Source organism: Lacrimispora brassicae, from assembly GCF_054772055.1.
This window is the reverse complement of record NZ_BRYH01000003.1, coordinates 173,014-230,684: the sequence shown is the minus strand read 5'-3', so window position 1 is coordinate 230,684 and position 57,671 is coordinate 173,014. Positions and strand designations below refer to the sequence as shown.

At 40.0% G+C, this 57,671-nt stretch carries 56 protein-coding genes and 1 tRNA gene (2 of these 57 only partly in view); 4 read left to right on the top strand and 53 right to left on the bottom strand.

The features are described 5' to 3' along the window. The 13 genes from ACYVD3_RS02375 to ACYVD3_RS02315 form a co-directional block, all read right to left on the bottom strand. On the bottom strand, positions 1–637 hold the 5' portion of the coding sequence (locus ACYVD3_RS02375) for a hypothetical protein (protein WP_460640904.1). Its footprint begins 140 nt before the window's first position; the window shows 637 of its 777 coding nt (coding positions 1–637); the start codon lies at positions 635–637; its stop codon lies off the left edge, out of view. A 6-nt stretch (positions 638–643) separates the two neighbouring features. Continuing rightward, positions 644–2,782 (bottom strand): hydantoinase/oxoprolinase family protein, encoded by a 2,139-nt coding sequence (locus tag ACYVD3_RS02370; protein WP_460640903.1) that lies wholly within the window; start codon positions 2,780–2,782, stop codon positions 644–646. Positions 2,783–3,066: 284 nt separating this feature from the next. After that, a complete protein-coding gene (locus tag ACYVD3_RS02365) occupies positions 3,067–4,458 on the bottom strand; it encodes a citrate transporter (protein WP_460640902.1) in 1,392 nt (463 codons plus the stop codon). A gap of 217 nt (positions 4,459–4,675) precedes the next feature. Then, positions 4,676–5,389, bottom strand: a complete 714-nt coding sequence (locus ACYVD3_RS02360; RefSeq protein WP_460640901.1) for a GntR family transcriptional regulator — start codon at positions 5,387–5,389, stop codon at positions 4,676–4,678. 488 nt (positions 5,390–5,877) lie between these two features. Continuing rightward, entirely contained in the window at positions 5,878–6,999 is a 1,122-nt protein-coding gene (locus ACYVD3_RS02355; RefSeq protein ID WP_460640900.1) for a GGDEF domain-containing protein, read from the bottom strand. Between the two features lie 263 nt (positions 7,000–7,262). Further along, positions 7,263–7,961: a flavodoxin family protein gene (locus tag ACYVD3_RS02350; protein WP_460640899.1), complete on the bottom strand. Its 699-nt coding sequence runs from the start codon at positions 7,959–7,961 to the stop codon at positions 7,263–7,265. Between the two features lie 84 nt (positions 7,962–8,045). Then, positions 8,046–9,311: a zinc-binding dehydrogenase gene (locus ACYVD3_RS02345; RefSeq protein ID WP_460640898.1), complete on the bottom strand. Its 1,266-nt coding sequence runs from the start codon at positions 9,309–9,311 to the stop codon at positions 8,046–8,048. Positions 9,312–9,478: 167 nt separating this feature from the next. Then, a complete protein-coding gene (locus ACYVD3_RS02340; RefSeq protein WP_460640897.1) occupies positions 9,479–10,612 on the bottom strand; it encodes an extracellular solute-binding protein in 1,134 nt (377 codons plus the stop codon). Between the two features lie 44 nt (positions 10,613–10,656). After that, entirely contained in the window at positions 10,657–12,303 is a 1,647-nt protein-coding gene (locus ACYVD3_RS02335) for an ABC transporter permease (protein ID WP_460640896.1), read from the bottom strand. After that, positions 12,300–13,457 carry an ABC transporter ATP-binding protein gene (locus ACYVD3_RS02330; RefSeq protein ID WP_460640895.1) on the bottom strand — a complete coding sequence of 386 codons (1,158 nt, stop codon included), beginning with the start codon at positions 13,455–13,457 and terminating at the stop codon, positions 12,300–12,302. Before ACYVD3_RS02330 ends, ACYVD3_RS02335 begins: the two co-directional genes overlap by 4 nt. A 283-nt stretch (positions 13,458–13,740) precedes the next feature. Further along, positions 13,741–15,345, bottom strand: a complete 1,605-nt coding sequence (locus ACYVD3_RS02325; RefSeq protein ID WP_460640894.1) for an IS1182 family transposase — start codon at positions 15,343–15,345, stop codon at positions 13,741–13,743. A gap of 103 nt (positions 15,346–15,448) precedes the next feature. Beyond that, entirely contained in the window at positions 15,449–16,240 is a 792-nt protein-coding gene (locus ACYVD3_RS02320) for a response regulator transcription factor (RefSeq protein WP_460640893.1), read from the bottom strand. A gap of 4 nt (positions 16,241–16,244) precedes the next feature. Further along, entirely contained in the window at positions 16,245–17,984 is a 1,740-nt protein-coding gene (locus ACYVD3_RS02315; protein WP_460640892.1) for a sensor histidine kinase, read from the bottom strand. A 680-nt stretch (positions 17,985–18,664) separates the two neighbouring features. On the opposite strand from ACYVD3_RS02315, the gene ACYVD3_RS02310 reads away from it, so the two are divergent. After that, positions 18,665–19,414: a LytR/AlgR family response regulator transcription factor gene (locus ACYVD3_RS02310; protein WP_460640891.1), complete on the top strand. Its 750-nt coding sequence runs from the start codon at positions 18,665–18,667 to the stop codon at positions 19,412–19,414. A gap of 14 nt (positions 19,415–19,428) precedes the next feature. Then, positions 19,429–20,790, top strand: a complete 1,362-nt coding sequence (locus tag ACYVD3_RS02305; protein ID WP_460640890.1) for a sensor histidine kinase — start codon at positions 19,429–19,431, stop codon at positions 20,788–20,790. Between the two features lie 219 nt (positions 20,791–21,009). Here ACYVD3_RS02305 and ACYVD3_RS02300 read toward each other — a convergent pair whose 3' ends face one another. The 9 genes from ACYVD3_RS02300 to ACYVD3_RS02260 all read right to left on the bottom strand — a co-directional run bounded on the left by ACYVD3_RS02300 (position 21,010) and on the right by ACYVD3_RS02260 (position 30,510). Further along, on the bottom strand, positions 21,010–22,272 hold the full coding sequence (locus ACYVD3_RS02300) for a GGDEF domain-containing protein (protein WP_460640889.1): 1,263 nt from the start codon (positions 22,270–22,272) through the stop codon (positions 21,010–21,012). A 97-nt stretch (positions 22,273–22,369) separates the two neighbouring features. Further along, positions 22,370–22,891, bottom strand: coding sequence for a V4R domain-containing protein (locus tag ACYVD3_RS02295; RefSeq protein ID WP_460640888.1), 522 nt, complete (start codon positions 22,889–22,891; stop codon positions 22,370–22,372). 520 nt (positions 22,892–23,411) lie between these two features. Beyond that, positions 23,412–24,224, bottom strand: coding sequence for a helix-turn-helix domain-containing protein (locus ACYVD3_RS02290; protein WP_460640887.1), 813 nt, complete (start codon positions 24,222–24,224; stop codon positions 23,412–23,414). 326 nt (positions 24,225–24,550) lie between these two features. After that, positions 24,551–25,924, bottom strand: a complete 1,374-nt coding sequence (locus ACYVD3_RS02285; protein ID WP_460640886.1) for an IS1182 family transposase — start codon at positions 25,922–25,924, stop codon at positions 24,551–24,553. A 159-nt stretch (positions 25,925–26,083) separates the two neighbouring features. Next, a complete protein-coding gene (locus tag ACYVD3_RS02280; RefSeq protein WP_460640885.1) occupies positions 26,084–26,425 on the bottom strand; it encodes a hypothetical protein in 342 nt (113 codons plus the stop codon). A gap of 22 nt (positions 26,426–26,447) precedes the next feature. After that, positions 26,448–27,242, bottom strand: coding sequence for an isocitrate lyase/PEP mutase family protein (locus tag ACYVD3_RS02275; RefSeq protein ID WP_460640884.1), 795 nt, complete (start codon positions 27,240–27,242; stop codon positions 26,448–26,450). Further along, the gene (locus tag ACYVD3_RS02270) at positions 27,229–28,302 is read right to left on the bottom strand and encodes a bifunctional transcriptional activator/DNA repair enzyme AdaA (RefSeq protein ID WP_460640883.1); all 1,074 of its coding nucleotides are present in this window, start codon (positions 28,300–28,302) and stop codon (positions 27,229–27,231) included. Before ACYVD3_RS02270 ends, ACYVD3_RS02275 begins: the two co-directional genes overlap by 14 nt. A 387-nt stretch (positions 28,303–28,689) precedes the next feature. Then, on the bottom strand, positions 28,690–30,063 hold the full coding sequence (locus tag ACYVD3_RS02265) for an IS1182 family transposase (RefSeq protein WP_460640882.1): 1,374 nt from the start codon (positions 30,061–30,063) through the stop codon (positions 28,690–28,692). A 123-nt stretch (positions 30,064–30,186) separates the two neighbouring features. Next, positions 30,187–30,510 carry a YciI family protein gene (locus ACYVD3_RS02260; protein ID WP_460640881.1) on the bottom strand — a complete coding sequence of 108 codons (324 nt, stop codon included), beginning with the start codon at positions 30,508–30,510 and terminating at the stop codon, positions 30,187–30,189. A gap of 20 nt (positions 30,511–30,530) precedes the next feature. Here ACYVD3_RS02260 and ACYVD3_RS02255 point away from each other — a divergent pair, with 20 nt between their 5' ends. After that, positions 30,531–30,713: a DUF4368 domain-containing protein gene (locus ACYVD3_RS02255; protein ID WP_460640880.1), complete on the top strand. Its 183-nt coding sequence runs from the start codon at positions 30,531–30,533 to the stop codon at positions 30,711–30,713. A 406-nt stretch (positions 30,714–31,119) separates the two neighbouring features. Continuing rightward, positions 31,120–31,671: a DUF4865 family protein gene (locus ACYVD3_RS02250; RefSeq protein WP_460640879.1), complete on the top strand. Its 552-nt coding sequence runs from the start codon at positions 31,120–31,122 to the stop codon at positions 31,669–31,671. Positions 31,672–31,854: 183 nt separating this feature from the next. On the opposite strand, the gene ACYVD3_RS02245 is transcribed toward ACYVD3_RS02250, so the two are convergent. The 31 genes from ACYVD3_RS02245 to ACYVD3_RS02095 all read right to left on the bottom strand — a co-directional run. Next, entirely contained in the window at positions 31,855–32,370 is a 516-nt protein-coding gene (locus ACYVD3_RS02245; RefSeq protein WP_460640878.1) for a GNAT family N-acetyltransferase, read from the bottom strand. A gap of 157 nt (positions 32,371–32,527) precedes the next feature. Next, positions 32,528–33,631, bottom strand: coding sequence for a DUF4037 domain-containing protein (locus tag ACYVD3_RS02240; protein WP_460640877.1), 1,104 nt, complete (start codon positions 33,629–33,631; stop codon positions 32,528–32,530). Positions 33,632–34,019: 388 nt separating this feature from the next. After that, positions 34,020–34,508, bottom strand: a complete 489-nt coding sequence (locus tag ACYVD3_RS02235) for a hypothetical protein (RefSeq protein WP_460640876.1) — start codon at positions 34,506–34,508, stop codon at positions 34,020–34,022. A gap of 446 nt (positions 34,509–34,954) precedes the next feature. After that, positions 34,955–35,575 carry a hypothetical protein gene (locus ACYVD3_RS02230; protein ID WP_460640875.1) on the bottom strand — a complete coding sequence of 207 codons (621 nt, stop codon included), beginning with the start codon at positions 35,573–35,575 and terminating at the stop codon, positions 34,955–34,957. A gap of 455 nt (positions 35,576–36,030) precedes the next feature. Continuing rightward, entirely contained in the window at positions 36,031–36,468 is a 438-nt protein-coding gene (locus ACYVD3_RS02225; protein ID WP_460640874.1) for a DUF7674 family protein, read from the bottom strand. 146 nt (positions 36,469–36,614) lie between these two features. Continuing rightward, entirely contained in the window at positions 36,615–37,343 is a 729-nt protein-coding gene (locus ACYVD3_RS02220; RefSeq protein WP_460640873.1) for a hypothetical protein, read from the bottom strand. Positions 37,344–37,804: 461 nt separating this feature from the next. Next, positions 37,805–38,287 (bottom strand): GNAT family N-acetyltransferase, encoded by a 483-nt coding sequence (locus ACYVD3_RS02215; RefSeq protein ID WP_460640872.1) that lies wholly within the window; start codon positions 38,285–38,287, stop codon positions 37,805–37,807. 158 nt (positions 38,288–38,445) lie between these two features. After that, entirely contained in the window at positions 38,446–38,796 is a 351-nt protein-coding gene (locus ACYVD3_RS02210) for a VOC family protein (RefSeq protein WP_460640871.1), read from the bottom strand. 319 nt (positions 38,797–39,115) lie between these two features. Beyond that, entirely contained in the window at positions 39,116–40,060 is a 945-nt protein-coding gene (locus ACYVD3_RS02205) for a pentapeptide repeat-containing protein (RefSeq protein ID WP_460640870.1), read from the bottom strand. A gap of 201 nt (positions 40,061–40,261) precedes the next feature. Further along, entirely contained in the window at positions 40,262–41,233 is a 972-nt protein-coding gene (locus ACYVD3_RS02200) for a nucleotidyl transferase AbiEii/AbiGii toxin family protein (RefSeq protein WP_460640869.1), read from the bottom strand. Further along, complete coding sequence (locus ACYVD3_RS02195) at positions 41,214–41,882, bottom strand: DUF6088 family protein (protein ID WP_460640868.1); 669 nt, start codon at positions 41,880–41,882, stop codon at positions 41,214–41,216. The genes ACYVD3_RS02200 and ACYVD3_RS02195 overlap by 20 nt, the downstream gene beginning before the upstream one ends. A 298-nt stretch (positions 41,883–42,180) precedes the next feature. Further along, a tRNA-Gly gene (locus ACYVD3_RS02190) sits at positions 42,181–42,251 on the bottom strand. A 273-nt stretch (positions 42,252–42,524) separates the two neighbouring features. Then, positions 42,525–42,866: a hypothetical protein gene (locus ACYVD3_RS02185; RefSeq protein ID WP_460640867.1), complete on the bottom strand. Its 342-nt coding sequence runs from the start codon at positions 42,864–42,866 to the stop codon at positions 42,525–42,527. A 72-nt stretch (positions 42,867–42,938) separates the two neighbouring features. Further along, on the bottom strand, positions 42,939–44,267 hold the full coding sequence (locus ACYVD3_RS02180; protein WP_460640866.1) for a restriction endonuclease: 1,329 nt from the start codon (positions 44,265–44,267) through the stop codon (positions 42,939–42,941). A 962-nt stretch (positions 44,268–45,229) separates the two neighbouring features. Further along, complete coding sequence (locus tag ACYVD3_RS02175; RefSeq protein WP_460640865.1) at positions 45,230–46,555, bottom strand: phage portal protein; 1,326 nt, start codon at positions 46,553–46,555, stop codon at positions 45,230–45,232. A gap of 247 nt (positions 46,556–46,802) precedes the next feature. Further along, complete coding sequence (locus ACYVD3_RS02170) at positions 46,803–48,386, bottom strand: phage terminase large subunit family protein (RefSeq protein WP_460640864.1); 1,584 nt, start codon at positions 48,384–48,386, stop codon at positions 46,803–46,805. A gap of 3 nt (positions 48,387–48,389) precedes the next feature. Next, entirely contained in the window at positions 48,390–48,836 is a 447-nt protein-coding gene (locus ACYVD3_RS02165) for a hypothetical protein (protein WP_460640863.1), read from the bottom strand. After that, entirely contained in the window at positions 48,823–49,152 is a 330-nt protein-coding gene (locus tag ACYVD3_RS02160) for a hypothetical protein (protein WP_460640862.1), read from the bottom strand. The genes ACYVD3_RS02165 and ACYVD3_RS02160 overlap by 14 nt, the downstream gene beginning before the upstream one ends. A gap of 180 nt (positions 49,153–49,332) precedes the next feature. After that, complete coding sequence (locus ACYVD3_RS02155) at positions 49,333–50,493, bottom strand: hypothetical protein (protein ID WP_460640861.1); 1,161 nt, start codon at positions 50,491–50,493, stop codon at positions 49,333–49,335. A gap of 18 nt (positions 50,494–50,511) precedes the next feature. After that, positions 50,512–50,694, bottom strand: coding sequence for a hypothetical protein (locus tag ACYVD3_RS02150; protein WP_460640860.1), 183 nt, complete (start codon positions 50,692–50,694; stop codon positions 50,512–50,514). A 344-nt stretch (positions 50,695–51,038) separates the two neighbouring features. Further along, positions 51,039–51,209: a hypothetical protein gene (locus ACYVD3_RS02145; protein ID WP_460640859.1), complete on the bottom strand. Its 171-nt coding sequence runs from the start codon at positions 51,207–51,209 to the stop codon at positions 51,039–51,041. Between the two features lie 351 nt (positions 51,210–51,560). Next, the gene (locus ACYVD3_RS02140) at positions 51,561–51,779 is read right to left on the bottom strand and encodes a hypothetical protein (protein WP_460640858.1); all 219 of its coding nucleotides are present in this window, start codon (positions 51,777–51,779) and stop codon (positions 51,561–51,563) included. A 66-nt stretch (positions 51,780–51,845) separates the two neighbouring features. Beyond that, complete coding sequence (locus tag ACYVD3_RS02135; protein ID WP_460640857.1) at positions 51,846–52,049, bottom strand: hypothetical protein; 204 nt, start codon at positions 52,047–52,049, stop codon at positions 51,846–51,848. Continuing rightward, on the bottom strand, positions 52,046–52,921 hold the full coding sequence (locus tag ACYVD3_RS02130; RefSeq protein WP_460640856.1) for a hypothetical protein: 876 nt from the start codon (positions 52,919–52,921) through the stop codon (positions 52,046–52,048). The genes ACYVD3_RS02135 and ACYVD3_RS02130 overlap by 4 nt, the downstream gene beginning before the upstream one ends. Before the next feature lie 326 nt (positions 52,922–53,247). After that, the gene (locus ACYVD3_RS02125) at positions 53,248–53,418 is read right to left on the bottom strand and encodes a helix-turn-helix domain-containing protein (protein ID WP_460640855.1); all 171 of its coding nucleotides are present in this window, start codon (positions 53,416–53,418) and stop codon (positions 53,248–53,250) included. A gap of 17 nt (positions 53,419–53,435) precedes the next feature. Further along, the gene (locus ACYVD3_RS02120) at positions 53,436–53,894 is read right to left on the bottom strand and encodes a hypothetical protein (protein ID WP_460640854.1); all 459 of its coding nucleotides are present in this window, start codon (positions 53,892–53,894) and stop codon (positions 53,436–53,438) included. Next, on the bottom strand, positions 53,894–54,139 hold the full coding sequence (locus ACYVD3_RS02115; RefSeq protein ID WP_460640853.1) for a helix-turn-helix transcriptional regulator: 246 nt from the start codon (positions 54,137–54,139) through the stop codon (positions 53,894–53,896). The genes ACYVD3_RS02120 and ACYVD3_RS02115 overlap by 1 nt, the downstream gene beginning before the upstream one ends. A 143-nt stretch (positions 54,140–54,282) precedes the next feature. After that, positions 54,283–55,125, bottom strand: a complete 843-nt coding sequence (locus ACYVD3_RS02110) for a hypothetical protein (RefSeq protein WP_460640852.1) — start codon at positions 55,123–55,125, stop codon at positions 54,283–54,285. A 14-nt stretch (positions 55,126–55,139) separates the two neighbouring features. Beyond that, a complete protein-coding gene (locus tag ACYVD3_RS02105; RefSeq protein WP_460640851.1) occupies positions 55,140–55,421 on the bottom strand; it encodes a hypothetical protein in 282 nt (93 codons plus the stop codon). 47 nt (positions 55,422–55,468) lie between these two features. Continuing rightward, positions 55,469–55,960: a capsid assembly scaffolding protein Gp46 family protein gene (locus ACYVD3_RS02100; protein WP_460640850.1), complete on the bottom strand. Its 492-nt coding sequence runs from the start codon at positions 55,958–55,960 to the stop codon at positions 55,469–55,471. A 1,649-nt stretch (positions 55,961–57,609) separates the two neighbouring features. Next, positions 57,610–57,671 carry the final stretch of an Ig-like domain-containing protein gene (locus ACYVD3_RS02095; RefSeq protein ID WP_460640849.1) on the bottom strand. Its footprint extends 1,048 nt past the window's final position, so only the last 62 of its 1,110 coding nucleotides appear in the window; its start codon lies beyond the right edge, outside the window — the gene reads right to left on this strand; the stop codon is at positions 57,610–57,612.

Sequence of the window (57,671 nt, the reverse complement as noted above, 5' to 3'; positions counted from 1 at the left end):
ACCCCATTGCAGCGATCTCACTGAAGGCGATCACATTGGAATCGTTATGAAGGAACCCAAGGGACCACAGCCTGACCTTTTCTGTTTTCGTGAAAATTTCATTCTTATACTGTTCTTCCACCCAATGAAAAAGCTCATGGGCCAGCAGAAGACGGCCGATATCCAGCCCCTCTGCCAGCAGTTCTAAAATCCCCGGCCTTTCAAAGAGCTTCTCCGCCTTCTTCACCGCATCCATATAGATGCAGATTTTATTAGGCACCCGGTATTCCGCAAAAAGCACCCGGTCGGTTTTCTCCGGGAATTCCGGATAGGAGATATCCATATCCATGGCTGCTGCCAGTTCCTTGGGATCCCTGGTCTTGTACTTCCCGCAGATCTTCCGGGCATATTCCCTGCCGCAGGCCAGGCATTTCTCCATCCAGTCCCTTCGCTGTTCCTGGTTAAATTTTCCGTTTAACGGCTCTCTTGAAAACGCATAGGAATACCATTCCACCGGCTCAATGGAACTTAAGTCCTTCACCATGTCTTCAATTGGACGTACATCAAAGTGGGGGCGTACATACCCTCCTGTTCCCTGCTTTCCAAAAAGTCCGTCTGTAATGGGCTTTAGGGCTTTCTGAAACTCTTCCTTCTTCATGGCCGTTTAAATCTCCTGGACGGAAGCTATGATCAGGACATCTTCTTCCGGTTCCCGGTCTCCTAAGTCCAGATTCATAAGAAGCAGAACCTGCTCTAAGTCCACGGCACTGTAATCGCATACCCTGGGGCCGAAGCATACGAAGAAATCAGGACGCAATACCGTATCCGTCTTAAATACGGCATTTTCCTTCCAAAGCTTTTCCACAACCTCTTCGTAATCCTTTACCTTGCATTTCTCCACAACGCCGTCAGAACACTGGACTTTAATGAATCCCTTGCTGTCTACAATACGCAGCGGTGATTTGCCGTCTCTTTCCCCTTTATAAACAAAGAACTTGTCTGTCATCTCTGCCAAAACCACATTGGAAATCTTGGGACCGAAATCCTGTAACGCAAGCTCGCAGGCCTCAGGCTCCTCGCAGGCCTTTAAAAGGTCCGTTGTCTTCACTTCTGTGGATCCTGTGGCAATGGCTGTTACCTTACCTGTCTGGCTGTCGATCTCAATGTGGATTTCCACGGAGTCAGGAGATGCGCCGGAGCTGACCGCTAAGTCTGCCGCTTCTTTTTTCAGTTCCTTGATGTCTTCCTGGGTGGGGTTTGGAATGACTCGCTCTACCACGTCGCGGACCATGGACAGGGCCACGCCGATGGAAGAAATTACTTCTGCATTTTCCGGGATGCTGTACTGCAGACCCATCTTGCCTGCACAGTAAGGAACCAGGGCAGCAGCACCGCCGCCGCAGCCTACCAGCTTCATGCTGTCATGATCCAGCTTGTATTTTTCAGCCAGGGAGTTGATACAGGCGTTGATCTTTTCAAAGTCTTTATCCAGGATCTGGGTAGCCAGCTCTTCTACAGTAATACCAAGCTTGTCAGCAACCGGCTTCATGGCCTTTCTGGCGGAATTGGCATTTCCGTGGGCAAAGTATTTCTCATCAATAAGGCCCAGCACGTTTGCTGCATCCGTATTGGTGAAGCAGATGCGCTTTCCATTTTTTAACCGCAGGGTCACATAGTCGCCTGGATCTCCCGGTTTTGGGCTGACCATCTCAATCTGAGGATCAACGATCTCTTCTTCCGGCATAAAGCAGGCATATTCGCAGCCCGCGATATGGGCGGAACGGGGGCCTACGTCTACCACGCATTTATCGTTGACACGAACCATGGAACCGCCTGCACAGCCTAAAATCCGCACATCCAGGGAGTTGATATAGGTATCATGACCGCCGATCTTAGCATAATCCACACCGGGACGGCCGTTCTTTATGACACCGATGTTGGTGGTGGTTCCTCCAACCTCAAAATAAATGGCATTGGAAGCACGAAGGTACATGAGGGATCCCATAACCGATGCTGCCGGACCGGAGAGGGCCGTCAGAATGGGACGCTTTCTCATTTCGTTGATCTCCATAACACCGCCGTCACCTCTCATGATCATTAAGGGCACGTTGACCCCTGCAGATTTTACAGAGGTTTCCGTAGCATTTGCAGTCATCATCATCTTTGGCAGAATAGACGCATTGATTGCCGCCGTGCGGGTACGTCTGGTAAGTCCGTAGAGCTTTGTAATATCAGAAGCCATTGTTACAGGCACATTTTTCTTCTTTGCACAGTCATGGATCAACTGCTCTTCGCCCATGCTGTCCACACCAAACGCCATGGAAGCCACCGCTACCTGAGCGCCCTGGGCCAATAAGTCATCGATGTTCTTATTGATGACCTCTTCTGTCAGCATTTTCTTTTTAATAAAGGTGTTATAAATCTTGATCATACGGCCGACTTTTTCATCCAGCACAATGTCCTTTAAAGCCAACTGGCGTTTTGCCAGGAAGCCTTCAAGACCACCCCCTGCTACTCCTACGACACCTACACTTGCCACATCGCCTTCAATAAAGGCATTGGTGGCCTGGGTGGTGGAGTGAGCTACGAAAACCACATCCTCCGGAGAGATACCATTTTCCTCCATGCAGTTCTTAAAGCTCTGCACAACACCGGCAGCAACGCCGTCTTTATGGTCATGTGTCGTTTTTACCTCATTTTTTCCAATAATATCATGGGTATCGTTATCCATTGCAACGCACTTGGTATAGGTACCGCCTACGTCGATCCCCATACGAACCGATCTTTGTATTCGTTCTGCCATTATTTTCAATTCCTTTCCATATTATTGCCATGCTTTCTGGCATAAAGGTATACCCGCAGGGTATTTCCATATTATTGCCATGCTTTCTGGCATAAAGGTATACCTGTAAGGTGTTTCATTTCAACAAAATATACAATCCTGCACCTTAGTCTTAACAATATTTAATCTCTCATTCAGATAAATGGTGAAAAGCGTCCGGGTGCGCAGGGGCGCGCCCGGACCTATGGGTAATCTTTCTTAGGTTTAGAGAGGGTAAAGTTTCTTAATTTATAAGGAAAATATGCCTATGAAAGGAACCATGCAGCTCCAAGTCCGCCCAGCATAATAAAGGTTGCAACATACTGCAGCACACCGGTAAGATATGCATTGGGAATGGAAAGCTTTAAGAACTCCCTGGACTCAACCTTTGTATAAGCAAGTCCCCATGCAACCCATGACTGGGTAATACAGCTTCCGATATTTACCGTAATTGTGGGAATGGCAAATACCGCATATAAAAACGGAACAGAGAAGGAAGCAACATTGGACAATACCCCAAGAGTTGCAGCTCCACAACCAACCAGAGTCATTGGTCCACGGAACAATCCCATGCAAAGCAGAACAGCAAATACAATACATACGACGATCTCGCTTCTTGGCATTACATTGCCTAAGATCACCTTGAAATAAGGAGAAGCATAAGCTGCCACCTGGTTGAACATAGGCAGAGTAAGAAGGAAGCCTACCAATGGAGCGGTATCAACCACACCGTCATAGTACAGCTTGTTGACAAGCTGGCAATTCTCTTTAAATGTTCCATTCATTCTTCCGCAAAGGAACAGAGCCAGGAATCCTGCGATCACGAAGCCTCCGATAACGGAGAAATCAAGCCAGATCTTAAGAACCACAGGAACGATTGGAAGAATCAGGGTATAGAAAGGAGCATTCTTCTGCTCCGCTGCTGAGCCGCGGGTCTGCGCAGCCCATGCATGAACGGTTTTTGCGCGCTTTAAATAGAACGCAGCCAGTATTGTTGTTGCAACCAGCATGATGACCAGAGCGGCATAACCCCAGTGAGAGGCATACCAGCCAAGGGTAAATTCCGGCATTTCTTCCGGTTTAATAAAGAATGCACGGTACTGTGCAAAGTTTACAGGGTTTAAGTAAATACCTGATGCAACGGACCCCATAAAGGTGAACAGAGCAACAGACTTGGGAATACCCAGAGACATAAGGATCGGAAGCACAATAACGCCGATTGCGATAACCGGGCCGGCTCCTGTCATGGCAGTGAAGATCAAAGCCGTAACAATGTTTAACAGGGCAACTGTAATAAAGGGCTTATCTCCGCCTAATTCAACTGTCTTACGGATCAGAGTGGAAGCGATTCCAGTATCCATAAGCACGCGGCCAAACCATGCACCCCAGCAGACATTTACCAAAGTGGTTCCCCAGCCTTCAGGAGCAGACTGGTAAATCTTGTTTAATGCAGCAATCAATGTGTTGTCTTTTCCAAACTGAAGAACCGGATTGGATGACAGGAATGCCTCACTTGCAAAAAATGTTCCCCCAATGGGAAGGATGGTCCAAAGAAGCGTAATCAGCAGGAAGCCGATCATCAGGTTATGGCCTTTGATACAGTAATACGCCAAACCAAAGAAAGAAATTAATAAAATGATTCCAATAATGTACTCCAAAGTAATACCTCCTATGACTTTTTATTCTCCACGCAATGCAACTGCTCCGCCGTCCCCTTAAGGCGGCTGTCTCTCTCAAACCTCGACCCAAACTCCTTTCATTTTTTCTGCCCATGCTTTTTGGCCAGTGCCCACCCCGCTTTATCAGGTGTAAAGACATGCCCCCAGGGCATTTTACATATTAATAGTGAAAATTTATTTCTATCCGGGCCGGTTTTTATGCCTGGCCGGAAAAGAACTGTGGATAAATTCCCCGAAGCGTTCCCGCATTCCAAAGAACTGAATTAAAATGATTGGCGCAGATCAGGCATGCGGCTTCCGCATCCCTGCGCCTTAAATTATCAAGCAAAAGACGTCCCTCCACCTGGACATGTTCCAGGCTCGTCAGGGAAGACATATCCGTCTTATAGTTAAACGTGGTGTACTGAAGATAATTCGAACGAAGCAAATCACAATCCATGGTCCGGAAGACCTCCCAGACATATTCATGGCCGCAAAAGGTAGAAAGCAGGTAATGAAGCTGCTGCTCCATGATCAGAAAATCAATGGGATTTTCTTTATTTGCCTCGTGTTTCTGATAACTGAGAACCTCTTCCAACTGTCCAAACTGAGACTTTGTAAGGCCCTGGCGGCAGATTTCCTCAATGATTGCCTGTTCCAGCACATTATGGGAAAAGACAGCCTGCCTGATCCGTTCGCTGTCAAGCAGCGTAACCTCAGTCCCTCTCTGGGGATATACGACGATGTATCCTTCTTCCACCAGACGGGAAAGCGCATCCCTTACCATAGTCCTGCTGGCATTCATCTGGCTGGACAAAATATTTTCACTTAGCCGTTCACCCGGCTGGATATCCAGATTGAGTATCTGCATTCGAAGCTGATTATAGATGTCGCTTCTCTGGTCCCCTTTCCCTACTTCCACTTCTGTCACTTCATTTGCCTCCCTATAAAAACAGAGGATTCCCATTGCACACAAGCAATTACTGAGATTGCACACAAGCATCTGCTAAGATTGCATATCAGTATCCCGCGAAATGCATATCAGTATAGGAAATACGCCTTTCTGTTTTTCTTCTCTTATTGTTTACTTTGTAAAATATATCACATTCATTCTCTAAAATCAACCATTTCATTAGCATTTTCTACATTATTTTTTTACCATTTTTTAATCTTCTATCCTTTTCCACAAATAATCTCTAAATTTTTCCAGAAATTACCAGACCAAAGATTGCATACAAGTTGCGCAAGATCTTCAAAAACCATAGACATATGATGGAACGGAAACCGAAAGAACAATATACTTCCAAAAAACAAAAGAAGCCTGGCTCCATGACCGGGTTGCAGTCATTTTGACAAGCTTCTTTTTAAAGGCTTAATAAAAATTTTCAGGCTTTCTTCCATGTTTCTGATTCCTGCAGCCTACGGGCCGTCATAAATCACGATGCGGTTCCTGCCATGATTTTTAGCCTCATACAGCGCCACATCAGCCGCCCTTAACAGCTCCTCCGAACCGGCGTGCCGGAGATCCAGGCATGCCAGCCCACAGCTAAAGGTGATGATGTTTTTCTCTATCTGATTCGGGGAAGAGGATTCCATAACAGAACGCATTCTTTCACAGGTCTTATACGCCTCCTCTATACAATATCCTCTAAACAGGATCGCAAACTCTTCGCCGCCTATCCGAAAGGAATTGATGTCCTCATTCCCGTTGCTTTTAAGGATTTGCGCCAGGTGGAGCAATACCCGGTCTCCTGCGGCATGGCCGTAAACATCATTCACCCGTTTAAATTCATCTACATCAATGACAGCGAGGGAAAGGCATATATTGGCGTTCCTGCATTCCTCCACCATCCTGGATAAACAGGCGTCAAAGGTTCCCCGGTTATACAGCCCTGTAAACGGATCAAGCTTTAACTGTTCCTGCATATTTTCCTTCAGATAATATAAATGCATTAACGACATAAGATTATTATGACCATTCAGGATCATAACCTTAGCTAACAGATAGGAACAAAAAAGAATATCCCACCCAACGAATATTGACATAAGCACATTGCCGTCACCATTTCCGCCTTTAAGCAGTATGATTCCGCTGGAGACAAGGGCAGCGCTGTTCATCAGAAAAATCCGCCTTGTCATCTTAATATTTGTAAAAATAGTAGAAGCAAATACGGACATGGTAAACGTTCCAAGCAAAACAGTAGCAATTTTGTGGGTAGAAGAAAGATAAAAGGAAATGGCCGTAAAAAACATCAGCACCAGGTATTCCTTGGCCCAAAGCGGAACACAAGACAAACGGACCAGGAAGTCTACAAGCAAATTCAAAGCCAGAAGGCCGATGGCAGGCAGCACAATATAACGGCGCAAATAAACTTCCGGCGGAGAGGCAAGAATGCTCTGCGCCGCAAAATACCAGACGATATGTGCCAATGTGATCATGGCCACAGCGGCATAACCGGAATACACAAGATAGCGGCACCATTTTATGGGCATGATAACGGTTCCCGCCTCACTAAAATCCAAATCCTGATCCATAGGCATAATTACACCTCCCCAAACGCTTCCCCTCCCGATTATACTTGAAAAATCCACAAACGGCAATCCGCTTTTATACATAAAAAGCTTCATATTATAAATATACTTCCAGGGAACCAGCCTGTAAGGGAAAAGCCGAAGGGCCAATAAAACTCTTAACACCCGGCCTTTCACCGGCATCAGCTTGATCGGCCCACTTTCACGTCAGGTTTTGGGGAGGGATATGGGTGCCTATGATCCGGAACCGGCTTCCATATGGCAAATGTGCATCACCAGGGCCTCTCTTTTTCAAACCAGCCAAGGGATTCCCAGTACTGCACGTCTGCAGGATTAAACTTAAATCTTTTTTGCATAAACCTCATAGTATAAAATAAGGCTCTGACCTTCAGGGAAGGGGTCACATGTCTGCCCGTTTCTTTTATCCTGGCAGAAAGCCTGTCAATTTCCTTTTGGAGCTTTAACTTCCTTTTATCATCCACAGTATCCCAGTCACTTGCATAGACATTTCTGCCCAAAGTATGGATCCGGGAAATTCCCCAAAAGGTCATACTGTCTCTTAAATCCCGGAGGGCAGACCTTGTTCCTGCACCTGCGGCCGTAGAGATGAGAAGAGCCTGCTTGTGAAACATTTCCTTTCTCGGCTGATGGGCCATCCATTGATATCCAAAATGATCAAGAAACGCCTTTACCTGCCCCGGTACATGATAGACGTAAACGGGTGCCGTAAAAATCAATAAATCAGCCTCAAGCATGGATTCCAAAATCGGTTTCAAATAACCATAATGAGGACATTTCCTATAATCAGTAAAGCAGTTCCAGCAGCCTATGCAGAACTCAGGCATATCTTTGGGAAGAAAAAATTCCCTTACGTCATCCTTATCTGACAGATTCCGTATAAACTGCTGTGCAATGTTGTAAGTGCTGGATTTTGACGTTCGCTGCGTTGCGTAAATTACGGTTATTCTCACGATTCAATCCTCCTGTAAGAGAATTCACTCCAAGTATTATTATAACAGAAAAGCAAAAATAATCACCATATAATAATATATTTTCTATACTTCTACGCAAAAATGTTCAAAAAGGATTTTCTCAGCTTTTGCACACCATAATCCCCGGTTCTCCTTGCATACATCATCCAGCTTTTTAAATAAAAGATCCCTTTTCCCCAATTCTTCAAAGTCCTCGATGGCCGTCAGGGGCATATCAAACTGTGTATAGGTCAGCTTCTTTCCCCCCGGAATCTTAAGGAGATTTAAAGTCGCTTCCGCAATGCTGTCAATACCGCCTACATGTGTTACCATAACTGCCGGGTCGATCTTTCCCTTTGCCGCCAGCTCATTTGCTTCGATTAAGTCGTCATTATTCCCTCCCGTTGTTCCCATAATATGGGCGCTGATATAATGGACATTATAAAGATTGATCTCAGATTTAAACTGATTATCTGTGGGACCGGCAAAAAAGTTCAAGCAGCCGTCAAATGCCAGAAGCTGATCTCCCATTTCCGCCACCCTGGGGTTGGGGATGTAAACAAACACATCGTCATAGCCCTTTCCTCCGGTGATCGCCCGAAGCTCCGCCACCGGATCAGCCATTTTCCCGGTATTTATGTATTGAAGTTCCACTCCGTTTTGGGCGGCAAATTCTTCCGGTATGACTTCCCTCGCCCGTTCAATCTTTGCTTCATCAATATCCGTCACAACAATTCTCCTTGGTTTGTTCCGGTACTGGATTCCGTAGCTTATGGCCCCTAAGCCCATGGGACCGCATCCGCCTAAGATAATAATGTCCCCATCCTCCTTTGTGCCGATGGCATGATCATGATTTCTCTTGTTGGTGTGATAATTACCATGATACCCTCCGATAATGCAGCTCATAGGCTCTCCCAGGGAAGCCTCAAAAAAACTTTCCCCCTCAAAAGGCATTAAGCAGCCCAGTTCCATAACCTCATGGGGAAATATGCAGTAGGTACAGGCTCCGCCGAAAAACTCATAGGAATAACCGGGAGAAGCTAAGCTGCCCTTGTAATTTAAGGCGGGCTGCTGGGCAAACCTCATACCGGGCTTAAACAGATCCTTCCATTTCTCTCCCACTTCTACGATCACTCCTGCGAATTCATGACCGATAATAACTGGATTGGTATCAATGTTCTGAGGCGCTCTTTTATGCTTCTTTCCCTGTTCCACCAGCTTATAAGTGGACATGCAGATGCTGTCGCTCATAACCTTGACAAGGATCTCATCCTCCTTAATGGGAGGCAATTCAAATTCTTCCAGCCTTAAATCCCGTTCTCCATACATTCTTACCGCTTTTGTTTTCATTCTTTCCCTTTCCTTTCAACTCATTTATAATTGCCTCTGTCTTTAAGGTTTCCAACAACTTCAATCCCGAAACCAGTTTTCACCCGCTTCTGGAAAAAATGTCCCAAAAGTCCATTGCCGAACTTATATCTTTTTTTCGGACTATGACTTTTGGGACACCATCATTTTTAGTTTAATTCTGCATACAGTTCATTCCACTTGTTAAGAATTTCATCTTTATGCTCCGTTAAATAAGTAAAGTCAAGCTCTCTGATATATAATGTTTCCTCATCTGGCAGACCGCTTAAGTTGCACAGTCCATTGGAGCCCCGCCCTGCAGAAGCTACTGCACGGGCATCCTGGAATTCAGCAGAGGACAAAAGATCCATCATGGCCTGTGCTGCCGGAAGGTTCGGTGCGTTCTTCACGATTGCAGCACCTCCTGCCATTGCCGTATTTCCCTCTTCCATATAAATGCACTCCACCGGAGCGCCGTCATTGATCAAAGCTGCTACGCTTGACTCATAGGAAAGACCTGCCACATATTCACCATTGCTTACAAGGTTATAAACATCCTTTGATGATGTGGTGGAAAAGCTTGCCGGAATCAACTGCTTAACATAATCCCAGGATTTTTCATCGTTAAATTTATCACCCATAACCGCCAGAATGGTCTGCAGTTGACGCCATCCGGAAGATGTGGAATCCGGAGCGGCAAGAATGATTTTCCCCTTCAGCGCAGGATTCAGCAAATCTTTATAACCCTTGATTTCAACTCCCAGTTCATCCCTTAAGGCAGGATTTACAACAAGACACATTACCTGTACATCATAGAAGGTATAATATCCGGAGTTATCGTGGTACCCCTGCTCTTTGTCACACGCTGCTGTATAAGGCTGAAGGATATCGTGATAGGTTTCACCGTCTGCAGCGAACATGCCGCCGATTACCACATCTGCGTCACAGGATTCATCACTTCTGATTCTGGTTGCCAGTGTTCCCACGGAGTCCGCCTGGATTTCCAGTTCACAGTCAGGATAATACTTTTTCCACGTATCACTTAAAACCTGCTGCTGGGTCTCTTCCATTGTGGTGTAAACCGTAATCTTCCCGGTCACCTCGCCGGCCGGTTTTACATAATAGGGCAATCCGGAAGCAGTGGATTCTGCGGCCTTCGTATCCGCGGCTGACTGGGCTTCTGTTTTTGATTCCTGTGCAATAGTTTCTGCTTTTGTTTCCAGTTCCTTTTTCGTGCTGCATGCAGTCAAAGACAATGCCATCACCGCTGCAAGACCTGCTGCCAATAACTTTCTTTTCATCATATTTTCTTCCCTTCTCTCTATAAACTTTGGTTTTATAACCATCTTTACAGGCGCACATCCTCCATCTTGGTGCATTTTAAATAGATCACCAGACAAAGTACTGTCAGCGCCATTGTAATCGTTGCAAATACTGCTGCTACCCCATAAATACCGCTGCTGATTGCGGAATAGGTGCTGATTGTCATGGTAATGGTTTTATTGTTATACAAAATTACACCGGATGACATTTCCGTGATAATTGACACAAAACTCAAAACCGCTCCTGATATGATTCCGCTGGACATTAAGGGCACTGTGATCTTTGTAAATGCGGACAACTTGGGCGCCCCCAGATTCAGCGCCGCTTCTTCGATGCTGACCGGAATCTTCATCATAGCCGCCGTTGCGGAACGGCTGGTAAAAGGCATTCTCCGTATGGCAAGGGCAATGATCATGATCACCAATGTTCCCGTAAGTGTAAACGGCTTTCTGGAAAATGCCACAACCAGGGCAATACCAATAACTGCTCCCGGCATGATATAAGGCAGCATGGAAACGGTATCAATGGCATTGTTTAAGAAATTGCTGCGCCTCACCACCAGATAGGCAATTAAAACCGCAATGATGATAATAACTGCCAAAGTTACAATGCTGACAATCATGGTGTTGCCAATGGAACGGAACAACATTTTTTCCATTGCTTTCTGATAATTGACCAGGGAATAACCCGGTTTTAAAATACTGTTCTTATAATTCCTGAAAGACATGTTTACGATATAAATCTGCGGCAGCAATGATATGCCCACAAGAAGATAACAGTAAACGTGCATAATGATATTGGCAAGCCCGGTTGGTGTCTTGGGTTCTACGGGGTGAAGAGCGCTGATGGTGAATTTAAACCGATTGGACACTGTCTTCTGGATCAGGAATATGACTGCAGTTACCAGCACCGCAATTACACTGATTGCCGCTGCAAAATGATAGTTGGTTCCATTTTCACCAAGATACTGATTATAAATCAGGACAGGAAATGTACTATATCCACGTCCAATCAGCACCGGTGTTCCAAAATCCGCAAAAGACCTCATGAAAACCAGCAGAGACGCTGCCAGTATGGTGGGCATGGTCAGCGCCATGATTACCCGCTTAAAGCGGTCAACCCCTTTACAGCCCATGCTTTCCGCCGCTTCCAGCAGGGAATTATCAATATCACGGAAGGTTCCGTTCATGTAAATCACCACCAGGGGAAACAATTTTAAGGTCTGGACGAATACAATCCCCCAAAAGCCATAGATAGAGATCCCGGAAATCCCAATTGATTTTAAAAATCCTGTAATCAATCCCGAATTTCCCATGAGCAAAATCCAGGCATAAGCACCTATAAACGGAGCTGACATTGTACAGAGAAGGCAAAGTACAAAGAGTAATTTGCGGCCCCTCAGCCTGTAAAAAGAATAGAAGTATGCAAAGGGGATTCCCAGAAGCAGACTGGCAAACATCACACAGACCGCTATCTTGACGCTTTGAAAAATAGACCCGTAGTAATAGGATTTACTGAAAAACTGATGAAAGGCGTCAAGGGTAAATTTACCGTCTCTATGTACCGCTTCTATGAGAAGCTTCCCAATGGGATAAATGAGAAACACCAGGAATACCGCCACCAGAACCCAGGAGACGGCGCTCCAGAAATCACCTCGTTTTTTCCGGATCATCCTTTCACCTCCCGTCTTTCAGAATCCGCAGGCAGGACTGTGCTGTTTTTTACCCCTTTCATCAAGCTGCCCTCAGACTCGGAATCAAATACATTAACCTTATTCCCGTTGATTGTCAGGACAATGCCACTTCCCGGAGGAATAATGGAATCAATCTCAGATTCCTGGATGATCTCCACCTCTTCTCCTGTCTCCAGCTCTGCAAAATAATGGGTATTTAATCCCAGAAATACGCTGTCGCGGATAACAGCCTTAATTCCTTCTCCCTTTGATTTGCTTTCTAACCGGGAAACAATCAGTTCTTCCGGCCTTGCAGATATCACTACCTCTCTGTCCCGGATTTCCTTATTTCTTATGGAATCAACAGAAATCTCATACCCGCCCCGGAATACGACTACCGCCTTTTCCCCTTCTTTTCTCAACCTGGCATTTAAAAGATTGGACTTGCCGATAAAGGTTGCCACAAATAAATCAGCCGGTCTCTGATAAATATTTTCCGGTTTCCCAATATGACGGATCACTCCATCTTTCATGACTGCGATTCTGTCTGAAATGGCCATTGCCTCTTCCTGATCATGGGTGACATAAACGGTGGTGATTCCTACCTCCTTCTGAATCCTCTTAATCACACTGCGCATCTCCACCCTTAGCTTGGCATCAAGATTGGAAAGGGGTTCATCCATTAAAAGTACATCAGGACGGATTACCAGGGCGCGGGCAAGAGCCACCCGCTGCTGCTGACCGCCGGAAAGCAGCTCCGGCATCCGGTCCGCATACTGATCCACGTGGACCAGCTTTAAGAATTTATCCGCCTCTTCTTTCATCTGCTCCTTTGGCATGTTTTTGTATTTCAAACCAAACTCCACATTCTTGCGTACCGTCATATTGGGGAAAATTGCATAATTCTGAAATACCATACCAATTCCCCGCTTACCGGGTTCCATGTCATTGATCACTTTATCGTTAAATCGAAAGCTTCCTCCTTCAATGGAATTGAATCCGGCTATCATTCTCAGCAATGTGGTCTTTCCACATCCAGACGGGCCAAGAAGAGTAAATAATTCCCCATTCCCAATGGTGACCGACAAATCCGGTATTACTGTCACTGTTCCATACCTTTTCACCGCGTTGCTAATCGAAATCGTCACGCTCACTTTTTCTACCGCCTTTTGGATAAATTGTATATTTTAACTACTTAACAACTAATATTTTATACATTTTTATCAATATTTTCTACCCAAAATACTGCTTATTTGGAAAAAATACCAAACGGATTCTCTTTTCAAGAAAAAAAGGGGGTGTCGCAAAAATAGCTGATTTACAGCTATTGAGCGGCACCTTTCTTTTTACAGATAAAATCAGAGTAAAAATCCTCTTGTGTGGATTCCTACCCTGATTTTTGGCATACCTTAATAAAGCTTTTTTCTGGCTGCTTTTTTACGCCATTTTTAATTCGAACAGATGACTTTTTAGTCTTTCATTCTGGATTTTTCCATGTAGTTTATTGATGTTATAACCGATACACAGCAATAGAATCTCCAGTTTTACTTTGGTTTTTCCCCGCAATAGAAATCTTTGGAATTCATAATCGCTTTTCAACACTCCAAATGCACCTTCTACCTGAATTGAACGATTCATTCGATAAAGAATTCCTCGCTCACTTGTGATGTTTTCATGGGATTTTTGGCGTTTCTCTATGAACTTCTTCGATACATACAGCCGCTTATTTCCCCTGGCCTTTGTACACTTATCTTTTTTCGCACAGTTACTGCAATCCTCACATTCGTATACCGTCACTTCCGATTCATAACCGTTTTTGCTCTTTTGTTTCTTTTCATACAAGACTTTCAGCTTCCGGCCTTCATGACAAATATAGGTATCGGTTTCTTCCTCATATCCCATATTTTCCCGTTTGCTGATATCCTTCTTAAAGCTTCTCTTTTTCCATCTTTCATAAATCTGTGGTTTTATATAATAAGTCTGCTGGTTTTCATCTAAGAAGCAATACGCTTCCTCGCTTTCGTATCCGGCATCTGCTGTCACGCTGGGATATTTAAATCCCAGATTTTTCTCCATATATTTTAAAAATGGCACCAGGGTCCAGACATCATTACGGTCCTGAAAGATATCTGCTGCCACCACGTATTCGCTGTCTACTGCGATCTGCACATTATATCCCGGTTTTAGCTGGGCATTTCTCATGTGGTCATCCTTCATGTGCATAAATGTGGCATCAACATCTGTTTTAGAATAACTGTTTCTCCCATGAAATCTTGAATGATGCAGGTCATAAAGAAGCTGCCTGTCCAGAAAACACCGAAACAATTCATGGTATTTTTGATGATTGCTTTTGCGTTTTCCTCTTCCATAAACAAACCGGAGTCCCTGTTCTTTGCAATAGGAGTCCAGGAAGTCAAATACTCTCTGTAAATCTTTGCCGCGATTTTCTCTCGCAATGGAAAAGTCTTTTATGTATTCCCTGTTCACCAAATCCACAGCCTGCGTGATTCTGGCAAACATTTTTTCTTCCCATTTCCCTACGGATTTTTTCCAGACAAATGTATATTTATTGGCACAGGCTTCTAACTTTGTTCCGTCAATAAATACCGTCTCTTTCGCCAGTTCTCCCATGATGGCCAAGTTTCTTACCATCTGATAAAACAGATCTTCACAGGCCTGTGCAAGGAAACCGGTACGAAATCTTGCAATGGTACTGTGGTCAGGAGCTTTCTGACCAGCTAAAAGCCACATGAAGTTGATATCCCTTTTACAGGCCTTCTCAACTTTTCTAGAAGAATAAATGTTTTGGGAATAAGCGTAGGTCAGGATCTTGAACATGGTCTTAGGGTCCACTGCTGGATTTCTGCCTTTGGCAGAGTAAGCCAGATACAACTTCGTGTAATCTAAATCCTCCAATTCGTGGCTCAGCAGTCGGACAGAGTCATCATCAGGAACAAGACCTTCCAAACTTAATGGCAAAACCAGTTGAAAAGTTTGGCCAAGTTCGGTATAATCTTTAGTGGTGTATTTTTTTATTCGCATAATTAATTATACCATGAAAGGTGGGTTCTTCGGAATCTGCCTTTTTCATTTTTTGAGTTTTTTACACAGAAAAGGAGCCGTTGTTCCATAAGTAATATCTCACTTATTTTGCAACGGCCCCTTTTACCTTCCATGAATACTCTTTGGGACTGCACCCAATGTATTTTTTGAATACCATATTAAAATACTTGTAATCACCAATTCCGCACATCCACGAGACATCCTGAATGGTCACATTTCCTTGCTTCAAGAGTTCCACTGCCTTTTGAATACGAAAACGGTTTAAATATTCGATAAACGTTGTCCCCATCTGGGTTTTGAATTTCCGGTTTAAAAAAGTCTCGCTATAATTCATGGCCTCCACCACATCCTGCCAGCCCATCTTTTCCTGATAATGTTCCTCGATGAACTTCAGCAATTCTTTTACAATATCATCATTTTCGCCGTTTTCCTCTGCTCTGGAAACCAGCCTTACTTTTTTCAGCTCTTCCGCCTCCTGCTTCTGGGCGAGCCAGGTCTGATAGATCCACCGTTTTTCTTTTGCATTCTCAATTGCTTTTATCAGCTCCTCCCGCTTCAGCGGTTTTAAGAGGTAATCCGTCACCCCGTAATGGATTGCGTTTTTTGCATATTCAAAATTAGAATATCCTGACAAAATGATGGCAGAATAACTGTGTTCTTCGCAGGTCTGCCGGATCATTTCGATTCCGTCCATCATGGGCATATTGATATCCACAATCAGAATATCCGGTCTCATTTTTTCGATCAGTGCAATTCCCTCTATGCCATTGCGGGCCTCACCGACTATGGTGCAGTCCAGTTCTGTCCAATGGACGGAATATATCAGCCCCTTTCTGATAATATCCTCATCTTCTGCTATTAAAACCCGGTACATCTCATCACCCCTTTTGTTCAATTCGTACTGTTACCTCAAAACCTGTCCCTTCTCTATTACGGATCTGAATCCCGCTGTTTTCCCCATATTGAAGATAAAGCCTGCGGGACAGATTACAAAGCCCAATGGAAGAAGAACTGTTATCATGGTCCTTTAACTGCTGCTCAAGCTCCTTTGCTTTCTGAGGTTCCATGCCCAAACCATCATCCAAAACATGAATAACCAGCGTACGCCCATCCATAGATCCGCGAATCCGGATATTTAATTCCATTTTCTTCTGAAAACCATATTTGATGCTGTTTTCAATCAGAGGCTGAAGCAGCATTTTCGGTACAATGCATTGGTTGCATTCTGTTTCAATACGGATTTCACAGTGGAAACGATCACCGAAACGGCAGTTCTGTATTTCCAGATAAGCATCAATAAACTGCATATCTTCTTCCAGTGTCATTTCTTTTCGGGTGGTATTTACGCTGTAGCGCAAAACTTCCGTCAGCTTCACAATCAGCTCCTCCGCTTTCAGCGCGTCAAATATTACCAAATTCCGGATAATCTCCAAGGTATTGTAGAGAAAATGAGGATTCATCTGCTGGGTCAGTTGTTCCATCTCAATACGGCTGTTGAGCTTGAGCAGTTCTGTATTCCGTTCATTTAAATTCTGCAGGTTATCCAGCATACGGTTCACCTGATGCCCAACTTCCCCAAACTCATCATCTGTTCCAAGTTGAATCCGGTGTTTATGATCCCCTTTCTGAATCATACGGATTTCTTTTACCAGCTTTTCGATGGAAGCGGCGTTGTTTGCAGCCATAGTCCGTGACATCCAGCAAGCAACTGTATACCAGCATATTCCCACTGACAAAAGTATCAAAAGCCCTATGGATACCGTCTGGTTCCGGGGAAAGTGCACCAGGGAATAGATGACAGCCGAGTATTCCGGCAATTCTTTTGAAACACTCCAATACCGGTCTCCTTCGCTTTCCCAGATTCCATGCCCCACTCCATAAAACTTATTATTGCTGTCAGCCAGCCCCGGTTTACTGATGTACATGACATTCTGTCTCATATCTGTGATTACACCGTCATAACTGCTCTCAGAAAGATAAAAGTTCCACTCGCTGCCAGACAGGAATAAGGTCAGATACCCTTGAATGCTTCCCCCTTCAAAAATCGGTTTTACAAATAGGGAATCAGCATAATTTCCTCTGTCATAATAAACGGCACGGTAAATCTCCCCCTCTTTGTGATTTCTTGCATTATAACAGACTGCATTATTATAATTCAACAAATAGGAGGAAACCCGATTCTCGCCAAAAGAAGTAAACACCACATTGCCTCCTTTATCTACAAGCAGAACCTCGTTGTGCACTTTGCATTCATCGTTAAACTGGCGGAAAAGATTTTTAAATTCATCGGAAGCACTGGGTTCCGTCTTCGAAAGCATTCTTCTCACAATCTCATTGATTTGGTCACTCAGCAAAAACTTTCTATTTTGGAGATCAAGATCAATAAATGTTTCTTTCAGCCTTTCCAGATGGGAAACCGCATTCAGTTCATTTTCCGTCAGTGTAATCGTATATTGTCCTGCCCAAAAAAAGAAAACACTGATCATCATCAGCAGCACAATCTTCCTGGTCACCGATTTCTGCAAATTTTTCTGAAACCGCCCCTCCTCTGGCACTCCGTTTTTATTGGAAGGATGTAAAACAATTCCCATAGTCTTCACATCTCTTCTCATTTTCATCAATTACGCCCCCATCCGTCATACCATGATTTTTTCTTTCATGATCTTATCAGCCCTTGTTTTTATGAATTTTAACAACAAAATCATGGATGACCAATCAATTTTTTATTAATAATACCATTATAAAAGGTATACTTGAGTTTTTCAATAAAAATCGGACTTATCCGTTACAGCCAGGAACTTTGTATCATTGGAATCAAGGGGTGCCGTAAAACATTTTTTACAGAATAAGACACAGGCAATGATTTATGGTCACATAACTCATGAATTAGCTTTTTATATACTCAATTTATTTAATTCATATTGTATGCGCAACAGGAACATAATACTGCTTATAAACCTATATTTCATAATACCCTTTAAGGTCGCAAAAATCTCATGGCGAAACAATAATCAATGCTTAAACCGCTGGTTTCACATTAGTGTTAAGGCTGAAACACTTGACGTAACCAGCCCTTGCGATTATCATATAACGGTAAGGTTTTAACATATGATAAGTACCTTTGCCAATGTATCATCTTTTATAAAGCCATGAAAGAGACGGGAAATCCCACCTCGTCATTTTCCCCATATGGAAAGAAACGGGACAGCCAATAAAAAAAAGATATACAGCAATGGGGGAGAGAATTATAAAAAAATCTATTAAATAGTTTTTAATAAAGAAGGGAGCTAAACAAGGTATGCTAAAAATAGCATTGTGCGATGACAACCGCAGCACGATCAGACGATATGCAGAATTAATTTCCCAAATCGCGGAAAGGCATCAGATACAGATCGAGCTTTCCTATTTTTATAGCGGAGAATCCCTGCTTTTTCATTATTCCGAAGCACCTGAACAAACAGATATTATATATTTAGATATCATGATGGGGAAAACAGACGGGATGGAGACGGCCCGGAGGCTGCGAGAGTGCGAATGCAAGGCCCAAATCGTCTTTTTAACCAGTTATGAGGATTATGTCTATGAGGCGTTTGATGTAAATGCCCTTCAATACCTGCTAAAGGAAAATACAAGCGCAGAAAAATTTGAGGAGGTTTTCCTCCGGGCAGCAGAGCTTGCCTCAAAAAAGGAAGAAGAATTGTTCACATTCGAATTTGACGGCAAAACAAGCGCTGTCCCTGTTCATCAGATCTCCTATTTTGAAATTTGGCAAAGAATTGTAACGGTTCACTATGGCGGCGGAAAAACAGCAAAATTCTATGACAGCATGGAGCACATAGAAAATAAGCTTTCCGGAAAAGACTTTGTGCGGTCACACCGTTCCTACCTGGTCCACCTGCCCTACATCGTGACGTTTAAGCAGCAGACCGTGCAGTTGAAAACCGGTGAAATCGTTCCCATAGGGGTCACTTATGTACAATCCCTGAAAAAGGCATTTTCTGATTATATTTCACGTTTCCATATTTATAATTCCAAAAATCTAAATTAGAGGAAGGGAAAGCTATGATCTATATTGTCATTCCGGTAGTTCTCCTGTACTACTATTCTTTCCTGTTTTACTACCGCAGACTTTTTCCCGTGCAAGGAAGAAAGCTTATTCAGATCCTGCTGGTTCTGTCGATCATCACCGCATCGTATATCTACTTAAATCCAGCGGACATACGCTGGTTAAGGCTTCCGGTCATCATGGTCACCATGACTGTAGGGATTCGCTTTTCCACGGGAATGGACTGGCTGCAGGCAGCCTACGGCGGAAGCTGCTCCGTGTTAAGCGCTTACTGCTTCCGCGGCTTATTTGCCACAATCACAGCGTTCATTTTCCGCAACTATGACTATTCCAATATAGAATCCTACTATGCGGGCACCGTTTTGATCCTTCCTATAGCACTTGTATTCTTTGTAATCCTGTATAAAACCATCCTTCCAGATGACAAGCTCAAGCTTTTTTTGCATAACCGCAATCAACTGAAATATGTGGTCGTATATGAAATTACGGCTGCTGCCAATTTGACTGTCATGAATTCAGGACGGGATTTATTTCCTTATGATATATTGTTTTCAAACAACTCCTTATCTTCCTATGGGATATGGTATTTTAAAGTGGCCTTAGGTGCCTATGTCCTCACCCTTGGCATTCTTATATACGCCATTTACCAATCCATCCAAAGCACGGAGCTGCTGGAATACCAGTGGAGAAGCGAAATGCTGGAGGAGCAGTATGAACGTCAGATACGGCATTATAAATCCTATCAGAAATACACGGAAAGCTTCCGGGCATTCAAGCATGACTATAAATTCATGATGGCATCATTGAAATCATTGATCCGGGCAAACAAAAATGAAAAAGCCCTTGAATTGATCGATGAAATGTTTGACGAGATGCAGAAAAAAGTATTGATTCATAAGAAATATTCCGACAACATCGTCCTGGATGCCATGCTTCAGGATCTTGCAAATATCTGTGGTGAAAATGAAATCCGCTTTACATCAAACGTATTCGTCCCCCGCGACACAGAGCTTTCGGCACTGGATGCCATCCGCATTTTCTCAAATTTTGCCAACAATGCAGTGGAAGCCTGTCAAAAGTGTCCGGTTTCGGAGCGGTTTATCGACGTTGCCAGCGCCAACGAGCAGCAGTGGGTCACGCTGCAGGCCATCAATTCCTATAACGGGAAATCCCACATTGAGGACGGGAAATTCATTACAACAAAAGAAGAGAAACACAGCCATGGACTGGGCCTTGCCATTGTAGAGCAGATTGCAGAGAACTTAGGCGGATTTGTATTATACGAACCTGATCCTGAAAAAGGGATATTCCTGGTCAGAATCCATATTCCCCGATTATTCCAGGACCCGCCTTCATAACATGGCATGCTGATATCCCATTTCAAATGGTTTTGGCAGAATCATTCTTGCCTATAACACCAAAAACAGGGAAGAGATGCATCAAATAATTGAACTTGCAAAAAAGGCAGAAGCTAAGGTTGAAAAAGAAAAACACACCGGACGGCAAGGCAGCCGCATGGTGTGTTCATTTATTCCGTTTTCTGATTTCCTCTTCCGTCTTAAGTTCCCTGTCTGCACCTAGGACTTCCGTTCTTTCTTTTTGCGTTTTTTGCATGCATACATTCTACGGTCCGCTTCCTGCAACAAATCCTTCATACGATAGGAAGAACCGGAGTTAAAGAGCACGGTGCCGTGGCTGAAGGACAGGAGATAAGGCTTTGAAGCCTCGCATTCCAGCTTTCTCAGCTCACTGTACATCCTTACAATGATCTTTTCAGCCGTATCTTCTCTGCAGTTTTTAAAAATGACGAAAAATTCATCTCCTCCATACCGACAGACAACATCAGAGCTTCGGATGGAGTTTAAAATCACCTTGGCAACACTCTTAATTGCAAAATCACCTTCATCGTGTCCATATGTATCATTGATCACTTTCAGACTGTCAATGTCCATAAAAGTCAGGCAGCTTGGGGTATCGCTGTAAAGCAGGGTCTTTTCCAGTTCTTTCATCCCTGTTTCCCGGCTATAAGCTCCCGTCATAATATCCGTTGCCGCAGTCAGCCACAAGCGGTGCTCTCTGGTTTTCCAATCACTGACATCTTCTATCACATACAGGAACAGGACCTGGCCATTAGGCAGCAAGCATCTGTTTGACATGATCCGGTACCATGTATTATTGCTGTCATCATAAGTTTCACGGAAAATCGGAAAAATATCCTGCCTGCCCAGCTCTTCCATCAGATCCACCAGAGCGTTATGCTCCTCCCGTGGGGAGGATATATACTCAATATCGCCCAATGTTTGTTTTGCCGGACGGTTGGCATATACAACTTGTCCGTTAAAATCCACCTCCAGCACTAAAATATGGAGAAGATCAAGCGCCTGAAGAATCTGATGATAACGCCAGCTACTGACAGGCGAGGGAATCTCCCAGGCATCGTCCCCGCTCTCCTTAATGGAGGCGTCCGCCACCCGGTCGATCAGTCCGTTAAACATATCAAACAGTTCACCGGAATACTCAAGCTTGCTGACCACATAACCTTCCTTTAGCTGTTTCCCGCTATGTGTCAAAATAGAGAGCTGGGAATGCAGTTGCTTAAGGGGACCGGATAAATAATTGTACCGGGTAGGAAGGGGTCCCTCCAGCCTGCCCTCCGATAAATCAACCGCCAGGCGGTTCATTTCATTGATATTAAGAATCAATTGGTTGAGCTGCCCAATAAACTTCTGCCATTCCGGCACAGAGGCATCCGCTTCCAGTGCATGGCATTGCTTTCCGGACAGCAGGTCTTCCAACAGAGCCTCCACCGCCGTAAGCATTTTTTGGTCTTCCTGGTTCATACCCTGCCTCCTTGTCTCCACTTATCCCCCCGCTTTCCATATCTTCCTGATGCAAAACAATAACAGCAAAATCCTTTGCATTTCCTCTTTCCCGTTATCACCGGCTCTCAGCCACGAACCGGCAGGTCCTGTCTCCGGTAGACCAGCAGTCGATCTCTTTGACGTCGAAATGGCATCCGCTGTAGGTTTCCAGAATCCCTGCAATAAAACCTTCGTCATAATCACACACGGTCTTTCCGGTAATAGGCAGACCGGAACAATCCAGATCTTCCGAAACCGTCAGAGTGAATGAAAGGGTATCCATGTCCGCTTTTTCAACGCGCAATATACCGATTTTCAGTTCCTTCAGTTTATTCGTCAAATTGGCAATAAAGAAATCAAAATCACCTGAAAGATCCAGTGCGTTTTTTGCCAGTTCCTTGCCTGCCAGATGCCCGGCGGCCCAATACAGGCGGCTAGCAGTCTCCTCGTCGTATTCATGGGCTAAAACGTCCTTTAAGGTGTATTGAAACAGGCGGTAAACAATCACCGGCATATCAGTGCCGAGATTCTTCCTCCCCTCCTCAACGTTCCCAAGGCTGTTCCAGGTGAAATTAGATGGCTTGCTTTCATAACGCATAAAAATTCCTCCTTTGAGTGTTTTATGGAAGAAACGCTCACCCGCTGTCTTCCTGGCACGGTCTGGATTTGCAGACTGGTATTCCCATAAGCCGTCAACGGTTTTGTGAATGCCTCTTCGTGAAAAAAACAACTAACTTTTTTGTCTTCCTGCAGCAGACATGGATGACCGCATGATCTCTGCGGAGAAAAGTACATTTATTTAATCTTATAATTTTTTCCTTATAATTGAGATTATAACGTTATAAATTGGCCTTTTAATGTCCTGAATAATGGGTTTTTTCTCATAAAACCTGTGCATTTATATACCTATACACCTTATACACTTTTTCACTGGGAAAGAAAAAGAGCCTATTGTAAAAAATCCCTCTGAAAGGCCAGCTTCTGCCCTTCAGAAGGATTTAGAATCATGCGCTCTTTCCCACCATCTTTCCGTTTTCTTTAATAATTCAAATGCAGGTTTTTCAACCCTTCCTAAATTCAACTTTTACATTTTGTTTTGTCACTGGTATAAAATAGATTCAATTAAAACGATGACTATTTTCTTCCATAAGATATAAATAATCCCGTCCCTGGTTCTTTAATTCGGTTCTCCACATTTTTCTAAATCCCGGCTGTTCACATAAGTAATCGTAATTCATACCTTGTATATAAAGACCGACTTCTTCTATTTCTCTGTCAACCTCCCCGCATATAGTCAAACCGCCCTCTTTTGTAAACGAAACCATTTTTTCAAGAAATCCATATGGATTATCAATGTGCCTTAATACTGCTTGTGAAATAACAAAATCATATTTTACGGTAGTGTTATATTTCATTACATCGGTACAGATAAATTGTACTTCATGATCACTGGCTTCAAAAGTAGCTCTTCCATCGTCAATAAGGTCTTCGCTGAAATCAATGCCTGTATAAGTACTGCCTTTAGGCAAAAGTGGCATAAGCATACTGCATAGAAAGCCATAGCCACATCCACAATCCAAAACATTAATTGGAGAATAGATTTCCCAGACTTTTTCAATTAAAAACTGCAGATAGTCCTTATTCCACAAAGATTCTCGCGTCCTCTTTAAATACTCCAAGCGTTCATTCCAGTAAGCTTTAGTTCCTGCTTTAGTGGGAATATAGGTTTGTGAAGGCAGCGCTTTCAATCCCAGCAGCTCATCTAAGGTTACATCAAAATAATGTGCCAGCTTCGGTAAAAGTGTTATGTCTGGATATGTTATATTTGTTTCCCATTTACTTACCGTTTGGTATGCCACACCCAAGACAGTCGCTAATTCTTGTTGGCTTATTCCTTTATTTTTTCTAAGTTCTGCAATCATAATTTTCATCTGCCCATACCTCCTCATGAATATATTAATATTAACCTAAAAATTCCATATTTTAAATAACGCAATTTGAGAGTTTGCTCGCTTTTTAAGCGAGAATGCAGGAAGTGAATCCCATATTGGCCCACGAGTTCGTATCCCAAAGTTAGTCAAACTTCTTGCCGTAATCTAACTATACTACAATATCCTGTTTCCTTCACTGTGACGAGCACTAATCGTGAGGTATTCGAGCTGTTGACAAAGTCCCTTTAAAAATGGATTAGGCACAAAAATAGTATATTTCCAGCTCTGGGTAGGTAAAACAGCGTAAAAAAGAACGCCTTTCGGCGTCATTCCAGACACTTTACCAGACGTTTTAAGTTTAAAGCGGTTGCCGATAAAAGGCAGTGATCCCTCGCCGCCTCTATTCCTCGCCTGAACAGCCGTCTTAAGTTGTGCATCCATTTCTGAGCTGCAAAGCTGCCTTCGCACCAGATCTGACGCAACTTCAGGATGTGCTTATGTATGGGCGTCCCATCTTTTTCCCTCTGCCTCCTTACCGCTTCCTCAAAGATATTTACCCGTATCGTCCGGCTTCGATGGCTGTCACTGACACACCGGTTTAGCATCGGGCAGGCTCGGCAATCCTTTCGGTCAGCCCGATAGGTTCGGCAGATGTTGTAATGCTCCCTCTCAAGACTCCGCAGCGTCAGTTCCTTTCCCGCTGGGCAAATGAAACAGTCTTTTTCTTTCTTATACTCAAAAGCTTCGCGGGTAAACTCAACCTTATAATTCACCCCACCTGTCGCTCCTGGCGTATGCAGATGAATTCCCATATCCTCCATCGCCCGGTAAATCAGGCTGGTACCATAGGCACTGTCAGCACCTGTTATCTCAATGTTCAGTCCCAAATGGTTTCGCATATGTTCAATACGCGCAAGATACGGCTCCGAGTCGCTTGTGTTTCCCGGTGTTACCGCCACATCTACCACAATTCCGTGAGCCGCATCAACGCTTTGATGGCTCAGGTAGTGCATCCCCTCTGGTTTCCCCGGCCTGCGCAGCATCCCTGCTTCCGGATCGGTGATGCTGACCGTCTTTTCTACCTTTTTCTGTTCCTTTTTTCCGCATCCTGTGCGCTGCGGCTTGATGGCTCCAGAATCTTCCAGCCGCCTGCGTTCCTCCGCTTCATACCGATCCAGCCGTTCCATATAATCCGTTGTTTCGTGTTCCGCCAGCACCTTCACATTTGCCTGGAAGGATGCGTTCGCCTTTACGTGAGTGGAATCAGTCAGTATAAGTTTTCCATCTACCAATCCCTTTCCCATACATAGATGCAGGATATGCTCAAACAAGCGGCGGAACAGATTTTCTCCCCCAAATCGTCTGCGCCGATTCTGTGAGATGGTGGAGTGATCCGGCACACGCTCATCTAAATCTAGTCCCAGAAACCATCGATAGGCCATATTGACTTGAATTTCCTGCTCAATACGCCGTTCCGATTCGATTCCGTAGAGATATCCGACTAGTGGGTATTTCACCAGAATCACCGGGTCAATACTGGGCCGCCCATTATGATGGCAGTAATATTCCTTGGTTTCCTCATAGATAAAGGAGAAATCAACCAGACGATCCAGCTTTCGCAGAAAATGATCCTCGGGAACAAGGTTCTCAATGGTCAATGTGTGGAATTTAATCTGCTTACCGCAGTTTCTTGTCATCATGTGCTTGCCCTCCGAGCTTTTTTCTATCCCTTATTTTATCACATCGGAGGGCTTAATAACAGACTTTGTCAACACCTCGAACTTGGCCCGAAGTGCATACAATCAGCATGGTACTCTTACGATAACACGCAACGCCCACTAATGCTTATTAGTTAAACATTACAACATTCTCAATAAATCAACAAGTGTATAATCAACCCATATTTTTACATTGGTAGAATTTTCTATTATGCTAAGAATACTTGTTCTCGGACCATTTATCCAGTCAACGCTTTTATAAAATTGCTGCAATGATTTTTCACATTCTTCGAGGCTGTCAAAAGCCCTAATCAAATAATAAACATCAGGGTTTTCAACTGATTGTCCAAATGCAACCACATCAATACAAAACTTTTGGTGCAAAGGAATACATTCAAGTTTTTCTAATTGATGAAATTCATTACCTTTTCCACTCACTAGATTATAACTTAAAAACTCTAAAAATTTCTTTGTTTTTATCATTGCTTTATCCCCTAATTTATTTTTAAACAATTTGTTTATTGAAAAGCGTTTCATTAACTAGCCTAATAGAATTTTCAATAGATGCTAATGAGTTTAAATATATAGTAGGGCCAAAGCTAATACGAGATACGCCTAGTTTTAAATAATCATTTATATTATCAGTGCCATAGTCAAGCATAATATTAATAGGTATCGGACTTTTTTCGCAAATTATTTTTATAAATTCTTGATTTTTCAAACCGGGTATAAATAAACAATCAGCTCCTTGCGCCATATAAATAGTAGCTCTCTCAAGCGTTTCATTCAATATATTCGTATTAGAATTGTTTTGCAATGCATTTCCTGTAAAAAAAGTATCCGTTCTAGCGTTTATGAATATTGGTGTATCAAGGCTTAAATAGGCGTTTCTAACCGCATTTAGCCTTTGTCCTTGCTCTTTTATAGTATACAACTTGTCCGTATTTACTATTTTGTCCTCAATATTGATACCAACAATTCCGCAAGCAATTAAATCCTTAATATTGTTTTGCAAAGAATTTAATTCGTCTGCATATCCAGATTCTATATCAACGGATACAATAGTATCATTGTCACAACATATACTTTCGATAATTTGTAAAAGTAATTTAAAAGGCAAGTTTTCACCATCTTGATATCCAAAGTGCTTTGCCATTGCCCAACTACTAGTTGCAATAACACCGTTTCCCAGGTCACACACTATGGCACTACTTTGCTTATCCCAAGAATTAATTAAAATCAATGGATTTTCTTTTGAGTGTAATTTTTTAAATTCTATTAACTTTTCACTTTGATTCATTTATATACACTCCTTCGTGATTAAGTAACCATTTTTTTCTTTCAACCCCTCCACCATATCCCCCAAGTTCGCCATTTTTTGTTATTACTCTATGGCATGGCACTATTATAGAGAGTTGATTCAGTCCGTTTGCTCTTCCAACTGCCCTTACTGCTTGAGAATTTCCAATTGTTTGAGCAAGGTCATAGTAAGAAATTGCTGTTCCAATTGGAATTTGCCTTAAAGCGTCCCAAACTTTCATTTGAAACTCAGACCCAATATATTTAACAGGCGTTTTGAATTCTGTCAATTCATTATTAAAATAGGCGTTTAATTCTTTCTCAATTGACATTAATATCAAATTGTTTTGAGGGATAATTGCAGCATTCAGTCTATTTCTAAGTTTTTCTATCTCCTTTTCCAAACCTCTCCTATCAACAAATTCCAATAGATATAGATGTTCTTCATCAGCTATAGCTACCATTGAGCCAATTTTTGTATCAATCCACCTTGCAGAAAGTGCTTTTATTTCAACTTTTTTTGATACTGGTTTACCAAATACGTTTTTAAATGCATCACGAAAACCGCTATCAGAATCAAAACCAGCACTTAATTGAGCCTCTATTAAAGAACTGCCGTTCTTAATCTCTTTTAAAGCAACACCTAACCGCCTTGAACGAGCATATTCTACAAATGTCATACCAAATTTCTTGTAAAATTGTCTTCTAGCAGTTGATGCATTTGTAGATAAAGCTTCAAAGTCACTGTTTTTCCACTTTTTTTCGGGGTCACTTTCTACAGCATCAATTAAAGTTTTTACAACAGGAGACGTTGAAGTTGGGTTTGATAATGGGTTGCATCTTTTGCAAGGCCTAAATCCTGCCAAGAGTGCTTGTTTTGATGTTTGAAAAAATTCGCAATTTTCAAACTTAGGCTTTTTTGCCGGACATGTTGAGTGGCAAAAAACACCTGTTGTTTTAACACCAACAAAGAAAGTACCTTCAAATTTCGCGTCTTTTTCTATTAATGCTTTATAATATATTTTGCAGTCTTCTTTCCACTTATTACTCACTTTTTTCACCACGCTTCCAAATGAAATTATTTAATAGCTCATAATTATGTTAACATATTTAATAAATCATTTCCTACGAAAATATTACATTGATTTTTTAAGATATATTTACTGCAATACGTAAAAATAGAAACCTTCGGATACAGGTTTCTATTTATATATTTTCTGCTAATATTTCTAATTTTATTATGCTCTATTATTTGGGTAATATAAATACTGTTCGTTCAGATCAGCTATTAAGCTCCTTATTTTTGTTCTTTTATCCCAATAGGGGAGGTCAAGTCATACACTTCGGGCCAACTTCGAGGTGTTGACAAACCCTATAAAATTTCTTCACGCCACAAAATCCATCACATACCAACCGGCAGCAGACACAAAAATGACGCCCCTGCGGCGTCATTCCAAACGCTTTACCATCCGTTTCAGATTTAAGGCCGTAGCTGACAGAAGACAGGGGGTTTCCGCTGCCTCTAACCCTCTCCTGTAAATGCTTCTTAAATTATATCTCGCTTTCTGGACGGCAAAACTTCCTTCGCACCATATCTGACGTAGGCCCAGGATGTAAGTGTGAAGCGCTGTCCCCTTTTTTTCGTGACATCGTCTTACCGCTTCCTCAAAGATATTTACACAGACTGTTCGACTCTTTTGGCTGGGGCTCACACACCGGCTGGACATTGGGCAGGATCCGCAGTCTTTGCTCTCCGCACGATAAACCCTGCAGATATTGAACTCCTCCCTTTCAAGACTCCTCAGTGCCAGCCGCTTCTCGGCAGGACAAATAAAACAATCTGTTTCTTTCTGATATTCAAAATCTTCACGTGTGAATTCTACTTTGTAATTCACACCTTCAGTTGTTCCCGGCGTATATAGGCTGATTCTCATATCCTCCAGAACCTGACAGATCAGGCTGGTTCCATACGCGCTGTCTGCCCCTGCCGTTTTGATATTTAGCCCCAGGTGGTTCCGCATATACTCGATACGCTCCAGATAAGGGCCAGAATCACTTACATTTCCCGGAGTTACGGCCACGTCTACAACGATCCCATGGGCAGTATCCACGCTTTGGTGGCTCAGATAATGCGGACCCGCCGGTTTTCCTGGCCTTTTCAGCATTCCGGCTTCCGGATCTGTCGGGTTGATGGTTTTCTCTATCGGGAACTTCTCCTTTGGCGTGCGGCTTTTCCGCTTCGGTCGAATTGCTCCGGATTGCTCTAACCGCTGACGTTCCTGCTCTTCATAGAAATCCAGACGTTCCATGTAATTGTTCGTTTCCTTTTGCACTAGAACCTTGATATTCTTTTTAGCAGAAGCGTTTGCCTTTACATGGGCGGAATCAGTTAAGACTGTCCTCCCATCCACCAGCCCTTTTTCCATACATTGAAAGAGAATCCGCTCAAACAGACGGCGGAACAAGCCAGTCCCATTGAAACGTCTGCGCCTGTTCTGAGATATGGTGGAATGATCCGGTACACGCTCATCCATATCCAGCCCCAGAAACCAGCGGTAGGCCATATTCACCTGTATTTCCTGCTCAATTCGGCGTTCTGATTCAATCCCAAACAAAAATCCAATTAGCAGAGATTTCATCAGGATAACCGGATCAACACATGGGCGGCCATTGTTCTGGCAGTAGCAGCCTTCTATTTCTTCGTAAATGAAGGAGAAATCCACCACACGATCTAATTTTCTCAGAAAATGACCTTCCGGTACAAGATTTTCAATGGTAACCAGGTGGAATTTCATTTGCTTATTGTCCGTCTGCGTCATCATAGATGCATCCTCCATGCTTTTCTTTTATTTTACCATAATGGGCGAAAAGAGGATAGGGTTTGTCAACAGCTCGAAATTGGCCCGAAACCTGTAATTAAATCCTATTGCACACAAGTAATATACTTATTTATTGGCGCTTTCTGATAAGAACATTAAGTTCCACTGGTATACCTCACATCTGTAAAATCCTCTTTCAATGAGGGGGTCGTTATTAGCAATTCTTTGAGCTTCCTCAAAATCTTTGGCTTCAAAGAGTATCATTGCTCCATTCATGTCCTTCATCTCCATATTTCCAAATATACCTGCTAAAAAATAGCGTTCTTGGGCAATGCTCTGTAAATATTCCATACAATCAAGAGCGTCCTGCTGTGTTTCTTCTTTATCCCCAGCTTTGTAAGCAATTCTAACATATAGCAGTAAATTAACAAAGATATCTAGTTCCGCCAAACGTCAAGCAGGGCGGGTGTATGCAGCTATGGAACAACTGTCCGAAATTCAAACAGGAACGGCACACTAAAGATGTGGGACGGTTTATATGCAAGTGCAAACAGTACACAGATTTAACGAAACTGACACCTGCCATCTTAAATGATTGGGTGAGAAAGGTATTTGTAGAAGCGCCAGATAAATCCGATGGAAAACGCAGGTAAAATATTCACATCAGCTATGATTTGGTGAGAATTCTTCCCGAACTGAATAACCCGATATGAAGAAATGGCGTAGCTTTTACGCTGCGCCACACTTCATTCAAATGCTGTTTTACTGAGGACAGCCCAAAGCAGGCTATTTTAAGGTATATAAAAACAAACCCGTTTTTTTAATAATGTCAAAAATGGGTTTGTTCAGACTGAAGACAACGGTAATAACAACACTCCATAAATGAATATCATGTTATAATTATTCATTGTTTTACAGAAACTAAAAGTATGTTATAATTCTGATATCATAGAAGTGGATTGAATTATAGGTTATACTCTGTGCCAAAACGAAAACTTTTATGGCACAGACTTTTTGGATAACGTGAGCAACCCAGGTCTGCCGAAAGGAGGCATTTTAATGATAGCAATGCAATACAATATATCGCTTCCCAGCGATTATGATATGGAAATTATTAAAAAGCGAACACAGGATAATGGTAATAAGACAGACGGTTTTCTTGACCTTAAAATGAAAGCATATCTGATTGCCGAAAAGGGAAAGCACGCCAATTACGAAAACCAGTACGCCCCATTTTATCTTTGGGAAAAAGAGGGTGGAATGAATCATTTTCTTTTAGACGGTTATTTTAACAACATACTTAAATCATTTGGCTGGACACAAGTTCACCACTGGGTTGTTTTGCATGAGCAAATTAGAAAAACTTCAGAACCGCAATATGCAATAATTCAAAAAATTCCTATCCCTCCATATACGGATTTTTCCGCTATGTGCGAGAATGAGAGCGAGAATTTTACAAGTTGGATTGCCGACATTGGGACAACTGCATATATCACAGCATATAATCCATTTACTTGGGAACTATGCCATTACCATATGACTACCGACTTGGAAATGTTAAAGAAAATGGCCAAAGGCTGCCTAATTTATGATGTTTATCATATTTCATGATGAGCAGCTTATACACCTGGCGTTATTGTAATAATTTTGGCTGGAATGAAAATCATCCCGACTGTCATTATCCATATTATTTTTATTAAACATAAAAAGCGAATTATGCCATACATTTTTTTGACTAAATAAATATTTATCAATAGGCAAACAAATTGAAATCAGTACAGTTTCCCACTATGCTTATACGATCCGCTTAGCAGAGAATAGAAAATGAGGCATATCAACACCCCGGTAATGTTTAACAAACTTATCTATACAAGTCATGTCATTTCGTTTTGCCACGTTTTGTGACGGTATATTTGTATCCCGGATCATGGAATACACCTCTTGAGCGTTCAGTTTATCAAAAGCGTATTCTTTACAGGCAATTGCCGCCTCACTTGCATATCCATGGTGCCAGTATTCTTTTTGAAAGAGATAGCCGACCTCCAAAACCTTGCCGCCGTCGTAATTCTGCATAGTCAGCCCGCATTGTCCTATCATAACACCTGTTTCTTTCAAAACAACCGCCCACAGGCCAAAACCGTATTCTTTATAATTTCCAAGCTGCTTGTCAAGCCAGCTTTGAACTTCAGCATCGTTAAATGTACCGTCATAAGCATACATGACGTCATCATTCTGTAGAATTTTACATAACGACGGAAAATCCGCTTGTGTCATTGCTCGTAATATTAATCTTTGGGTTTCTAAAATCAAAGTTCATCACCTCCTGTAAGTTATATAAATCTTTAAATCTGTATGATGCAATAACATTTACGCTAAACATACCATATTTTTCCTCATAAAGAAAGACATAACATCCCCTTGGCGGAATGCTATGTCTTTTTTGGAAAAATCGTGGGAAAAAGATTTTTTAATTCTGATTATGCCCAATGTATAAAGCTTTGATGTTTTCAATATATTTCGGCTCATCTGACAACGTAACAAAATTGGAAACTTCACTCATTGTACCTATAAAAGGGTAGCCAGCGAGAGGGGTACCTTTTAATCTTTTTGCGACTGCATCAAAAAGTTTATCTGCAAAGATAACCTTTATATTTCTACCATAATAACTCTCAATGTCAACATTAACAAACTCCGTTATTTTTAGTTTGTTGTGTAAATCCGCAAGAAGCTTCTGAGCAAGTACAATTCTATTTTCTCTATCTTCGATATTCGTCGCAGTAACTGCATTAAATATTGTTGTTTTTATTGTTTTGTCAATTGGTAATAAGCCAAATGCTTTACCGAACCACTTACTGTAGGGGGCATATTGGTTGCAATATAAAAATGACAACCGTATCAAACGTTCCGCAATTCTCGAACAAGCAAGAACAGAGCCAAGTTCATCTCCAACGTCATAACACCGCCTTACAAAGGCTTGCTCCTCTGCAATTAGCGACCAATTTGAAGCAATCAGAAACAGTTTAACTGATTCTGGATAAAAGTTGGTTTTTTCAAGTAAGTCATGGATATTAAGTCCGTCTAAGAATAATTTCCCAGATGTCAAAGTAAGTAAACGGTGTTCAGAAAAGGTAAGCCAATCAAGCTCCGAAAGATTGTCAAAATTACCAACACCTAAGTAAGTATTTAAATATTCGCTAATTGTATGAATAAAAACAAGGGGTGAAACAACGCCATTTGATATAAATTCGGGTTGTCTAATACCACCATCATTTAGGCCAGGTGTTGAAAAATTAACGCTATACCCCTTGTATTCATACGGAAATTCTTTTGCGAAGGTGTCAAGAATTTCATTTTTCAGTGTGATATCTTTTTCCCTAAGGAATAAATAAAAACGAGGCCCCCACATATGGTCTGTTGAAATTTCGTCATCAAAGCCAAGAACATCAGATCCGTAACCTATAAGCCCTGCCGAATACGTTGTTGACGAAAAATGTTTGTTCAAGACAGGTTTGGCGATGTCATTAAAAAATTGTTCGCATAAATCTAATCCTTTTATAAAATTCCCAGTCATTCAAACCTCACAAAATATAAACAATCAATATTTGCCTTCCGCCAGAGATAAAAGTGGTTTCGGCGTTGTTTTGTTTAATTATACTACATTTTTAGATGTAAAAAAAGATTCTTCCGTTTATGTTCCAATATACTGATGCTCGAACCTGTAATCCGTTTCTGCATTAAGCTCATTCTTTTACTAACGCATACATCTTCATATCAATTACTATCCCATTTTTAACAGCATTTTTCTTCAATACTCCTTTCAGGGAAAAAACGGCTTTTCGAGGTTGCGGCAGGAAGCTATATTTTTCTGTTCCATCAGTACAAAACAGATGCAGCCTTAAAGTATGGTGCTCAGATGGCACGGGCGCAGAAAACGCTTATACTTTGTATCTATCTCAGAGCTATTCTTGCGTCCTCAGCCAGTAGAGGCGACCGCCAAAGTAATCCTCACCTGATCCCACTTCAAATACATCACCCCGCTCAAAAATTCTTATGTCCTGTCCAACATTTTGCATAGAGAGTCTAACTGGATAGAGGTCTATCCAGCCGCTTGATCTTTGGGGGAAGTATTCATAATAAACGATTTCTCCGTCTTTTACGAATAAGATTCCTATAGTCAAATCCGTCCCTGTAAAATTTACTCCAATTGCCTCATAAATAGGGCGTGGGCTTGTATACTCGAAGTATAGAGCCTGCTCCCAATCAAAATCCATTAACTCGCCTAAAGTGACTGCGCTTTCGCCATGTTTGCGCACATGACTTCGTACTGCACGGTATAACTGCTCATTTTCACGATTTATTAAAGTGAAAATACCGAGACCTGCTAAGGTGATGAAAAATAATACGAAAATGAAAATAATAAGTGTCTTGACGTTTTTCCTTTTATACATATGCTCCCTTCCTTTGACCTTTGAAAATAAATTCTTTACATAATACCATATAAATAAAAACAAGTCGAATATTTTTGAACTGATGTGACCCCAAAAAGTTAGACTTTATAGCATAGTAGTTTTTCGGCAAAGGCCCATAAGGATTCTGCTCGCCACTTTCTTTAATTTTTCATTTAACATTTCCTAAAACCGGATCATGTTTGGCAATATAACTTACCAGCTCTGTGTTTAGTTTCTCTAATACAAATGTTAGTGAGTTGTGATAAACAATCAAGTCTCCATTTCGAGTAAGTAAGTTGTTTACAAGGTTCCTGCCGCTCTAAATTATTACACCAAATTAGGAACATGATCTCTTTTTCAAAAAATTACAACTGAGTTTAGGAAAAGTTCTTAAACTTAGTTGTATAAGCTATTCGCTTGATAAACTAAAATGTATCAGTTTGGTATTACTTATCATTTAGTATTACTCTACAAAAATCCACCGCATAATCTTTTGCTGTTTTACCCTTCCCACTCACATGGATATAGGTATCATTTACTAGATCTTCTTGGAGCAACAGGTGCAACGCATTTTCGTAGTCATGGCTATAAATCAACGCGAGCGCCTTGGTGAGATTAGAAATCCGATACCCCTCCATATCACAGGTGATAGCCTGGATGTTGGTCAAGTGCTCCTTGATGCTCACATTGAACTGGACAAGCGCCTCATGAACAGCCTGACCCAAATTATCTTTGTCATATGGAACGGAATCATTCCGATAAAAAATATCGTTGATGGTAAAAGCCCCTCTCATATGAAAGCTTTTCGGCTGCGCCCGCATTTCTTCCATATTCATCTGTTGGATTTCCCAATAAAGTTCGTTCAAGATCCAAGGCTTAATAAGTGTGGTCATTGTTAAGCTTCGATTTGAAGAAATGTCCAGAATGGCATAGTAAAGAAAATCACCCTCAAACCGATATAAAAATCCGTGAGCAAATTGGAAGCCAAACTCTTTGCTCTGCTTGCGAAGTTCAATCGGGAGTAATTTTTTCAATTCTCTAATTTCTTTTTGTTCTTCTCTAGTCATAATCCACCTCAACAAAAATTGTATCTAAAACCCAATTTGTCTACACTTATGCTGCAACTTATTGGGATCAGGAAAGACGCATATAACTTATTCTTTTGTGCTTCTCCACACATACTTTTCTAGCTCTAAGCAATCTCCTAAGTCCTGTATTAGATTTTTATATTTTTTAAGTTCCTGTTCTTCTATCTCATCAAAAAGCATATAGGGAAAATGGTTTTTGATGTCATTCAGTTCCGAAACAGGTATAGTCAGCGACAAATTCCATGTCGAAATGTATCTGTTTTGAGCCCATTATACCATACTTTAATACATGAAAAAAGATATAGCTTCCTCTTGGCGAAAGCTATATCTTTCTGGAGTAACTGGTTATTTTATATGGGGTCATTTTCACTGATTCTAACAGTGTTTTTAGGGAATAGGTGACTGATGGTATTACGATAACGCGCATTTGGAAACTATTGCGAATGAAGATAATACTTATCTGGCCACTCCCAATCGGCTAATGCTTTGCCTCTCTTATGATAAATGCGAATATTACGCCGTCCCCAGCTCGCCTCTATTTCTTTAGATGCTTGCATCAAATCTTCCGAAAAATATGTAAATGCATTTCGCAAAACAGTTTCGTCGTCACCCAAATATTCAAGTATTGTTACCTCAACAACATTTTTAACATCATCATCTCCATCGCTATACATATCTTCAATAAAATCAATGTATTTGCGTATCAAGTCTTTGTCTTGATTGATTTTCAACAATTCAGACAGAACCGGATTGATCTCTGCAAAATATACATGCCCCAAAATTTCACCGTACTGCTTTAGATTAAGCTGGTATTCTCTTTGGTATTCTGGGAAAAACTGTAACAGGTTTTTTGCAAAATATTTAATAGTCATTTAGCATTTCCCCCATTGAATGTATTTGTTTAATGCACCTTATCGCCCCACTACGCATTTTCCCAAAAGTGGGGAGCTCAGTACTCTTGCCAATGTGCAACGCCCACCGATTCTTACTTTTGTATATATATCTTGACCGCGCAAAATCATCCGATGGTCAATGATCCGCTTGTTTCCTCCGCCGCCAGAGCAGCAAGAATTAATGCCCAATTGTCCTTATTCGGAAATGCAGATAATGCCTTGATTTGCTGATACAGCGGATAATTTTCTTTAATTTCTTGAGCTGATATCCTATTCTTTTGACGAATATCTAAAAGATGTGGGGCATTGCTCTGTATTTGGTTATGGTTGTGTGCATTATAGAAAAAACGCAGCAGGCAAACCCTTTTTGAATTAGTCTGTTCATTCCATTCCTGCCTTTTCCGCTCCCAATCTTCAGAACATTTTATTTCCGCAAGCTGCGGCAATATATATCGGCGCAAATCATCGCCAATACGGTTCTTGATATCCTCCACATCCATATCCTGGGGCTTATAATCTTTGTACCCATCAATTTTATATCCCAAGGAATTATGGTATGGGTGAAGAAGAGCGCAATCAGGCAATAGGATATCTTCGCGTATTGCATCCCGGCTGCCATCATTCCAGTTTTTTAGACGCTCCTCTGAATAATCTCCTTGCAGAAAAATAATATCAAATCCAAAATTAAATCCCAGACTATTGGAATTAAAACGGGAACTGCTTATACAGATTGCTATACAGCAGTCATTTCCCATGGAAATATAGGCATTCCCTTTGGCACGGTACCCCGCGCGTTTTAATTCAGGTTTTACAACTTCACGCAGAACAATATCCTTTTTCTCTTTGGAAGTCATCACTACCTCCTACTGATGATTGCTGTTTCTCATTAAATAAATTCGCCATGTTATTGCCGAACCTTAAAACCGCCACTAAAGTTTCTACCGGCTGGCATTATCCCAAGAATTTAAGCCAAACTGTTTAAGCTCACAATGCTTTGCCATATAGATTTTACCATAATAAAATTGTATAGTCTATCAATGATGTTTAGGATGGGGGATGGTAAACAAGGTTGTCCAGTCATTCGCCTGATCGGAAGTGTTGCTGGCCCTTTTGAGCTGAAGGTATTTCAGGTGATAGATCTGTCACGAGAATTGGACACCCAGATTATTTGATAATGCCCGGAAACCTTGTTATATAAAGCTTCCGGGCAAGAAAAATGACCTTCAATTTTGTTCGATCCAATAAGAACTGTTCAAAACCTGAAGGTCAATTCATTTGTGTCATTAGTACAAAATAGATGCACGTGAGGCCATGCTCATTTTGTGTAATCGCCAAGCATGCAAATCATAATATATTCTTGCGCATTTTCATCACTTATTTCAAATCCGACTTGTTGATACATTTTTACAGCATAATTATCCTTTTGAACGGCAAGAGAGGTTCGAGCGTAGCCTTTAGCTTTTAAATACTCCAACATTTTTCTCATCAATTCGGTTCCAATTCCTTTTCCACGATACTGCGGATAAACGGAGATGGCAAACTCCGGAACAGCATCATCAATATGTCCAAATGCTTTAATACAACGAACCCAAACAGCTCCGACAATTTTTCCGTCAAGTTCTGCGACAAAGCAATGATCATCTGCCTTTGAACCAAATTCATCAACATATATCCAAACCGAAGGGTCTTGTATAATCGTTCTGAATGCTAAGTTACTGGTATCCCTTTGGAAAATCGCTTCGTACAGGAACTCTGTTAATAGCATAATTTCATTGTTTCTTATTGGTCTAATCAACAATTCCCATTCCCTCCAAGCATAGAAGTAAGTAAATAATTTTTGGTATCAGCATCGCATAAAAAAGTTAGTGGAAAAAAGATTTTTTATAATTGGTCAAATTGTAGCAGACATCTATAAAGAAAATTGTAATTTGGCACCTTCCTAGCATACCCGTAAGCTTACTGTTTAAGGAAAGACCGAAAAGTAATTAAGTTATTATCAGGATCTAAAAAACTCATGTTCTTTGCACCCCACGGTCTAAAGGTTGGAGGGTCAACAATCTCAACACCAAGTACTTTTAATCTCTCAAATTCAACATCAACATTATCAACCGTAAATGCAATACATATATTATGCGGGTTCGTTCTCCGCTCTATTCCATCATTGTAAACAGTCAGTGTTGTTTCCTCTGATATAATAAATTGATGAGTATTATCATCACTACCGTTATTGATATTAAACAATATTTTATAAAAATTTGATAATCGAATAACATCACTTGTCAATAAGCATACTTCTCCTACCTTCATTCAATATCCTCCTATACTATACGCATTACGCATTTAAAATTGCTCGAAACTCTTAATTCCTTGCGTGATAGAATAACCTTTGAATGCATTATACTCCAATTTACAGTATAAAGAAAGACATAGTTTCCTCTTGACGGAAGCTATGTCTTTTTGCTACAAGCCAGGTGGGTTGAACCCGCAGAATCACCATTTTTTGTTTGTTTTTCTGTCTAAAATCCGGAAATTGTCTTGCTTTTTAATCGTACCATTCATAACAAATCCAGTATCCAAGCCACTTTCTCAAAAGACATGCAAAAAAGATTTTATTTTTTTAAGTAGGTTAAAAGGACTGGTCATCTAATATCATCTGCAAACTATCTCCTAAATTTTGTGTTTCATATTCAATAACCGGTTTAACCCAACTGTAGCTGCTAAAATCTTCAAACATCCCGTATTCTTTTTCGTCTTTCAAGATTATCGGATAAAAAAATACAGAGGGTAGCCGTGGTACAATTGCGGAGAGTTCGTGTCCAATACTTCTGGCACTGCTTAAATCTGCAATTACGAATTTTGACATATTGGAGAGCGTGAAAACTGTTTCAGTCAAATTGCGTGATGTCGGTTTTTCAAAATCAAACATGACGGGGACAAAGTCATGTTGCCGAAGCCTTTCTCTGATTTCATCCAAAACAGCTTTGCGCTGCGGAGAGAAATTTCCGAGTACTAAAACAACTTTTGAAGTAATCGTATCAATTATATTCCTAAGCCGGGAATTGTTTATCATTAAATATATAAATTGAGCCAGCTCAATGTTGTCAACAGTAATTACCGGTTGATCTTCCTTTGTAATAACTAAGTTTTTCTGTACCGAGTCTTTCAAGTCTAAATCCCAAGATGAAATACCATAAACAGAACAGTTTATCAGTTTGGCATTTTTGAAGTTGCTCGAAACAAAATTAATATGTTCTAACTTTGTATTTATAAACTCTGATCCCTCAAAAGAGGTATCTTTTGAAGAACAGTAAGATAAGTCCGCATCTTCAAAAACGCAATTAGTAAAGGTCGCTGAACCTATAGCTGTTACTCGCATATTGACATTCCTAAATGTGCAGGACTCAAAATGAGTATCAACTAAATCTGCAAATGTAATCTTCGCACCGTCAAAGCTGCACTCACAATACTCACCGTTTCTTAATGATGACATATGTAAGTCTACATCAGAGAAATTGACACATGAAAAACTCGGAACAGAATAAAAATCATTTTTGTCTGTAAAGCATTCCATGAAATCTACTTTACGCAGTATTGGCGTAGTCTGTGGATTTTCATCACGCTATTGATTCCATTTATCAGATCCGCTTTTTAAGAGTTTGATATAGTTATCACTTGTCACGGCTTCTTCTCCTTTACTTTATTCTAATCCATTTGTAACAACATAGTCACCCTTATTTTCAGTTACAACTTGGGCTGCCTTGCCTGCGATTTTTTACGTCTTTTCAAGACCTTCATCCAGTTCGAGCAGAACCCGGTTCAAGGTCGCCATGCTTGCAGACAATTGTGCCGGTGAAAGGATATCGCTTTGTGAAAACACATAAATCTCCTGCATTTTTGAAAAGGACGCAGACAGCTCAGAATCAATGCCAACCGCATCAAACAGGGTAAATTCAGAAAACGGCTTTTCCGACAGATCGCTTCCGATCCGTTCTCTTTCTTCTTCACGCTTATAGGCGAGCATTGCTGCCAGTTCTTCCGGTGATGAGAGCAGGGAGTGTATCCTTTCCTGATCCATCATTGTGGCAAGGTCATAAAGATGTTTTGCGGTATCAAACAGCATACGCCGCTGGTAATAAAATTCCGCGGCCAGTATTTTGTCAGCAAAAATCCGCTCCAGCTTGATGGTGTGGATGGAAAACGGCTTGATTCCATAATTTAACTCGAGGATTCGGCTCTGTTCTGCGCTTGCTTCCGAATAAAGCAGCGGCGAGATTTCAAGGGCTTCCACCGGTTCGCTGATGGTGAAGGAGGTTGCCTCCACCTTCACATAACCGAACCGTTGCAGGGCATCGGCAGCGTCAACATCGGTCACAGGAGTATATTCATATACGCTAGAGATGCTGCCCTTTTGGTTGCTTTCCCTGGCCTTATCCGTTGTCCTTGAAAGAGTGCAGTAGCCGTTTGCCGCCGTTTCCAGGCGCTTTTTCCCTTGACTTTTTGAACAGTCATGTATTTCAACCGTAAGATCAATATCTTCAGAAAAGCGTTTCATACGGCCGATTGCTTTATACAGGGCGGTGCCGCCCTTGAAGTATGCGGGAAGGGTATCCTGTTTTTTGGACAGTTCCCATAGAAGCAGGGTCAGATAATAATCCTTTTCCACGATGTCGCTTCGGATATCTGCTCTGCGGCTGACGTCCGAGAGCAGGCCTTCAAACGCATCCTTATCCTGATGTAAGTTCATTGTTCACCTCCATGAGCAGGTCAATAAGCAGCGGTAAGACTTTTGCCGGGAAAAACCTGCGGGCTGTAAAGATCAATGTGAGACCGTTCAGTTCCTGCGTTTTTGCGTATCGTGCCAATAGAAGCTCCGGCTTTTCCGCATCAATATGCGCCTGGGGCAGCTCGCTTATCAGGTCGATAAACTGGAGGTATTTCCAGTTGTCGTCCGTTACAGTCGCGGCCGGCTTCCTCAACCTGATGCGGCAGCCTTTCGGCAGCTTTGCGCCATAACGGTTTGTGGTAATTTCCATGTCACGGGGAATCAAGGTCGTCAGTCCCAGTCTGTTCAGCAGGAATGCTCCGGACTCATAGCCTATTTTCTCACCGTTCTGTTCCGTCAGCGTCTTTTTCATCACCTGGTCAATGCTGGGCGCAACTTTCCCAAATACGGTTTGTTTTACCTGACAGTAAACGCCCTTTTGGAGCCTTTCAATTTCTCCTTTGTCCGCCAGCCGCTTCAGCTTTACATTAGTCAGGGCTTTGGCCTGATCGTAGGGCAACGCAAAGGTTTCCGCCAGCCGCTCCGCAATGTCCTCGGTCTGGATTGCCGCCTCGTAAGGCATATTTTTAACGGTATTCGCAATGTGTTCGCCATATCCGATCGGTTCCATGTGTTCACCTCCTGGTAAAGTGATATTATGATCTAAATATTTCATTAGTATTATTGCCATTATAATATCACTTTATACTTTGGAAGTCAATCTGTTTATGACGTCCATTTTCCTGTAAATACAAACAGGGCGCCACTTCTGAATGCTTTTACTTGCAGGTTTAAGTCCCGTCAGAGTGAAGCTTTTACCCTAATAAATCTACGAAAAAAAGGCTTCCACTTTTTAAAGTGAAAGCCCTTGAAAGGTGCGGATTTACTGGCTTTGAGACCAATAAATCTATATTACCTTTTGTTTTTGAAGCGGGTGATGGGAATCGAACCCACGTATCCAGCTTGGAAGGCTGATGTTCTACCATTGAACCACACCCGCAAGGAATTTCGGAATGCATTTCGAAAGTGCCTTGAAAAGCACAATGCCCAAAGCCGGAATCGAACCAGCGACACGAGGATTTTCAGTCCTCTGCTCTACCAACTGAGAAAGCAGACCTCGTAAACTCCGATTGTTCCTAGGCAAATAAAATAATTCGTATAACTCTTTCGAGTTTTGTTCGTAGGATTTACGTTACGAACGTGTTTTATATTACCATGTAAAAAAAGAAAAGTCAACCCCTAAATAAAATAAATTATGCAACTATTTACACAATTATCTTTCCCTCGTATACATTAATGAAAAGCAACTATAATCCTCATCTGGTAACGGAATAGCAGCAATCTTATCCTTAACCTGGGATATTCTCATCTCTATAAACTGGTATGCCTGACCAATATTACTAAACTCTGTGCTTATGGAACTCATCAGGTCTATATCATTGGCAACGGCTTCTAATACATCTAATACGGTAAGTAACAATTGTTTCTGCATGGTCGTCTTATCATAGTTGTCCGTTGGTGACAACTCATTCTCCGTGAGAAACTGACTATACTGCTCATCTGTAAAATATTGCTGATTGGATAATTCCATTTTTAATCTATCTAATATTTGCATTGTGTTCTCCTCTCTTAGTGCGTGAATGGGTATGAAAAAGGACTGCTGTTTTATGAGCAATCCTTTTGTGTTCTACATTAATTCTCTAATTTTTTCTTTTAAAATATCTCTGTTCCACAAAATAACATCATTAGATTGTGCCAACTCAATAGCAGCAGGTGTAAAATAATTATTTGTAATAACTACTACTTTGTCACAATTATAAAAACATTTTCCAGCAACCGCTTCTTGTACCGCTGAATTTCCAACAGTATTTGAATAACATTTTGCTTGAATACCTATTCTCTTGTTGTTTTTTTCTGCGATCACATCTAAACCTTGATCTCCTGATTGCTTTGTGACCTCTGACGAATATCCCATTTTATTATATAATTCACATATAAAATGTTCAAATTCGTTTCCATTCATCAAATCAACATCATCAATCGAATAATGTGTTTCTTGTTTTTCAACGGTTCCTTTAAGTTTTTCTTTAAATCGGTTCTTCTCCATGTTGCTTTTTAATGTACTAAATGCTTTTACTGCTATTTCAAGATATGGTGGATAATATAGCTCACCTGCAACATAACCTCTATCCATCATATAATAAGTAAACGTACACATGACCCAAGCATCTTCATTATCTATCTCATTACATAAAATTATATCTTCTATATATCTATCAAGAGTGCCATCTGATTCTTGCAATTCGTTTTGTTTCAATTTTTTATCAATAAATTTTCCGTATTTTTCTTCCCATATATCAGCATAAAACTTAATTGAAACTCTTTTAACAGTTTCCCAGCAGGCAAAATTTAACTCTTCTTCTGTAAACTCACTGTAATCTTCTTGAATTATTTCTACCATATTATTAATGGCTTGTTTTATGGATAATACACCTAACAACACATTTTCATTTGTTATTGCATTCTCATCTAAAAAATCAACATCTCTATATTTATCATAGGAATACATTCGCTGCAAACAAATAAAGGTATCATGATTCAGTAAGATGGTCTTATCAATCATTTCAATTAAATTGATTGCCATATTTTCCAATCCTTCAATGCTGTATGAAATTTCAATTATTCTTTTTTGCTTTTCATGACCCTCCTCTTCCAAATGTTCCTTATAGCTCTCATAATAATTATGTACCTTTTCCGCATCTATTGTTCTCATTAAAAGTAATGTTGAGTCAGAAAGTTTTAAAATAGAATTATTAGGATCATTTACACTAATCACTTCTGTTTTAACAAAAGAATCTTCTGGTATATCTATAGAATAAAATTCTTTATTTAATATTTGACCAAACATAGCAATTTTTTTAGTATTAAATTTTATCATTATATCAAAATCCGAAAATTCTTCCTTTTCTGAATCCCAAAGCTTTACTCCTCGAATAGAAAACTCTTCAAATATCATAAGTATTACCCCCACATCAGTATTTTCTTCATTATACTCTAATATTCCAGTATTTTCCATAACTATATGATTGAAAAGAAAATTTATGTAGGGATATTCAAATTTGAGTACCCTTATTTTTTGCTGTGGGGATTATTGATAATAAGGAAATTTTTTTTGAAAAGTTGGGAGTGACACGCTCGGAGCCGTTGTGCTTGTGCCACGATACACCAGGCATAGTTGTAGTAATTGCACTAGTTTCACGCACAATTCACCATGTTGTGTACACATACCTCAACTAAATATTGCACAACTACGCACCCATACATCATTATATTTTTATGCAAAACGCCGAATATTATCAACCATAACTCCTATACATATTGCACAACACATTTACTGGGCGCATTTCTACGCTCTGTCACCTCATATATGGTCTAAAATCACCCCAAATAAGCCGATTTTATCCCTAAAACGTTCGTAAGATTAGAAGTCCTACGAATATTTACCCATGAAATTACGCTTTCATCTGTTTATTAGTTGGTTATATGTATGTTTACCAATCTAATGACAACGTAGTGATGAGATCATCACATAGAACACACCGTAATAGTACAGTATTATAGCATGATATTTTGCCAGATACAGAATGGCGCATGTGAATTGTGTGTAATATCGTGAGCAATTCATATTATTGTGTGTTGTATTCGTTCAATTCCCTTCGCGCTATATATTGTATGTAAAAATATTACTTGACACAAGATATTGTATGCATTTCACTTCATCACATTAGAGTATTGCATTGTATTCCTAGTAAATTAGTATGTTTATATCACTTTAGTATGATAAAGCGTACAGAAGAGCGTGTATTTTATGCTCCTATTTCCACTTTACCACGCTAAAGTATCTTCACTCTAAAAGTTATCCACAATTATTTAAAAGTTATCCACATAGTTATCCACAATTCATTTTCCAATCCCTACCTATTCACTAGGATTATCCGTATCCTTTGAAGGATTCGCTCCACCTTCAGCACTCACATTCTCACCGTTTAACCTCTTCTTTTCAACGTCTACATCACTGACAATATCACTCTTTTCCATAATGCTCTCAATGCTTATAGCACCCATCTCCCGTAACGCTTTCAAGTTAGCAATCATTTCTGTACTAGCAACAGGCATAGACACGTTATAAATAACATCAACATTATTTTCCACACTAATGCCTTGCATATTTAATATCCTCTGGAACTTTTCAAACCTTTGTCTAAATCCAGTATTCAACCATTTCTGTGTCTCATCACTGTTTACAGTCGCCATAGCATAAAGAATCTTCATAGAAGTTTCAGATATATTTGCAATCTCTTGGCTACTACCTAAGATACTAGGAATACAACTGATATCATTAAGCATCTGTTTCAGGTTATCAAGATATAACTTAACTGTACTGTAATCAATATTACAATTAACAATCTTGAAATCCCCATTGTCCAAGTTTAGCACATATCCAGTAGCATCAGCAGGTATACTACTCTCTATCCTCTGACCAATGGCAACAGGCATAGGATTAAGTGTATTGATATAGATAGCGTCTCCCAGTTTACTTATGATATCTTCCAATTCGTCCATAATGGGCTTAATATCCGTAAGCAAACTAATACCAAAATTGTAATCCATATCACTGAAATTATGGTAATGAATCGGCAGACCAATACTCATAGTCGTAGATACTAAATGTTCATCTCCACCCTCATTGCTCCACATTTCAACGTAATTTGGATAGTATACGTTCCAATAACTGATACTGGTATATACATCAGTCCAATGCTCTATGAACGTAATGTATTCTCCCATATCATCATATACAGGATAACAACATGCACTATCAAGCACCTTGCTCTTAATCAGTCCATTATTTACATATACAACCTCATATGCGTCACCAAACTTATTCACCCTGTCAATGATCTCATAATCCACCGTCTCATACTGTCCCAACTTATAAATGTCGGTAAATGTCTTTACGGTTTCAACATCTTTAGACGATAACGCTACCGGATTTCCCAGTAGAAAAGTATTGTGAAAACGAATTACTGTCTTAGCATAATTCAGTATTGTCTTACGTGTAACCAACTTTTTCCCTTTATACTGGCTGTCCTCACGTCCCAACACTTTATGCCGTCCTGCAAGATAATCTCTATTGGCAATAACTTCTGCAATTCTGGCTGCATGATTCCCCTGATTTATCTCTTCCATGAACCACATTTTATTTTCATTATACTGTTTTTGAATGTAATAATCTATACTCATCTTTGCTCCTTTTCTTTGATAATATAAGCATGTATTTGCCCCATAATGGCACCAAAAAAGGACAAGTGATAATTTCCTCGTCCTCTACCTTAAAGTCCGTAATTTGCCCTATAAATGCTTTAAAACATCAACATATATGCCACTCTTTGATTGTATTCTAATGTACTACTTTAAATATAAAACTCAAATAAAGCTAAGGGTAATTTGTATACCCTCAACCCATTATTATTTTCCCTTAATGTGTATATTAGAATGGATACCAGAATCCTTGTTTCATACCCTGAATACATAACCACATAGCCGATATAAGGTCATCGTGGGAGCCGGTAACTGCATTAAAGGAACCGTTCTCTTCTGCAACAAATGTTTTCATTTCTTCCAACAACTGATTGCTGTTAATATCCACTAATCCTTTATCAAACCATTCCCTGGCATCATTCACCGCAATAGATTTGGTCTTGTTATTCGTATCAAAGCCGACATTCCATATTGCCCTCTTAAACTCATCGTAAGTCTTGTACTTCGTCATATTCATATATTTCTTTTCATATCTCAATCGTTCAATGACGCTATGTCCGCCAGACGCTTTCTCTACTGTCAATAGTGCCTTGTTGTACCATCTGCCCACATCATTGACAATATCAGCAAATAGATAAGGTTTAATCTTATTATTCCTAAACTCTGCGACCTGCTTACCATCTTTGTCCACAATAAACATTGTAGAATAATCATGTTTTCCACCAAGACCTTCAGACACGTCCACACCTATGTAATACTTATTCCCCGATTTGGGAACGTCCCATACAGAAAATGATTTATTCTGCACATATGGTCTTAATGACGCTGGAAGTCCAACAATCTTATCCAATTTAAGGGGAACTATTTTCCGTTCTGCGATGACCTGCTGTAATTTAATAACCTTTGTATTATCAAATACACTGGAACCAGTAGCAAGAAAACTTTCCTCTGGTGTACTAGGATATTCCACATGGAATGCGTCAATACCTGATATACTAATCTTGTCCCGTCTCCATACTGCCTGTTCTGGTGTCATACCCAATTCAGAGAGCATCTTTTCTTCTTCGTCATATTCTTCTGGTGTCAACATCTGTCCATTATGCTGTGCTTTATACAGACGCACACTTTCCTTATACTGGTCCCTAAACAAAGCACCGCCATTAATCCAATTAAAAAAGAACGCTTTAAATGCGTTCTCATTATTTTTTGCCTGTAGAAATAAGGAACTGTAATTGTTATAACCATTACTCGTACTCTCTATAATTACTGTTGCTGAACTGGATACTGCTTGCATAATGGATTTCAACTGTCTTTCCTGGTCTTTCCAAAAGGCAAACTCAGACATATGTACAATAGCATTATAAGTACTACCCCGTCCAACATCTTTATTACCGGCTGTCATACATACAACACTGGAACCATTGGCAAAGGTGAGTGCCTGTCTGTTATTCTGTATCAATTGTGGTCTTAACCAATCTGGTAAAGAATAAAACTGTTGCTTTAGTTTATCAAATACTGCATTGGTGCTGGTCTGATTATGGCTTATAAGTACACAAGTTGAATTATCATGCACCACACATTCCCTTATGCTTAATGCAACGGTGCAGACGGAAATTCCTAACTGTCTAGACTTACTGACAATATTCTGGTGCTCCAATCCTTCCACTAATCTACTCTGTTCATCAGTCAGAATAAAAGGAACTATATCACCATTTTTGTCTGCAATCTTTATAAAAGTTTCTATCCATGCAATCTTATTATCGTCAGACCACAACCATTCCAGTTTCTTCATATTCTGCTTACTAACTGCCATAATTTACCCCCTTGTCTTTTTCAGTTTAGGGATATTCACTGTATTCAGGAAGTCATTAATTTCATCTTCGTCTTCATTAAAGAAATCACTATTATGGAATCCTTCAATATACTTTGCTGCATTCACATCTCCCTGTAGTGCCTTATCCAACATCTTTTCGTATATTTTCATTGTATTAATGGTTTTCATGTGCTTCATGTAAATCTGAATACACCGCTGTGTATCCTCACGAGTAAGCCAGTTATCTTTTGCAAACTGTTCTGTTTTATTGCCGCCTGTTTTCAATCTATAATTATCGTTACAGTTGCATAAGTCGTCCCAAGGAATCCTATCCTCTGGGTCTGTCAGATACCACTCAACATATTTTGCTATGTAATAAGGGGCAACCTCTGTCATTTTCTGCAATACTGTTTTAAACGATTTATTCTCATCTGCCTTATTTTGTGCCATCTAAAATCGCCGCCTTTCTATGTAATTCATTCCATTCATCATAACTTTCTGACATATGATTTATCTGTTCGCCTATATTATCCACTTTCTTTTCAATGTCTAAAATAGCTTCAATATAACTATATTTTTGAGATAACCTATATCGAAATATTTTTACAAGATTATCTTCTTGACTGCGAAGAGATGTCAGATATATCTCCAACTTCTCATTATCACCATCTGCAATGGCTTTCTCTACTTTTTCGCAGGTTTGCGCATAAGCCAAAAATGAAATATCATTAACATAGTTTGGTATAATATCATTAAAATTCTTCATAAATAAATCCTCACTTTCTGAAATTTAAGCCCTAAGGAACTCTGGACCCTAGGGCTACATCTTCTACTATTTTCTTTAATTTGCCTTTACCAAATTTGGTAAACCCTATATCCATTGTCGGTAAAACCGATAGCGTCGGTTTTGGCGCTACACACCCTCCGCCGGAACTGGCGTAAGGTGCTAAACAGCCACATCACTCATATCAGGCATATCTATTATTTCCTCAACAGTATATTTGTTCTCCATTGGATCAGGTTCTCCCCATAATGACTTACCATCAAATAATTCATCTAGATCTGATGTATCATCATTTTGTAAGTGGAAATAGCTTGTGGCGGTTTCGGCACAAGCTATTTTTAATTGTCTACCAGAAAATTGTTCAAAATAATCTTTGAGAATATTCTTCTGTATATCGTTCATTTTAAAAGAATACTCCTTGGCTCCATTAATCCTGTTTAATACAGATTTCTCCACTGAATCTATGATAATCTCTTTAAAGTGTTCCTGATATTTTTCCTTAGTTTCTGTATCAATCTGAAAGTGAAAAACCTCATCATATATATTATCAGGGAGATATATCTTATTAAGTTTTGTCACTCCATAAAGTTTCTTCTCTTCAAACTCGCCTTTAATATATTGAAGCATATCCCCATATAAGCCATTATTGATAATATCTGCAATATTATGGAATCCACAATTACGAGTAAATTCACTGACATAGCTATCATATTCGCCAAGTAATTCATCATCTGGAATAGTGACCACATTCTTTTTGGATTTGCTATATTTATGCTCATTACGCAGGATTCCTTTTGGTATTGCATTTTTTGCATAGCCAAACTTTTTACATATTTTTGTAATGGTATTACTTTTGACGGACTGCAAAACTATCTGCTGAAACAGATTCTTGAATATAACCTCATCTGTATCAGCATCAGATTTTACTACCATGTTTAATAGTCTATAGCAGTCAAATCCAAATTCATCATATATAACAGTATTGGAAACATAAACCGGACACTCATCACTTCTATAATAGTATTCATTCCTATCGATACCCTTTTTCAAAAGACAGTTAAGAAGATAATCAAATTCATCTTGTGGAAATGCAGCATTAGCACCATTATTTTTGCGTCCATCAACCAACTCAATCTCACATAATTGCTTTGTGAATATGTAACTTTTTTTCTCTTTATGGGTCTTCTTATTAATAGGATGATAAAACTCATAAGCAGATTCAATGGATTTCATTTGTAACAGTTTTGAATTACCACCCTTTTTCTCCCAACCTACAATTTCGCAAATCTGCGAATATGTATATTCCTTATTTAACTCTAACATTTTACTTTTACCTCACTTTTATTCTCTTACGTTTTTTGACTTGCCATCATAATAGGACTGAACTTCGTTATAATCGAATACCCAGTAATATTTATTACTTGTGGGATTCAAACCAGTTTCAATACAACGATAACCTTTTTGAATCAACTCATTTGCAAAATTAACAGCATAAATAAACTTCTTACCTCTTGTGGTATACATACTTTATTCTCCTTTTTGTGTGTTATGATTCCCTATGTACGTGTCTCTCCGAGCCACTCCTCATTTTCGGGCACAAACCGCCCTCAAATCCTCACATTCCTTTATTCCAAATTTGTCTGATTCAATTCCCTATATATACTTTTACTAATAGGGATTTGATTTAGACAATTTTGGAAAAGTTATTATCTTGACCCAATATTCCAAATTTGAACAATTCATTTCCCTATATATAACTTTACTAATAGGGATTTGATTTGTTCAAAAATGGAAAGGTCAAAATCTCAATTCCCTTGAAGCAAACTTGTTTGCGAAAGGAAGGAGTGCGTCAGCACGTACTATAGGATTTAATTCTCTCTTATTTTTTCCATAATTCCAGTTTCATTCTTAAAGATAAATACACTTCTCTTACCATCAGAATCTGTCTTATCTGGTTTAATATCAACCAGCGTAAATCCTTCCTTTAATAAGGTTCGTGCTTTCTTGGCTGTAAAGATTACTATTGTTTCTTTCTCCATAATGCTGTCTCCTTTCTCTGCGTTTCCTGTGGTGCCGGTTTCGGCGTATCTGCATAATCATTATTTCTTCATCTGTAATAGACGTAGTGTCTAGTTCTGAAATCTCATATAAATATTCGTTCATCTGTTTGTGTCCTTTCTGGTTATTTTCAAAAGTCCATTATGGACTTCTGATTTGGCTATCCATTTTTGGCTACCCGCATTTTCGTAGTGAGTGAATATGCAGGTGTTAAAAGTTTTACACCCTAAATAACGGTGCACAAAGTGAGCTCACTTACTTTTGGAGTAAAATTATTTAACTCTAAAGGTGGGTAGTGGTCTTTGAAAGCCACTGGGTAAAATACCGATAAGTCAAATTTGACCAATCGCGATGCCTGTATCAACTAAATCTGACAATTCAGGGATCATGTCAGCGATAAGTTTATAATTATGTAGTGTTTGCACTGTCATTCCCATGCTAGTAGCCAATTGATCTTGTGTTTTTGGAGTCTTAAAATTATTTGAAGACTCCTTGTATTGATTTCCATAATATCCGGAACCTCCTTGACGTATTCCATACAGACGTTCCAACTCTCGAATCCTCATACCCATTTTCTTAGCAGAACCACCCACGTCACCACATTTGAAACATAGTAACTACTCAAATATATTCTCTGTTCCACTCAATCTTAAAATTTCATTCTCAATACCTAATTCTCCATTAAAAAGAAAAACAGACCTAATTTTATTTCTCTTATCAGGTCTGACTTCTACAATTTGATATCCTTTTTTTAATAATGCGTTTGCTACCCTACCTGAAAATACAATCACCCTGGATTTATTCTCATCTGTATAAATCATTCATCTATCCTTTCTGAATAATTAACAGTATATTTATTGGTTAATGCATAACAAAAAGGGTTCTCACAAATAGAATTAATACTACATGGAGAACCCTTTATATTTACCATATTGTCTTTATATACTGCTTTTTTATGAAATCTATCTGTTGGTAATTCCAACTGTATATCTGTATCCCATCCTAATAATTCATTGATATCTTCTATATCAATATCTGTTTGTAAATATCCTTTACTTGCACCAATCTTACCATGACCTCTGTGTATGCTATATTTCTTTTTAATATCAATGAAGTCTTGCTTAGTATGACGCTTTTCACATTCAAAAAATTCTGGTAAATCAAGAATATCTTTTATCCAACGCTCATGTATTCCAACATATTTGGCATCTGTATAGAATCCTTCATACGAGCCATCTATTGCAATAAGTAACATCATAAGTTCATCAGATAATCCTTCTTTGGGTAAATCATATAATGACCATAATAATAATACAGTGGATAAATTATATTTTCTGAAATAATTACCCCTATGGATTCCACAAGTACGATTAAGATTTATACTCTCTGGATTTTCAATATCATTATATGCAAATGAAGTTAAATGATTATCAAAACATTTCCCATTTACCATTGCAAAATCAACACCAATCGCTTCATGTGTGGCATTGTCGGTTACACCTAAATAATCTTTATTTTTTTCACTATTTGCTTTGAATAAAAATACCTGTTCAATATTCCAATCCTTTACACTCTTTAAAATTGCACATGATAATAAGGAATCTAAATCATCTGTTAAAATTAGTCCATATTTATTTGTTCCATCAATCCATTCATTATTATCTAATAACCTCTTTCTGTACTGTTCCTTCATTAAATTCACCATAAAGGAGAGATAGTTCTCTCCAATGGCTACTATTAATAAAGGCAAAATAATTTTTCAGATTCAAAAACTATCTCACCTTACCTTTCTATCTGATTTTGATTTCTTCGTATATTTATAGTGGCTTACGTTTTCCACTGTATATGTGATATATTCCAACTGTTGCTATTTAGCAACGGTTCAAAATGATGCCCTGAATTAGGGCAGATCTGATATGAAAATCTGGTCCCTAACTGCTCTGTTGGTGATTTTACCAATGAACCTGCGTCTCAAAATTAAGACGTAGGGTTTAAACCCATCGTCCCGCGGGACTATTTTTAAAATACACCCTTAAGTTCCATTATTTTTTCATATAATTCTGGCAATAGATTCATAGTACCTTTTTCCCAACGGCAGATAGTTGACTTATTGCATCTGGCATAATCGGCTACCACTTGTTGAGAAATCTCTTTGCTTCTTCGCCATTTGCGAAACTCTTTACCTGTCATTGTCCAACCTTCTTTATTTACCAGTTGTGATCTGATACATCATAAAATGCCCAGTTAATTACTTCCTCTGGAATCCATTCTTCTCGATTAATCCAACGTTCTGCAAGTTCTATAGCATAATCATGAGCATTTTCTTCCACTTCGTCCCAATCAATATAATCTTCGGGATCTCCATCGAAATCCAGTGCAAGCATCATTTCAATAATGGCTTGTCTGTATGCTTCTTTATATGCTCTCTGATAGCAGTTGCCATATGGAGCATCTTCTCTATCAAGTCCAAATTCTTCTACAATTTCTTCTGCACTGCTATGTGCATCAATGATATTCTGGAATGAACGTGCACCATATCCACCAGCAAATCCACCTTTAGCATTGTTAAATTTATTGGCAGCAATCCATCCTTTTCCAGGATTACGACCAGAAACAATCTTGGAATTTGATTTCCCACCGCCGAATATGCCACTAAATAGTCTCATTACTTATCACCTGTATTCTTATCTGTAACTTTCTTTACACCTTTCTTATTCTCTCTAGGTGCAAGTGGCTTACCTTTTCCATAACAGCAATTTATCCAAGCGTCATACACTTCTTTAGACGGTCTATATTCATTTTGTTCAATCATTTTTACAAATCTTTCTGTAACATCACACCATTCCGCCATTTTTACTTGTGTGATTCCATGAGAATATCTAAGGAATTTTAACCTTTCACCTGATAACATGATTACACCTCTCTTTCTTATCTGCCCGTCAAATTTGACGCACCCTTCCCTTCAAAGGGAAATCGCAAAGGGGGCGATATTTTCCGACCCCCTTTACAAAATACAACATTGTGCCGAAACCGGCACCTCCGATTTGTCTGCAATTAGATTGCAGTTTTTGCATAAACAACGGCTTCATCGTCGATCAGCGCCATTGCATAGAACTGGGAACAATAGATAGTTGTCTGTCTCAAAGACGCATCTCTGGCTGCTTCTGCAAATGGTGCTTCTTTTGGAATAAGTCCTAATGCTCCTTTCTTCATAACAAGAATAAATCCCTCAACATTAGTAGTGTCATATAACCTATCTGACAAAATCACCGGAATATCAAGGAAATATCCAATCACACCATTAACAGCAATACCATTACCGTCTGTGGTCATTGTCTTTTCTCTGGACACAAACATATCCATAGTGTAGAAAGATGGAGCAAATAAAGAGTGAATTACAATTGCATCAAAATCAGCGGAATCCCTGTCATCACCATACAGACCCAGAATTTCAATCATCTCTTCCTGAGTAACTTTATTCTTTGCTGCCAACTGCTTCTTTAATGGAGAAGTCAGACATTCTGTAATAGCATCTGTATCCTGTTTTCTGGCAATAGATACTGCTTGCTGACCAGCCGCTTCATTGACAGCATTACCCAACTCAACCTCATTATCATAATCAGCAATCTTAACTGCCGGTGCCGCAATTGCCTTAATAGTTGCTGTGGTGCTTGTCTGTGTCATCTGTGTGCTTTCCATTGGAGTATTAATTGCCCAATCTTTAGCATCACCTACATAGCTCCACTTTGGCATAGTAAGTGTTTCACCGGGTTTTCCCTGTAAATCTCCAAGCACCTTTGCAAACTGTGCTACCTTTGCCTTACCTGCGATTTTCTCTCTTACTAACTGTGCATATACCTCTGGTACGATTACGTTTGTATTAATTGTGTTAGCCATTAAATTTCACCTATTTAACCTTTCAAATTGTTTTTAATTACTGTTACATCGGACTTGATATCATCTAAATCCGTCTTATAAGTATTCAATACTGTCACAAACTCACTATTGGTTTTTACCAACTGTTCATTAGTGGCTTGTGCTTCTGTAATAAACGTGTATAACTTTTCTTCACGTTTTTCATTCTGTTCCTGTTGGCGAATCCATATCTTCCATATGAACCAAGCAAGGAATAATACGCAGACAATGGGAAATCCAAGTGTGGATATTAATGTCTGAATTGTACTTGCGTCCATTTATCAGTCCTTTCTGCATAAAAAAAGAACTGGTTGTTAATCAGTTCCTATTTACTAAGTGCCTTATAAAGTTCAGTGTTCTCCTGAAAAAGTTTTGCTCTTTCTCCATAGGACATTTTTGCGAAGTCGGCTTTTGTGATACCTTTATTGGTGTTGTGGTTAGTTGGTCTATTTCCATTTTCAAGAAAGTAGCCGCCTATCGTTGTACCCACCTTTTCAATGACCTCATCTACATTGTCCCCTACATTCAGATACTGTGCTAATTCAGCCGGGAGATTCTTCTCCTTTAATTTGTCGGCAATCGTCATTGCTCTTTCCTTATTAGCAAGTTCCTTTTCCATGGCTTCGAGTGCAGATAAACGCTCCTCTAATGCCTTTTCAGTTTCAGATTTCTCGGCTGGCTTATATTTGGCAAGTTCATCATTAGCAGTCCTCAATTTAGTACTGTAATCAGTCCTTACCTTATCTGTCTCACTCTGTACGAGTTTCGTTACCTGTTCCATCTGTTCCTGTGATAATCCTTCAATATTCAATTCCATGTGGTGCTCCTTCCTTTGTTGTTGCATAACCGTTGCCCTAATTATATTAGTTCGCAGGTCTGCCCCAAATGATGTGTTTGATTGTTTCATATATGTAAATCACATTGTGGCGGTTCCGCCCTAAGGTGAATCTACGCAACTTTGTTGCAAATAAAAAAAGTATCCACCATTTTAGGGATACTATCTCTCGTTGTGGAACTCTGGTCCTTAACGAGGTTATGGGCCTAAGGTCCATAAGGTGCTCATACTCAAATTCTTATCTTCCTTCCATATAATACAGAATTTTAAAAATGCTGAAATACCTTATTTTACAAGGGATTTATAGATTTCTTGCTTTTTAAAGCTTGGTTCTACTTACTTAATTTTCTTTTATATTCACGTTTTATCCTCCAATAAAAGGCGGATTCTAAATGGTAATACTATCTTGTGTTTCCATACCTGATATATACATACATAAAAAATGCTATAAATGGCTTAACTACAAGGAAAAGTGGAGTTTTGGCTTCCGTTACATTTGCTTTTCTAATTGTGGTTGTACTTGTTCTTCCATATATGATATATACGTAGCTAAAAACTCTCGCAAATGGCTTAACTACAAGGAAAAGTGGGATTTTTCTAAATCAAACATCTTTATTCCTATGCTATTTTTTGTTTTCGCTGTCATACCACCGTGGAGCAACCCACATATATACTCTATACCATATAGGAAAATCTCAATTTGATTTATGACCCATAAAAATACTAAGATTATCAAGGGATATATGGGATTTTTATAAATTTCTGAATATATCCTAATTTCCTAAATGTTTTTATTTACCATAATTTTCGGAAGTCAATATCTTTGACTTTAGGATTTACCCCTTCCTATGTAACTTTAATTTAGCTCCACCATAGGCAGTGAAATCATGCCTCTATTTCCGAATTCACCTCTTTTTTTGTAATTTTTAACATGTGCCGAATCCGGCACATCTTCAGGTGCGATATGTGTTCTCCATATACACACAATTTTTAATGCGTTATTTACGGACTATTTTGTTTTTAGTATGTGAATTTAATCCGTAAATAACGAACGTTATTTGGAAATGAGGCTAAGTCTAACATTGGTGATTTCTTCGTTTCCTCATTAATTCCCTTTGATATTCTCGTTTCCAAGTCTTTCTGTATTTAGTTTCACAGTCATCACATCTTATTGTTTTAGTATTCAAAATATCCACTTCAATCCATTCTCCACAATCAATACATTGAATAAATTTTAATTACATTTTCACCCTTCCCCTTTATGTCATTATCTCGAAAATGTGTTTCTCTTCAAAATGGTCTAAAACCCTTGATTTTAATGGGTTTGCAAGAAAAGATAAGAATTTGAGTTACTACATTAATAAAAAACTATACAAAATTTCGCTTCTCTTCCTATGGCTCCCTTATTTTTAAAAGAGGAAAAATCACGGGAGTTACCCGTATAGCATATGGAAGTATCCCGTGTTTTTAGATGGGTCGGTTTTCTCAAAAAGTAACTTTTTTATGCTTCCCTTAATGAAACAAATTTTATTTCGTAAATAACGGACTATTTTATTTTAACGCATTATTTTTAGTCCGTTGTTTACGTTTTATTTTAGAGAGTTAAGATAAGTGGAATTCCCATATTTCCATCAGAATCCTTCTACAATCTCAATCTCCAAAGTTGACGCTGCATAAAGTCCATCTGCATCTA

Coding starts and splice junctions, on each gene's coding strand:
- ACYVD3_RS02370 (WP_460640903.1), bottom strand. CDS start 2,782: ATGGCAGAACGAATACAAAGATCGGTTCGTATGGGGATCGACGTAGGC.
- ACYVD3_RS02355 (WP_460640900.1), bottom strand. CDS start 6,999: ATGCCTATGGATCAGGATTTGGATTTTAGTGAGGCGGGAACCGTTATC.
- ACYVD3_RS02345 (WP_460640898.1), bottom strand. CDS start 9,311: ATGAAAACAAAAGCGGTAAGAATGTATGGAGAACGGGATTTAAGGCTG.
- ACYVD3_RS02340 (WP_460640897.1), bottom strand. CDS start 10,612: ATGATGAAAAGAAAGTTATTGGCAGCAGGTCTTGCAGCGGTGATGGCA.
- ACYVD3_RS02335 (WP_460640896.1), bottom strand. CDS start 12,303: ATGATCCGGAAAAAACGAGGTGATTTCTGGAGCGCCGTCTCCTGGGTT.
- ACYVD3_RS02325 (WP_460640894.1), bottom strand. CDS start 15,345: ATGCGAATAAAAAAATACACCACTAAAGATTATACCGAACTTGGCCAA.
- ACYVD3_RS02320 (WP_460640893.1), bottom strand. CDS start 16,240: ATGTACCGGGTTTTAATAGCAGAAGATGAGGATATTATCAGAAAGGGG.
- ACYVD3_RS02315 (WP_460640892.1), bottom strand. CDS start 17,984: ATGAAAATGAGAAGAGATGTGAAGACTATGGGAATTGTTTTACATCCT.
- ACYVD3_RS02310 (WP_460640891.1), top strand. CDS start 18,665: ATGCTAAAAATAGCATTGTGCGATGACAACCGCAGCACGATCAGACGA.
- ACYVD3_RS02305 (WP_460640890.1), top strand. CDS start 19,429: ATGATCTATATTGTCATTCCGGTAGTTCTCCTGTACTACTATTCTTTC.
- ACYVD3_RS02300 (WP_460640889.1), bottom strand. CDS start 22,272: ATGAACCAGGAAGACCAAAAAATGCTTACGGCGGTGGAGGCTCTGTTG.
- ACYVD3_RS02295 (WP_460640888.1), bottom strand. CDS start 22,891: ATGCGTTATGAAAGCAAGCCATCTAATTTCACCTGGAACAGCCTTGGG.
- ACYVD3_RS02290 (WP_460640887.1), bottom strand. CDS start 24,224: ATGAAAATTATGATTGCAGAACTTAGAAAAAATAAAGGAATAAGCCAA.
- ACYVD3_RS02285 (WP_460640886.1), bottom strand. CDS start 25,924: ATGATGACAAGAAACTGCGGTAAGCAGATTAAATTCCACACATTGACC.
- ACYVD3_RS02280 (WP_460640885.1), bottom strand. CDS start 26,425: ATGATAAAAACAAAGAAATTTTTAGAGTTTTTAAGTTATAATCTAGTG.
- ACYVD3_RS02275 (WP_460640884.1), bottom strand. CDS start 27,242: ATGAATCAAAGTGAAAAGTTAATAGAATTTAAAAAATTACACTCAAAA.
- ACYVD3_RS02265 (WP_460640882.1), bottom strand. CDS start 30,063: ATGATGACGCAGACGGACAATAAGCAAATGAAATTCCACCTGGTTACC.
- ACYVD3_RS02255 (WP_460640880.1), top strand. CDS start 30,531: ATGCAGCTATGGAACAACTGTCCGAAATTCAAACAGGAACGGCACACT.
- ACYVD3_RS02250 (WP_460640879.1), top strand. CDS start 31,120: ATGATAGCAATGCAATACAATATATCGCTTCCCAGCGATTATGATATG.
- ACYVD3_RS02240 (WP_460640877.1), bottom strand. CDS start 33,631: ATGACTGGGAATTTTATAAAAGGATTAGATTTATGCGAACAATTTTTT.
- ACYVD3_RS02235 (WP_460640876.1), bottom strand. CDS start 34,508: ATGTATAAAAGGAAAAACGTCAAGACACTTATTATTTTCATTTTCGTA.
- ACYVD3_RS02230 (WP_460640875.1), bottom strand. CDS start 35,575: ATGACTAGAGAAGAACAAAAAGAAATTAGAGAATTGAAAAAATTACTC.
- ACYVD3_RS02225 (WP_460640874.1), bottom strand. CDS start 36,468: ATGACTATTAAATATTTTGCAAAAAACCTGTTACAGTTTTTCCCAGAA.
- ACYVD3_RS02220 (WP_460640873.1), bottom strand. CDS start 37,343: ATGACTTCCAAAGAGAAAAAGGATATTGTTCTGCGTGAAGTTGTAAAA.
- ACYVD3_RS02210 (WP_460640871.1), bottom strand. CDS start 38,796: ATGAAGGTAGGAGAAGTATGCTTATTGACAAGTGATGTTATTCGATTA.
- ACYVD3_RS02205 (WP_460640870.1), bottom strand. CDS start 40,060: ATGGAATGCTTTACAGACAAAAATGATTTTTATTCTGTTCCGAGTTTT.
- ACYVD3_RS02200 (WP_460640869.1), bottom strand. CDS start 41,233: ATGAACTTACATCAGGATAAGGATGCGTTTGAAGGCCTGCTCTCGGAC.
- ACYVD3_RS02195 (WP_460640868.1), bottom strand. CDS start 41,882: ATGGAACCGATCGGATATGGCGAACACATTGCGAATACCGTTAAAAAT.
- ACYVD3_RS02185 (WP_460640867.1), bottom strand. CDS start 42,866: ATGCAAATATTAGATAGATTAAAAATGGAATTATCCAATCAGCAATAT.
- ACYVD3_RS02180 (WP_460640866.1), bottom strand. CDS start 44,267: ATGATATTTGAAGAGTTTTCTATTCGAGGAGTAAAGCTTTGGGATTCA.
- ACYVD3_RS02175 (WP_460640865.1), bottom strand. CDS start 46,555: ATGAGTATAGATTATTACATTCAAAAACAGTATAATGAAAATAAAATG.
- ACYVD3_RS02170 (WP_460640864.1), bottom strand. CDS start 48,386: ATGGCAGTTAGTAAGCAGAATATGAAGAAACTGGAATGGTTGTGGTCT.
- ACYVD3_RS02165 (WP_460640863.1), bottom strand. CDS start 48,836: ATGGCACAAAATAAGGCAGATGAGAATAAATCGTTTAAAACAGTATTG.
- ACYVD3_RS02160 (WP_460640862.1), bottom strand. CDS start 49,152: ATGAAGAATTTTAATGATATTATACCAAACTATGTTAATGATATTTCA.
- ACYVD3_RS02155 (WP_460640861.1), bottom strand. CDS start 50,493: ATGTTAGAGTTAAATAAGGAATATACATATTCGCAGATTTGCGAAATT.
- ACYVD3_RS02150 (WP_460640860.1), bottom strand. CDS start 50,694: ATGTATACCACAAGAGGTAAGAAGTTTATTTATGCTGTTAATTTTGCA.
- ACYVD3_RS02145 (WP_460640859.1), bottom strand. CDS start 51,209: ATGGAGAAAGAAACAATAGTAATCTTTACAGCCAAGAAAGCACGAACC.
- ACYVD3_RS02135 (WP_460640857.1), bottom strand. CDS start 52,049: ATGATTTATACAGATGAGAATAAATCCAGGGTGATTGTATTTTCAGGT.
- ACYVD3_RS02130 (WP_460640856.1), bottom strand. CDS start 52,921: ATGAAGGAACAGTACAGAAAGAGGTTATTAGATAATAATGAATGGATT.
- ACYVD3_RS02125 (WP_460640855.1), bottom strand. CDS start 53,418: ATGACAGGTAAAGAGTTTCGCAAATGGCGAAGAAGCAAAGAGATTTCT.
- ACYVD3_RS02120 (WP_460640854.1), bottom strand. CDS start 53,894: ATGAGACTATTTAGTGGCATATTCGGCGGTGGGAAATCAAATTCCAAG.
- ACYVD3_RS02115 (WP_460640853.1), bottom strand. CDS start 54,139: ATGTTATCAGGTGAAAGGTTAAAATTCCTTAGATATTCTCATGGAATC.
- ACYVD3_RS02110 (WP_460640852.1), bottom strand. CDS start 55,125: ATGGCTAACACAATTAATACAAACGTAATCGTACCAGAGGTATATGCA.
- ACYVD3_RS02105 (WP_460640851.1), bottom strand. CDS start 55,421: ATGGACGCAAGTACAATTCAGACATTAATATCCACACTTGGATTTCCC.
- ACYVD3_RS02100 (WP_460640850.1), bottom strand. CDS start 55,960: ATGGAATTGAATATTGAAGGATTATCACAGGAACAGATGGAACAGGTA.